This is a genomic window from Rhodopila sp. (assembly GCF_035548235.1).
In the GTDB taxonomy this organism is placed as follows: domain Bacteria; phylum Pseudomonadota; class Alphaproteobacteria; order Acetobacterales; family Acetobacteraceae; genus Rhodopila.
Genome location: NZ_DASZTJ010000218.1, coordinates 1 through 43,737 on the forward strand (window position 1 = coordinate 1; position 43,737 = coordinate 43,737).

Here is a 43,737-nt window from a genome sequence, read left to right on the forward strand (position 1 = left end):
AGCGCGCTGACGGGATTGATCGACACGTTCGGATCGCCGATCGGGCCGTCCACGTCGAACCGCGCCGCGAACAGCCCGCCCCCTTTCTCGGGGCTGAACAGGCGACCGATCAACGGGATGCGCCCCGGCAGCGCGTTGAAGAAATAGGCCGGCACGATCGTTCCACTCAAAGCAGAGCCTCGTTTGCCCAGGCCGATCCGCCCCTTCGCGGTCAAGCCGAGGGAACTGTTCTCGGCGACGGCGTCGTCGAGGTAGAGGTCATGCCCGTCATAGCGGAAAGGCGAACTGATCCGGTTGAACCCCATCCCCGGCCCACGCAGGGCGTCGACCAGTCCGTACAGCGTGATCGCCTGCAGCAGCTTGCCCAGCACCGGAGAGTTCCGCACCACCGCGTCTTCGATCGACATGGTCCCCGTCAACGGCGACAGGCCGATCCCCGGCGGCAGGTCGCCTTCGATCGATAGTTGTCCCTTGCTCAATCCCTTGACCGCGTCCAGTCCCAGCAGGAACCGGCCGGCATCGCCCGCCTGGACCGATAAATGCCGCCGGTCCGCCGATGGCGCCAGGCGCAGCGAAAAGCCGGTGCCGGAATCGATCGTTCCGGTCACGTCCATCAAACCGAGCTTGTCCCCGCCGCCAGAGGCTGCCATCGACAAGTCCCTCGCCAAGACATCGTGCGCCAGGACCGCACGGTCGAACCGTCCCGTCAGCGTCCACGGCGGCGTGCTGGTCGGCGGCTCGTCCGGCTTGCCGGTTTCGGTCAGCTTCGCCGACAAATCGATCACCGGTCCCTGCAAGGCGACGGCGATCGCGCCGTCGGCCGCGATGCGCACGGTGCCGCGCGCATCGGTGCGGCCCAGCACCAAGCGGTCGAGCGTCACCAGTTTGGCCTGACCCGGCGGCAGCGACACGGACCCCGCGGCCGACACGCCGTCGCCGGTCACGCTGAACCGCTCGACACCGGTCAACTGGTCGTGGAAAAGGGTCAGCACCGCCGTCGCGCTGGCGGCTCGGTCCAAAGGCCGGCTGAACGCCAGCGGCGCGAAGGTCAGTGTCGCCTTTCCCAGATCCCCGCTCAGCCGAACCGTTCCGGTGCCGTCTCGCCGTTCCACCAGATTAGCGGTCATCGCCAGCGACCCGGACAGCGTATCGGCGACCGGCAGTCCTGCGTTGGCCAGGGCGCCCACGGTCGCCTCGCCCGATGCGGTGATTGTCTGCACCGCCTGGTTCGGCGGTCCGGCGCGGAAGTCCATGCTGCCGTCAATGGTCAGCGGAATGGCGGCGATGTTGCCTGTCCCCTTCAGCGTCAACCCGTCACGGCCGACCGACATGTCGAAGACGCCGCCGTCCAGCGCATGCTTGGCGACGACGTCGGGCAGGTGGACTTGGTTCAAGCGCATATCGGCGTGGATCGCCACGTCGTCCATCTGCAGCTTGTGTTCCAGCGGAAACTGGAAAGCGAGCGTCCCCGACACGTCCCCCGCGTTCGGCTTCAACCCGATCGGATGCGCCGACAGCAGCTTCAGGCGCGGTTCGCTCAGCAGCGACAGGGCGCTGGTGACCGGGCCTTTCACGCCGAGACGCAGGTCGGCGAACTGGTCGTGCTGCATCAGCCCGGTGATCCGCATGCGGCCGTCCGAGGCGATCAGGTCCGGCTTGCCCGGACCCACGCGCTGGTGACCGCCCGTCATCAGGATGTCCAGCGTGTCCGGATCGACCAGATGCAGGCGCACCATGCCCTGATCGATCGGGGGCATGTGATCGATCCAGGTGAAGACGGCGTTCTCCACGTCCAGGTCACCGGATGCCTGGGTCACGGTGACGTCCTGCAGGCGCTCGTCGCCTTCGACGGCGAAGGACGCAGTGCCATTGGCGATGCCGCCGGTGACGTGTTCCGCGATCCAGGGCCTGGCGCCGCCGCCGATACCGGTGGGCCAGATCATCGGCAGGTCGGCGGCGTCGATATGGCCGGCGGCAACGTTCAGCGTCATTGCGATCCGGTCCGCGGTGCGGGTCAGCGTGCCGTCCACGTCGGCCACTTCCGGGATGCCGTCAGCCGCTTGCTTGAACACGAGGTGCAGGCGCGACAGCGTCATGCTCGCCGGCGATCCCGAGATGACGGCCACGCCGCTTTGAACCGGCACGGCGCCGGCACCGAGGCGGATCTGTCCGGCCCCCAGCCGTGCCGAGGCCTGGATATGAGCCGGATACCAGTTGTGGTCCAGGACCGCCCTGGCATCCAGGCTCATCGGCGCGTCGAAGACGCGCAGGAAAGCCAGCTGGCTGGACTGCGCCATCGCGGCGGGGCGGAACGGCGCGACCCGGATCTCGGCGGTGCTGTCGCCACCCGGGACGAGGTCCATGGCCGCCCTGACTTTCGCGGTTTCACGTCCCACGGTCAGCGGCGCGGTCAGGCGCCCCCGGATATGGCCGTTGCGCAGACGGACCACGTCCAGGTCCATGTGCTGCCCGCGCAAGTCGAGATGGGCGGCGGCATCGCGAAAGACGATATCGGTGTCGTGGAAACGCACCTCCCGCAGTTGCGACGGGATCTCCGGGATGTCGGCGCCCCGTCCGACCTCGGCAACGGCATCGGCGCCCGCGCGGTGGTTGAGGCTGGCCGAAAGCTGGTCGAGCGGGATCGACCGCTGCTCCTCCTCCCCGCCCGGCTCCATCGCGGCGGAATCGCGCGACAGGATCAGCAACGCGTGTTCGACCTCCACCGATCGGGGAAAAATCTTGCCGAAAATGAGGTCCGAGAAGGAAAATCCTAGCTTGGCGTCGGAGGCGGTGGCGATCTTGCGGTTCTGGGTGTCAACCAGCGAGATTTCCGATACGTGCAGGTCGATCGGTTCATCCACGCCCAGGCTGAAACCGCTCCAGGAGAGGGTCACGGCACCGAATGCCACGCGCACCGGAGCGGCGCGTTCGGTCAGGGCGGCGTTCAGGCGGTTGGCCAACCACAGCCCATTGATCGGCCGCTGCGACAATTGCCACGCACCGAACGCAAGGAGGCTGCACATTACCACCAGCATGCCCATCGCCATCAGCAGCATGCGATGCGCCGCGCGGGAGCAATGCCAGAGCACGAAACCGGAATGGCGCGTCACCGGATGATGCCGCGCGCGATGCCACCACGTTCTGTCGAGGCGTTCGCCCAATCGCCCTTCCTGCCCGGTTCGTCGATGCCTTACCAACGCGCAAACGCGTGGTCTCTTTTCAAACGCGCATGCGCTCGGTCTCTTGTTCAAACCCGCACGTGCGATGGGGATACCACCGCGCATGCGTGCGGAATCACCATAGCGCGGATTCGCAAGCGCGGCGCCCGAATGCTGCTTCAGGCGTGCGTGACGTCTACGCTTTTCCTGCCGCTAACGCGACGGATATGTATGCGGATAGATCACCTCGCTGGGGGGGCCGGGCGGGTCCGGTGGTCCCTTTTTTCCGCAGGCGGCCAGCAAAAGGCCCAGCGCCAGGGCCAGCGCGATCCCCGTCCTCATGCCAGCGCCTTCAGCCAGCGTTGGGCCTGCGCCGCGACATTGGCCGGAGCGGTGCCGCCGTAGCTTGTGCGCGACGCGACCGATGCCTCGACCGTCAGCACGGAGAACACATCAGCAGTGACGCCCGGTTCGACCGACTGCATCTCCGCCAGGGACAGCTCTGACAAACCGACGCCGCGCGCCTCGGCCATTGCCACCAGCCGCCCCGTGACGTGATGGGCGCTGCGGAACGGCAGGCGCAGCACGCGCACCAGCCAATCGGCCAGATCGGTGGCCGTGGCGAAGCCGGACCCCGCGAAGGCACGCATGCGGTCGGTGTCGGGGACCATGTCACGCACCATGCCGGCGGTGGCGGCAAGCGACAGCGCCCAGGCCTCGGCGGCCTGGAACACCGGTTCCTTGTCCTCCTGCATGTCCTTTGCGTAGGCCAGCGGCAGGCCCTTCATCACCGTCAGCAGGCCGACCAGCGCGCCGGTCACCCTGCCGGTCTTGGCGCGGACCAGTTCCGCCGCATCCGGATTGCGCTTCTGCGGCATGATCGACGATCCGGTCGTGAAGGCATCCGATAGCCGGATGAAACGATAAGGCGCGCTGCACCAGATCACGATCTCCTCGGCCAGGCGGGAGAGGTGCATGGCGGAGATCGCCGCGGCGGACAGGAACTCCAGCGCGAAATCCCGGTCCGACACGGCGTCGAGGCTGTTCGCCGTTGGCCGGTCGAAGCCCAGGGCCGCGGCGGTCATGGCGCGATCGATCGGGAACGACGTGCCTGCCAACGCGGCGGAACCGAGCGGACATTCGTTCAGGCGAGCGCGTGTGTCGGCAAGGCGGCCGCGGTCGCGGTTCAGCATCTCGACATAGGCCAGCATGTGATGGCCGAAGGTCACCGGCTGCGCGGTCTGCAGATGGGTGAACCCCGGCATCGGATCGGCGGCATGGCGCGCAGCGACCTGTGCCAGCGCCAGCATCACGTCGGCGACCTGGGCGGACAGCCCGTCAATGGCGTCGCGCACCCACAGGCGGAAATCGGTAGCCACCTGGTCGTTGCGGCTGCGCGCGGTGTGCAAACGCTTCCCCGCTTCCCCGATGCGGTCGGTCAGGCGAGCCTCGATATTCATGTGGATGTCTTCGAGGCCGGCGTCGAAGTCGAAGCGCCCGGCCTCGATTTCCTGTCCGATTGCCTCTAGACCGGCGGCGATCGCCGTCTCATCTGCGGGTGACAGGATCCCGATCCTGGCCAGCATGGCGGCGTGGGCGCGGGAACCGCGTATGTCCTGGCGCCAGAGTTTCTGGTCGAACCCGATGGAGGCGTTGATGTCCTGCATGATCACCGATGGGCCGGCGGCGAAGCGGCCGCCCCACTGCATGTTGGCCGGCGCGTTAGGTCGGTGGTCGGAGTCGGTTGGGTCGTTCACGAAGCGGGTTCCGGCGCGATGATACGGCGTCGCCACGTCCTGACCGCGGCGGCGGGCGGCACCCTAGCCGCCGTAGTCCGCCCACGCAAACCACGCGCGGCACCGCCGTCGCCATTGCATGGCCTGGTCCGGTTCGACCCACCCAAGCCGGTGCCGGACATCGCGTTTTTCGGCGCCGACGGGTCGAAGCATCACTTCTCCGACTTCAAGGGACGCGGGATGGTGGTCAACCTTTGGGCCACATGGTGCATGCCCTGCGTGGAGGAGATGCCGTCGCTGGCCGCCCTGTCCAAGACGCTGGCGTCGTCCGACATCGCGGTGATGCCGATTTCCTCGGACCGTGGCGGCGCATCGGCGGTCTCGGCCTGGTTCGGACGGCACGACATCACCAGTTTGCCGGTGCTGCTGGACCCGCACGGCGATCTGGCGCACGCGTTCGGCGTGCGGGGGATTCCCACGACATTCATCATAGACACGGCAAACCGCCAGGTGGCATCGCTGGAAGGCGCCGCCGATTGGAGCGCCCCCGACGCGGAGGCGGCGATCAAGAAGCTGGTAGCGGCGTGACGCGTTAGGTCAGCGCATCCGCCGGTTCGCGCTGGGCATCGGACGGAAGCTCCCCGTCCGGGGTGTGGACGAGGATGTCGCCCAACTTGTCGAGAAGGTAGTCCGCATCCTCGGGATCGAGGAACGACACGCATGTCAGCACACGGCTGATGACGCGGGCGCGGAAACGCTCCAGGTCCCTCGCATTGCCGTCAAAGCCCGTCTCGGCCAGCACGTCGATCACCGCTTGGGTCGCGGTCAGCAGCCGTTCGGGCATGCCGGCCTTGCGGTAGAGGGCCGTCAAGCCGTTGCGGCCGCGGTCGTGGATCAGCGCCTGCGCGTTCTCCAACGGAACGCCGCCCTTGACCGCCATCGCGATCTCGAAGAACGCAATATCCCCGGTGCACAGGGCCCGCAGCAGCAGGGTCGGCGTCAGGCGGCCGTTGTGCTCCATCTGGGTGACCATCTGGACCAGCGCCTCGTCCGAGGCGCCCGCACTCAGACGGATCATGGCGTGTTCCCGCGACCGCAGCACGAGATCGGCCGCGATCTGCGGCGGCAGGGCGTGATTGCGCACCAGATGGTCCTGCAGTTCCTTCGACACGAGCGCGGTGAGGCGCTCCGCCACGGTGATCGGCAGGGTGTTGCGCAGGACCATCGCCTGCTTGACGCTGTCGCTGTGCGCGAACCGGTCCGTCGCGTGCGTCAGGCTGGCTTCGCTGATCCGAGCGGAAGGGTTCTGCATGAGGACGACGACGGCCTGTTCGCCACCGTGGACGACCAGCGCGTCGGACACCGACTCTCCCAGGCCCCGCCGGCCGGCGATCGCCTCCTGCCGCACGCCCGACCCGCCGCGGACGATAGCGATCAGATCCTCATCCGACAGCATCAGGGAGTCGGCCAGCATCGGCAAGGCAACGGAATCGACGTCCGTCGCCAGCCGCAGCGCCACATCGCGCGGCAGGTGGCCGGCATGGCGCAGGCTGCGGGACAGCGCGGTGCGGACCTGTTCTTCGATATCGGCGGCGAGGACGCGCACGATATCGTGCGCCAGCTCGATCTCGTGCGGCGCCAGGCCCGAATCGGCCAGCATGTCCCCGATCGTCTGGCCGAGTTCCGCTCGGGCCTCGGCCGACGGGTTGGACAGCAGCCGCGTGACATCCTGTTGGGTAAGGCTGGCGGGCAAAGGATGGAACCTCCGGACGGCGCAAGAGCCTGCATCCTTACCGCGAGAGGTTGAAGGAAAGGTTAACGGCCAAGGTGTTTTGGCCAGGGTTTTGGCGGACCGTCTGGTCGTGGGGCCGTTGTATTACGGCTTGACCCCACGCCGTAGTTGGCGTTCTAAAGCGCGCCCCATTTGGATGTTGCATGAGCCCGTAGCTCAGTCGGTAGAGCACGAGACTTTTAATCTTGGGGTCGTGGGTTCGATTCCCACCGGGCTCACCATGTAACTCATTGAAGATATGGCTAATTTAGAGACCGATCGTAGTCCCCTAGCCTGCCTCGTTCGGTTGAACAGGGCATTGACGGGCCAAGCGGGTCAACGCGCGCCGATGAACCCGGTCCCCCATGGGAAGGAATAGCGCAAGCGCTGCCGCCACTGGCCGCCACCCTCTCGGCTTCAATCGCGCGCCTCATCCCGCGGCTTGCGATGACTTAGTCACATGGCGCTCTGGCTCACCGGTGCACTGTCCAGCGATATCCGTCGCAGGATCATTGGACTGGTCGCTGGCACCGGAGGTGTCTCGCTTGTTTGACACATCCGCGTCGACCGGTGCCTGCTCGCGGAAGAAGCGGGTCCCAATTGAGCTAAGGATTTCACATGAACGACCTTCCGCAGACGGGTAATGCGCGATTCTTCAGCCGCACGGGGCCTCATTCCCTGACGGCTATCGCCGCCGCGGTGGGAGGTACCTGTCCGGCAAACGAACGCCTTGTGTCGGGTCTCGCCGCGCTCGCTATCGCCACGCCAGACGAGATCAGCTTCGTCGCCGACGGCCGCCAGACTAAGATACTTGCCCAAACACGCGCTGGCGCGGTGCTCGTGAGTGAGCACCTGCTCGCTGCGGTCCCTCCGGGAACGATCCCGCTGATCACGGCCGATCCAAAGGCAGGCTGGGTGCAGGTCGCGGCACTCTTCCATCCAGTGCCAGACATCATTCCCGGCATCCATCCGACGGCCGTCGTAGCCGGCGATGCTCATGTCGACAGTACCGCGGAGATCTGCGCCCATGTCGTGATCGAGGCCGGGGCTGAGATTGGTCCTCGGTGCCGGCTGGGTGCCGGCGCGGTAATCGGAAAGGGCGTCACATTGGGTCCGGACTGCCGGATCGGGGTGCATGCCAGCATAAGTCATGCATCACTGGGCGCGCGGGTGCACATCTACCCGGGGGTGAGAATTGGGCAGGAAGGTTTCGGGTTTACCATCACGCCGCACGGTTTCCAGACCGTCCCGCAACTAGGATGTGTCGTGATAGAGGATGATGTGGAGGTGGGTGCCAATACCACGATCGATCGTGGCGCCCTGGAGGACACGATAATCGGCGCCGGCACGCGCTTGGACAATCTCGTTCAAATAGCGCACGGAGTACGGATCGGCCGTCATTGCGCAATTGCGGCGCAAGTGGGCATTTCGGGATCCGTCGAGATCGGCGACGGGGTAGTGGTGGGGGGTCAAGCCGGTTTTGCCCAGCATGTGTGTGTTGGGGCACGCGTCCAGATCGGTGCACAATCAGGCGTTATGTCGGATATTCAATCTGGCGCCGTGGTTGTCGGCAGCCCTGCCCGGCCTGCGCGCGAGGTATTTCGTGAGATTGCAACGCTTAAGAAATTGAGCCGTCCTCGCACGCCGCCGTCGGCATGATCGAGGCGTCTATCTACGATGAGAACCTCGTGGCGGCGGTTGACGGCCGCCGACCGCGCAATGCTCACCAAACGCGGAAGGAAGCGTGTGAAGCGCCGCGGCTCCGGCCTTGGTCAGCGCGAAGGTGCTAGGCTTGCGTCGTCCGCCGCTCCGGTGGTCAGGTTCGTCCCAGGCAACGAGGTTGAGCCGTAAGAGACCGCCCACCGTGATTGCATCGGGACAGTCGTTGGTCCGACGAGGTCCAGGCAGCAACGAGACGAGGAACGCCACTTGCGCAGGCGTCAACTCGCACGCATAAGGCGACGGGTCGCGTTCAAACATCGGAGCGACGAAGTATGTTCTCGTCGAACACACGTTCGTGCCGGTCAAGTTCGTTCTTGGCACGATACTGATAGTGACCTCTGGCGAGAGGCAGAAGCCTGACGATCGTATATACTCCCGGTCGAATATTTTCGTTTGATGTGAGGGAACTCACGATGACCTGGTCACCAACCGCGTATTTATGCTTCAGCATATACACCTCCCAATAGGGCGCCGCCGAAACGGCGCCACGCTGCTCAGACAGCTTGGAGGTTGACGGCCGATATCTTGCCTTGTTGCCCGCGCTCGACCTCGTAGGTTACTTGCTGGCCCTCGTTGAGAGTGGGCAAACCTGCACGTTCCAACGCTGAGATATGGACGAAGACATCCTTCGATCCATCGTCGGGCTGGATGAATCCGTAGCCCTTCTGGCCGTTAAACCACTTAACGGTACCTTTTGACATGACTGAACTCCGCTTCCGATTGGCCCCGGCTCGTATGCAGGGGTTGCGTACTTCTCAAAGCGGATAGAACTGGAACAACGCGATGGCCTGCGGCGTCGAGAGCTTCCACAGGCCGAAAAGCCCAACCGGAGCGAATGAGATGGACGCGTTGGTCAACGAAAGCAAGGCATAAATTCGTGCTCCCCCTCAAAAGGGCTGCATCGCGCTTGCTGGCGGCCCTATCACATGGTCATCTTGTATGGCAGGCGCGAGCCGGCGTTCGTGGCAGCGCATCTTCACTCATTCGGCACATAGCCTACGCGGCACTCGACGCCGAAGCTTCACTTCGACTCGCGCACGCACATATGTCGGAGGCGCAACCGCTCCGGACGCCATGCCTATCACCGCCCTGCTGCCGTCCTCCTCGCCTTCCTCTGGTTGATCGCCAACTTTATTCAGCGAGGCACCATCGGCCAGGTATTCGTGGTGATATGCATCGGCCTGGTCACGCTGGTACCGACAACGCGATCGATCAGAAGGTCATCCGCTAGGGCAATGAGGCGCCGTTCGCTGAACGCGACCAACAGAACAATGCGCCCTATTAATGGCCTTAAGGGGATTGTATTCGCCCGGCTTGTTGGAAGCGCCGGCCGCGCGCAGAGCGTCCTGCGTCGTTTGCGATAGACCGAGGGGCCGCTGCCGAAGCCTTCTTCTGCGCCTCGCGCGGCTGCCGACCCGATGTCCGCTACAGCTTGGCCACCGGGGACATTCGGGCCGGGGCCGGGTTTGTTGAACTGGTTGGGTCACCCGTGATGCCGTATTCGTTCGTGGTCTGGTTCGGTGGCGGCGGGGCGTCCGGTCTCCGGCGGCAAGCTACACGGTTGGCAGACATGAAGAGAGGGAGTTCCAGACTGTGGAGGCAGACCGATGAAAGCCCTCCTTCTACTGGCCGCGGCGGCCCTGTCCCTGGCCGGATGTGGAAGCGAGCCAACCGCGGAGCATTTCCGGGCTGCTGTCATCGCGTGCGATCAAGGTGACACAAGCATAGCGTTCCAACTGGGGGATGACTGCATAGAAGCGAAGGAAACTTACTATTCCAAGTACGCTCCCGGGCCCGACGCTTTCCCGAGCGCTGGCGTTCATTGATGATGATGGATGGCGACGACGAGCATGAGTGAAGTCTAGCCGCTGTAGCCAGCGACCTGAACCCGGACGTTATCCAACAATCCAATGCGGCGGGCGCAGCGAAGCCCCGGCGAGCAACCCTCGATCGGTGCCATTGTCGAGGAGCTTGTCGAACACCATCGTACGGAGCTTGAGCGAGAGGCTGGCGCTTTTCACAAGCAGGAACTAGCGAAGAAGCGGTAGCGAGCGGCGCGGGGGTGAGGCTCAAGCGCGCCATACCGCCTCACGCCGGGTAAATTTCATAACGATGCCCAGGCGCCAAGAATGGAGACTGCGGTCAGGGGCAAGTTCTCTCGACACCCCGCGGCGTTGATGCCATCCGCCATGCCCTGTATCTCCGCAATCATGTCTAGCGATAGCAGTAACGGTAACCACCACGGTCCTTACCCTGGCTTTCCTGTCACGGCCGCGGGATTGGCGGAGAACTCGACGAACGCTGCGGGTGACGGACCAGAATGCCAGAATTCTTTCCGTGTTCTGCTTGTTAACTGGAGCCTGAAGAATCGCGGCGGCACCGAATCAGTCATCAGGGACATTGCCCTCGGCCTTCACGCGCGCGATTTGGCGCCGCTGGTCTATGCGCCTTCCCTCGGCCCTATTGCGGAGGAGATTGCGGCGGCGGGCATTCCGGTCGTTGACGACCTGGCGCGCATCGGGGATCAGCCCGATATCATCCATGCACAGCACTTCTTCACCACCGGCGAGGCGCTGATTCACTTCCCACGCGTCCCCGCGATCCATTTCTGTCATGGATGGAGTCCTGCTCTCGAACGGCCGCCCCGCTTCCCCCAGATCCGTCGTTACGTCGCAGTCTCCGAATGCACGCGCGACAATGTCGTCAACCGTGAGGGGATCAGCGCGGAGCGGGCCATGATTCTGCCGAATGCGATCGACCTCGCGCGCATCCCCGCCCGTCCCGAACCGCTGCCTGAGCGACCGCTGCGCGCGCTTGCTTTCCTCCCACGCGCGAGCGAGGCGATCCTTCCGGTGTTGCGCACGGCGTGCGAGGAGCGCGGGATTGCCTTTGCCGTCGCCGGCCTCGATCGCGAAGAGGCCAACCCGGAGCGCATCCTCGTCACGCACGATATCGTCTTCGCCACCGGGCGCAGCGCGATCGAAGCGTTGGCCGCCGGCTCGGCAGTGATTGCCTGCGACGGCAACGGTTTCGGCGGCTTTGTCACGCCCGAGACCTATGATCGTTTCCGGCGGCACAACTTCGCGCTGCGCGGCCTCACAGGAGCGGTGACGCCGAGCGCCGTGGGCCGTGAGCTCGATCGCTACGATCGCGCCGACGCGGAGACTGTCGCTGCACGGCTACGCGCTGACGCGGACCTCGACCCCTACCTCGACCAGCTCATCTCGCTCTACCGAGCCGTGATGGCGGAGCATCGCGCCGATCCTCCAGCGGGGCACGCCATCCGCGCGGCTGTGCAGCGCTTCCTCCACGAGGCCCTGCCGCACCCGCTGGTCGATTGTGACACGACCGGGAACAGGCCGGGAGTTCTGCCCGACCACAGTGCCGAGCTTCAGACGGAGCTCATTGCGACCCACACCGCACTCACCGCCGAGCGGTCCGCCCATGACGAGATGCGTTCCGCATTGTCTGCTGCGCAGTCGGATCTCGCGGCCGAACGCTCTGCGCGAGCGGCGCTGGAAGTCGAGAGCGGAGCGTGTCGGGAGGCCCTAGCCGCGATCCACCGCTCCACCTCCTGGCGCGTCACTGCCCCCGGTCGCTGGCTCAGCAACCTGTTCGTACGCCTGCCCTTGCGCCACTCGGCGCGAGTGTGAGGGACCTGCTGCTCATCGCCTGCCGGTATGGCCAGGTACACGGCCAGGCTGTTGCGCTGCTCGCTGACGTTGCTCTTCCGCGTTCTGCTCTGCCCGACATGCCGAGGCCCGTTGCGCAGTTTCCTCCGGCTTCAACATGATCACGTAACCGGGCAATGTCGGCGGCGGTCCACAAGGATCGCCCCGCATGCACCACTGGGCTTTGGCCGACACGCTGCAAAGGAGTGAGCCAAGGGAAATTGCAACGATGAAAGCGATTTTCACCTCTGGCCCTGTCAATGAACTGGCGTGCTAACGCACATGGCGTGAGCACGCCACTAGCTGCTCCACCATGAGGATGCCCTCGCACGGTTCCATCCCTCTCCCTTTGGAACGTTACCTATGGCGACAAAAAATTACAATATATGCCGCCAGTCGTGAGTTGGGACGATGCGCCTGTGGAGGGTCGATGCCTGCGGGAGTCGAGCCGCCCGCTCCTCATCGTCAGGCCCATCCCGTCACCCTGACGCTGGACTCGCTACCTGATGACCGAGGACCGCTGATGCGGCCGTCGCGTTGGACGGCAGCGAAGCTAGGTGGCATCGGCCATAAGCACGCGCCGCCCTTCGGGTACTTCAGGAAGATGGGAAATCACGAACCCCCCACTGGCCATCTTCCTTTCAATGGTTGTATTCATCGCCCGAAATCACAACGAGAGGTAGGGAGGGGATGCGTAAATCCTTCCATTTCTTATGCATGCTCGCAGGCGTAGTGTGCTGCACAATGCTGCTAGGTGCACCTCACGCAAAAGCGCAACCTATCAATGTCGGGCCAAATGCCTCCGTTTTCGCTCAACCGTGGTGGACCTGCCAGCGAGATTTCTACGTCGCTACGACTGGCGATGACGCAAATGCGGGTACAAGTGCCGCACCCTGGAAGACTCTACAGCATGCAGATAGCGATAGAATCGCCGGCGATTGCGTTCACGTTGAGCCAGGCACATATGCTCAGGGCGTCAACATTCAACACGGCGGGAATTCCGCGAACGTTGATGGTTGGGTAGTCTGGACTTGTACGGAGCTTGATGCCTGTCAGATCACTGCTGCCGGTGTTGAAAGCGACCCTTCATTCCGAATTATCAACACCGATGGTAGCGGCCCTAATTACATTGTCATCAACGGCTTTGACCTCGCGGCCTCTAGTGCCGTGCCATATGGGGTTGGCGTTTATACATCCAACAATCCTGGTGGCGCTCCGATTGCCGCGCGGTCTGTTCACCACCTTGTCGTATTAAATAACAAAATTCATGGCTTTGGCCAAGCTGGGGTTAATACTAATGAAGGCGACTGGCTCTTTGTGGAGTGGAACGAAACCTACAATAATGCGTCCGTCACCTGCGATGCTCAGGGGTCCGGCATCACATTTGTCGTGTCGAAAGACGTACCAAACTATACGCCGACCGGCTTCGATATTGCTTGGGGCACATGGACCTACGGTAACTATACGTATGGGCCGTTTAGGCAAGTCGTTCTGTACAACAACTCCCACGACAACGCCGTCACCGCATGCGGTGACGCCAGTGATCCTTACGACACCGATGGCAACGGCATCATCATCGACACGATGAACGGTGCCGGTGTCGACGATGTTTGGTATTCTGGTCGCACGCTAGTTTCAAACAACACCGTCTATAACAACGGCGGCAAGGGTATCCAGGTTTTCAGGTCCGCACATGTGGATGTGCTGAATAACACCGCTTACGATAACAATCTTGATCCTTGGGAAAGCGCTATCCCACGAGGCGAGATCAATTTCAACGGCGTTATCGATGGAAAGGTGTATAATAATGTAGCTATACCCGTCCCGGCAACGAGTGCATCCGATAGCCGCTGCCATGGAGCGTCTTATGGAACACCTCCCTATGTTTGTCCACTCATGTCCAATGTTTCTCTGTTGGCCGGCAACAGCAACGGAGCAGGTGCTGTCGTTGACAGCGGCAACTCGTTTCTAAACAATGTTACACAAGGGGGAACAGTTGATATTTGGGGTACTGACAAATGCGACGGGGGGATTGCCATGTTTGACGGTGATTACTTTCCTTTTGCTTGCACGTCGAACAAGATCGGCGTTTCGGCGATTGGTATTCCGGATTTGATGTCAAATAACTTCATTCCTAGTGCGACCAGCCCAGTCGTAGGCTATGCGTTAACCAATCCAGCGCTCAATTCGGACAGCGGCGCTTGCGACCACACCCTTACAGGAAGCTGCCCGTAACACCGCATAGACGGTCGGATGAATTCGATCGTCTATTCTCCCTCTGTGACCGGTACGATCAGCAGCGCGGACATCAAGACGGCCGCGCCGCAGCCGGATGCGGTTATCGGAAGTTGAACCCGAATCCGACAGAGACGCCAGGCGCGGGGTACGCCACAGGCGGAGGCGCATAATAAACGGGTGGCGGAGCGGCATAATACCCTGGCGCCACGTAGGCTGGAGCATACGGGTGCCAATGATGCTCCCGCCATTCGTGCCAGGCATGCTCTCGCCACTCGTGCTCACGCCATTCGTGCCACCGGTGCCAACTCCGGGCACCGTCGTCATCTGCCCGCGCAGGGGCCACTGTTGCCAGAGCTCCGAGGATTCCGAAGGCCGCCGCAGCGATTGCGATCTTTCGCATGACCATCTCCTGACTCAGGATCCGAGTTCTGCTCGGCATCCTGTCCTAAGGTCGGTGTCGATTGCGGCGGAAGCGCGGCGCATTATTGACCATTACTGATCCAGCCCGACTGTATGACGATCCCAACCGGCTCGGCATACCGACTTGGCCAAGGACGTCAGCAGCAGCCCGTGCGGCTCATTGTTCTTGGTCATCCGCCCAAGCTGCCGCCATTCGCATGTCACCACATTGACGTGAGCCCAGTCCAAAGCTTGCAGCCGCGCTTCGCCGACACGGGACCACGATGAGGAAGCGGGCGATGTCACGCCAGACAGGTTCCCAAAGCTTGGCAGCGGCTGGGCCGGCGGGCTCGCACTATCGAGGCGCACGGGTTCGCTGCAATGTGGCCCGCGTCCAGACACCAGTCCAAGAAGCGAGATAATGCCCCGAACCGGGCGCGGGCATCATCTCCTGCATCGCTGGCGTCCAGCATTTGGCGGATTTTCTGGGTCGGGCCGCCGTTTGCCTGTTTTCGGCTCAATGCCACGCGGCCGATATGCGTAGGACCAGATCATCGAGGTGGCATTGACGATCAATGCGCGGCCCCTGCACGCCTTACCCCGCACGGTCAGGCGGCGGCCCGTTGCTCTGCCCTTCAGGCGTGGTCGTTCACGATCGCGGTCTTCACCGAGTCGGTAAGTGCCCCCAAAGCGTGTTCCGCCTGACGGACCATCTCAGTGTCGGGTGCATGCGCCTTGATCGCAATAAGAAAATCCACCGCGGCGCGATCAATCGCGTCGATTGCCCGCTGCTGGCGATGGTCCATAAGGGCTGTGTGTGGCACTGTCTTTGGCTTTCATGGGTGATTACCCCTCACGCTTCCAGCGCGCTTAAACCAGGGCGGCCCTATCACATGGTCATCCTCATCCTGAATGACAGGCGTGACCCCCATTCGTGACACCGCGGCGCCGATGTCGCTGCGGACCAAGCAAGCCTCAGCGGCGAACCGTGGCCAGGGACGGGCGAACGGTTGAAGGAGATATGGATCTTCGCGTCGGCAGCCTCGTCAATCGCCATCCTCCTGCTTTGTTGAGATCCTCGGCGTCCCTCTCGAAATGGCGTCCGCCCGGTCCCGATATTCCTGCGCCAGCTCCTTGAGCGCCTTCAGCGCGCGCTGGTCCTTGATAGTCCTAGCCATCCGGTCGTACCGTTCGGCCATTGCCCGCAATGCGTCAGGATTGTCATCCACGGCGCCGGACCTTTCCGTGAGCACACATGATCCTGTTCTGCATTCTGCATTTATCGTGGGGGTGAAGAACGGATGCGCATCATATTGCGGCGGTCTTCACTCAACTCATGCGGTGCAACTCTAAGCGGCGCTTGAGGCTGCGTCCTCACTGCCATGTGCACGCTGCAACTCCTCGTCGCTGATGGCGACGAGTTGAGCAATGTCAACTTCGGCCGGCAGGCAGCGGCCCAAGTCCTGCACAAGAGGATGCAGTTTCGGATGTCCGATCAGGATGGCGGAAACCCCGCGCTTACGCGACCTGGCCATCTGCACGAGCGCGGCGCCGTTGGACCGCTCGCGATCGAACTCGATTTTGGTGATCAAAAGCTCGATCTTGCGCGCTTCGTCCAAGGCGGCCATCGCGTCAAGCGCGTCCGTGTACTGCCTGATATCCGACGTGAATCGAGTCAGTGCGTCGGCGGCGGCCGCCCGAAACGCGCTGTCATCATGAACGAGAACGATCCTGGCTGGCATCTTGCCCTCCGATCCCGAACTGCATCTGATTTCCGATTACAGCCAGATTTTGGGAAAACCGAGACGGCTTTTCAAGATAGCGGAGCGTCCCCTCGAGCCGGTGCGTTCCAAATTCGCCGGCACGGAAGCGTTGTTCCATCGGCCGGCTGTGCGGCGGGGCGATCGCATTGCGCCAGGCGCCGCAGGCCCTATCATGAAAGCATAATACCTGGGGGGAGCTTGGAACCCGTCATGAAAGAAAACAGCATCCGGCGGGCCGTGCGCGAAGGCCGAGCGGCGTTGGGCACCGCGCTCAAGGAGTTTGCCTCGCGAGGTGTCCCCTGGATCATCGAGGCGGCCGGCTTTGATTACTGCGCGATCGACCACGAACACGGGGCGTTCGACATGGAGACGATCGCCGACCTGGCGAGTTGGTTCCAGGCCACGAACGTCACGGCCATCGTCCGCATTCACAAGTCATTCTCACATCTGATCCCCTGCATCCTGGATCAGGGCATCATGGGTATTCAGGTGTCCGAGGTGGACACCGCGCAGGAGGCGCGCGCCATCGTCCGCCTGGCAAAATACCCGCCGATCGGGAACCGCGGCATTTCCGGCCAGGGGCCGCATACGGGATACAGGAGCCACGGCGCTCGTCACGCGACCGAGTATGCGCCATGGGCAAACGAGAACGTCATCATCTGCCCGTCGATTGAGTCGCTCGAGGGTCTGGAAAACGTGGAGGAGATCGCGGCGGTCGACGGGATCGACATGATCGCCTATGGGCATTCGGACCTGAGCGCGCAGCTCGGCGTTCACCTGGACCTCGAGCATCCGACCTTCAAAGCGGCCGTGCGACGGATCGCAGCAGCATGCAACGCACATGGGAAGCTCGCTCGGGGATCAGCGGAAACCGAGGCGCAGATCGAGGAATACTGGCGTCTTGGATGCAAGGTTCTGAACCTGCCGGGGAACGAGGTAAGCACGTACCTCGATGGGCTGAAGGCCCGTGCCAGCCGGGCGAATGCGAGGCTCAAGTCCATCGGCGTTCCGACGCCGTGAGAAAAGTCTCCCTTCGGGGAGGATGGCCAGGCGAAGGGGCTGCCCGACATTAAGCTGGTTCCCGCCGGAACCGAGACGGCGGGATCAAGTTAGAGCCAGCATGTTTGGTCAAGATCCCCAACACTGGCTGGTGGACGTCCGCGCGGCCATGCCGCTGGTCATCACCAACGCCCTCCATGTCCTGGCGGCGCTCCTTATCCTGATCATCGGGTTCTGGATTGCCGGACGGGCGCAATCGCTGGTCATCAACTCCCTCAACCGCACGGCCCATCTGGACGCGATGCTGAAGACGTTCTTCGGCAACATCGTCCGCTATTTCGTGCTTACGATCGTCGTGCTCGCGGTGCTGTCGCAGTTCGGCATCCAAACCACCAGCCTGGTCGCTGTCCTCGGCGCGGCCGGTCTCGCGATCGGCCTGGCGTTACAGGGTACGCTGTCCCATCTCGCTGCCGGGGTGATGCTGCTGATCTTCCGTCCGTTCCGCATCGGCCACCACGTCCAGGTCAGCGGTGTCGACGGCACGGTGAAGGAGCTGTCGCTGTTCTGGACCGAGATCGTGACCATCGACGCCGTGCAGGTCATCATCCCCAACGGCAGCGTGTGGGGCCAGCCGCTGCGGAATTTCAGCGTCTATCCCCGCCCGCCGGCCACCGCGGAGGCCCGGTTCCAACTGCCCGGTCAGGATCCCGCCCCTGCACGCGCAAGGATCGAGACGGTCGCGCGGTCCCTTCCGACGGTGCGGAAGGACCCGCCCGCGACCGTGCTGCTGGACCGCAACGCCACGACCAACGCGCTGGAGTTCGTGGTCACCTTCGTCCCCGCGGACGACAGCACCGCCGTTGCGGGCCGGAGCGACATCATTCAGGCCGTGCATGATGCGTTCAAGGCTTCGCCGACGGCATCCGCGAAGCAGGAAGCGGACGCCTGATCCCACGCGAAGACGGGCGGCTGCGCTTCGGCCCGGCCGCTCGTCTTCGCGCTGGCCAGCGCCGTCAGTATTCATCGCGGACATTCCCGCCGTAAGCCGCCGCCGCGCTGGCCACGAACGCCCCGATGACCAGCGACAGCGCGATGAAGATGGTGAACGTCGCGGTGGCCTTACGGGCGGCTTCGGCGGCCTCGCGCGCCTTGGTTTGCGCGGTCTTGGCGGCCTCTATCGCATCGTCCACCCGCTTCTGGGCATCCTGCTGTCCCATCCCTGTCTTCGCGGCCACGAGTTGGGCGAGATAGGTTCGGTCGCCCTGCGGCACGTCGCCGGTCCGCAGTCCGTTCGCCAGGATCGTGCTGGCCTGCGCGATCGCGTCCTGCGTGCTGATCGACGCGGCCTGGTCGGAGCGGAACAGCGTGCCGATGGTGTAATGGGACACGCCGTTCGCCGCCGCATGCACGCCCTCCTCGGCGACCGAGGCAGTACCGCGCGCGGCCCCGCCGGCCACCGAGAACATGGCGGCCGACAGCAGCGCCGCGCCGATCAGCGTCGCCATCGCCCAGGTCAGCAGGCCGTGGGCGGTATCGCGGAAGAACACCTCATGCGTATGAAGCCCGGCCCACTTGGTCCGGAGCCGCCCCGTGACGAAGCCGCCGAATGCGCAGGACAGCCACTGTACGACGATCAAGCCGATGCCGGTGGCAATCGTGAAGGTCCGTGCCGTCGCCCCGACCTGGGGCCACGCCGAAACGCCCGTCAGACCCAGGCCGAAGGCCAGCGCGGTCAACACGAACGCGATGGCCAGGGTAACGGCCGTCCCCGCCAGGACCGCTGCCCAACTGACAGCCGATACGGACGACTCGGCGCCGCTCGCCGGCTGGACCACGTCCCGATCGACAACGGATGATGAAACCGCCATGATATGGCCCTCCCCGGTCAATGCCAGATCAAGGCCAGGAGAATGATGACCGGGATCGGAATGCCCAGCAGCCACAGTAGAATGAACCGGCCCATGGGGTGTCCTCCTATCGTTGATCCCCCAGACCGGCCGCCGTTTGGAGATCGTTCCGTTCCATCAGCTTTTTGCGGCGCCTTCTTCTGGGTTTCATTTGCAATGAAGCTGTAATCCGTTGCGCGGCCTTGCGTTTCGGATCGGACCGATCAGCAACGAGTGATTGTCACAACGATCCGGACACCTGCCCTGAAACGGCTTTTGTTCAGAATGCGGATCGCAGCCGGCCCCTGCCGGCGGCCAGACCGCGGATCAGATTTCTTGGAGACCGGCGCCCCGGCGCGCCATGGCCATTTGCGCAACGGGACGGAGGGCTTAATGGAACGGATGGCGCTCAGACGTGCGTCACCAGTCATCCTCCGGACGGGCCAGTCTCATGAGCGGAAGCCAGCGTTCACGCGAGAACACAGTGTCCCTGATCACGGCTTCAGAGTGGTCCCAGATCGTCAACAGCGCCATCGACACCGCGATCATCAGCACCGATCCCGCCGGCCGGGTGACAAGCTGGAACGAAGGCGCCCGCCGCATCCTGGGCTGGAGCGAGGCCGAGATGCTGGGGGAGACCCTGGAGCGGCTGTTCACCCAGGAGGACAGGGACCGCCGCAGACTCGCCCAGGAAATCGCCGACGCGCTTGCGCACGGGCGCGGCGGCGGCGACGAGGGATGGCGGCTGCGGAAAGACGGCAGCCGCTTCTGGGCAATTGGCGAGATGACGCCGATCCGTGATGATCGCGGAACGGCCGTCGGCTTCACCAAGATCCTCCGCGACCGTACCGCCGCGCGGCAGGCTGATGAGACGGCACGAGAAGAACGCCGCGCGTTGGAAGTGCTGAACCGAGCGGTCTCGGCGCTGTCGGCGGAGAACGACCCGCAAAGGCTGGTCCAGATCGTCACCGACGCCGGCGTCGAACTGACGCAGGCCGCGTTCGGCGCCTTCTTCTACGATACGACCGACCCGACCGGTGAAACCTACACGCTCCACGCCCTATCGGGTGCGTCGATCGAAGCGTTCTCCCAGTTCCCGATGCCGCGGAACACCGCCGTCTTCGGCCCGACGTCGGGCGGCAGGGGGATCGTGCGATCGGACGATATCACGAAAGACCCGCGCTATGGCCGGAATGCACCCGTCGAGGACACGCCGGAGAGTACCCTGCCGGTTCGCAGCTATCTGGCGGTCCCCGTGGTATCACGCAGCGGCAAGGTCCTTGGCGGGTTGTTTCTCGGACACGACGAGCCCGGCATGTTCACGGATCGATCCGAACGCGGACTGGCGGCATTGGCTGCCGAGGCAGCGGTCGCAATCGACAACGCTCGGCTGAGCCAGGCCGCCCAGAACGAGATCCTGGTGCGCACGCGGGTCGAGGAGGCGCTGCGCAACCTTAACGCCAACCTCGAACAGCAGGTGATCGAGCGGACCGACCAGCTTCGCCAGCGCGAAGAGGTGTTGCGGCAGTCGCAGAAAATGGAAGCCGTCGGCCAATTGACCGGCGGCGTGGCGCACGATTTCAACAACCTCCTGCAGGTCATCCTGGGCAATCTGGAAACGCTGCAGCGGAACCTGCCGCCGGAATTCGGCCGCCTGCGCCGCGCCGCCGACCACGCGATGAACGGCGCTCGACGCGCCGCGTCGCTGACGCAGCGGCTGCTCGCGTTCTCCCGACGCCAGCCGCTGGACCCGAAGCCGATCGACGTGAACCTGCTGGTCAGCGGCATGTCGGAACTGCTGCATCGGACGCTGGGCGAGACCATTTCGGTCGAAACGGTGCGCGGCGCCGGCCTATGGCGTGTGGAAGCCGATCCGACGGAGCTTGAGTCCGCGATCATCAACCTTGCCGTCAACGCTCGGGACGCGATGGCTGACGGCGGCAAGCTGACCATTGAAACCGCCAACGCGCATATCGACGAAGCCTACGCCGCCGCCCATGCCGAGGTCACCGCCGGGCAATACGTCGTCGTTTCGGTGTCGGACACCGGCTCCGGCATGGATCAGGAGACGATGTCCCAAGCCTTCGATCCGTTCTTCACCACCAAGCCGGTGGGCAAGGGCACCGGGCTTGGCCTGAGCCAGGTCTACGGCTTCGTCAAGCAGTCCGGCGGACATGTGAAGATCTATTCCGAGATCGGCGACGGAACCACCGTCAAGATCTACCTGCCACGGCTTCCGGGCGCCGCCGCCACGGCAGATGCCGAAGGCGAGACCCTGGTGCCCGAAGGTACGTCGGAAGAAACGATCCTGGTGGTGGAGGATGACGACGACGTCCGGATCCATTCGGTCGAGACATTGCGCGAACTGGGTTATCGGGTCATCGAGGCCCATGACGGACCCTCGGCGCTGCGCCTGCTGGAGCGCCAGCCGCGCGTCGACCTGCTGTTCACGGACGTCGTGCTGCCGACCGGCATGACCGGAGCGATGCTGGCGGCCCAGGCGCTGCAGATGAAGCCGGGACTCAAAATCCTGTTCACGACCGGGTATGCGCGCAATGCCATCATCCATCATGGCCGGCTGGACAAGGGGGTACAGCTCATCACCAAGCCCTTCACGGTCGAGGACCTCGCAGCCAAGGTCCGCGACGTGCTGGATCGTTCCACGTAGCGCCCGCCGCCGCGGCCCCTCACACCACCAGCCCGGCAACCAAGTTGACCGTCAGCGCGACGATCACGGTGTTGAACAGGAAGCTCAACACCCCGTGGACGGTGGCGACCCGGCGCAGCTTGCGGCTGGTGATCTGCACGTCGGAGACCTGGAACGTCATTCCCAGCACCAGCGAGAAGTATAGGAAGTCCAGGTAGTCGGGCAGTTTCTCGCCTGGAAAATCCAGGCCGCCATCAGCGTCCGGTCCGCCCAGGTCGTTGCTGTAGTATTCATGGGCGTAACGAAACGCAAAGGTGACGTGCGTCATCAGCCACGACAGGAACAAGGTCGCCGCCACCAGTCCGAGGTAAAGCGCTCGGACGCCCGGCGGCTCCGACTTGATCCGCGTGAACTCCGTGCCGACGGCGACGAAGCTGACGACGATGACCGCGAGGGTCAAGCCGAAGATCGTCCACTCCCCTTCCTCCTGCGCCTCTGCCGCCGCCGGCATCCGTTCGGGCGGTTCGGTCGCGAACAGATGGGCCGCTAAACAGAGATAGATCAGGACCCCGATGTCCCAGGCCAGCAGCGCGCGCGTCGCCGGCGCGGTTCCGGACGGCAGCAGCAGCCATGCAAGACCCCCCGCCACGACGCCTCCTACCAGACGCGGGCGGCTGCGCAGGGCACGCCAGACCAACACTGTCTCCTCCCCATCGGTTATCCAAGGGTTGAGAGACTTCCATCTCCGGGCCGAACCTTCAATTCACACTCGGCCCATCGGCATGGATGGCCATTGGCCTCTCGGCGATGAGGGCCTTTTTCAGCGCGGCGACGGCGTGATCTGGATGCTGGCCGTTTCACCCGCAACTAATTCCAGCCCAGGCGGTATCTTATCGATTTCGATCCGAACCGGCACGCGTTGTGCGAGTCGGACCCAGGTGAACACCGGGTTGACGTTCGCCAGCCCGCCCTGCCCCGGCGTCGCGTTCGCCGAGACGATCCCGCGCGCGATGCCCGCGACATGACCGGGCAGCATCTGGCTGAACCCCATCAGCTTGATCGTCGCCGGATCACCCACCTTGATCCGCTCAAGCTGGGTTTCCTCGAAATATCCATCCACCCAGAACGAGTCCGCGTTCACCAGCGAGATGGCGGGTTGTCCCGGCGTTGCATAGTCGCCCTCCTGCAGCAACAGGTTGGTGACGTAACCATTGACCGGGGAACGGATCGTCGTCCGCTCCAGGTTCACCCGCGCCTTCGCCAGGTTCGCCACGGCCTGTTGATAGGCGGCTTCCTGCGCGCGGGCATTGGATTCATAAGTCTCCGCCTCCTCCTGCGAAGTCTCCAGCGTGTTCAGTTTCGCCCGACGCTCTGCCTGAGCCCGGGCATTGTCGGCATTGGCACGCGCCTGCAGCACGGCGGCCTGCGCCTGGTCGAGCGCGATCGCATAGTCGGTCGGATCGACGGTGAACAGGATGTCACCCTTGCGCACAAGCTGGTTGTCCTGCACCGGCACCTGCGTGATGCGGCCGGATACTTCGGGGGCGATCGAAACGACATAGGCCCGCACGGTCCCGTCGCGCGTCCAGGCCGTGCCAACATAGGCCCGCCACGCCGCCCAGGCCAGACCGCCTGCGACGATCAGCGTCAGCAGGGTCAGGAAGATCGGCACCGCCCGCAGCCGCACGGGCGCGGGGCGGCGCGTCCTGCCCGTCGAAGGCATCCGCCCGGACATCAGCCGATCACCCCGGTCAGCAGCACGATCGCGGACAACAGGATCGCATATAGCGCGAACACGAACAGGTTGGGATGCCAGACGGTGTGCAACACCCCTAGCCGGAGAGCAAGGCGCCGCAAGGGCAGCAGCGCCAGCCACGCCACCAGCATCATGGGTGCGATGGGTGCGACATAGACGCCGAACAGGTCAAATTCGGAAAACCTCATGCACGGACCTCGCCCTCGAAATAGTCGCCATGCTGAAGCAGCGCCTCCCGCATCGCTGCGATATTGGCGCGTGCGGCCATTATGGTCCTGGCCATCCTTGCCTCCGCCGCCCGTTCCACCAATGCCTGGTCCAGGCGCTCCAGCGCCTCGACTGCGGCAAGGACGCGTCCGCGGGCGATATCCGCGGCGATCGCCTCGACCGCCGGAACGCAGTCAAGCCGCGAGGCGGCGCGGCTCAGCCGGATGACCTCGGTGCCGACCGACAGCGCGGCCATCAGGCGTGCGCCCTGCACCAACGCCCCATGCTCCGGCATCGGCGCCAGGCGACCATAGACATGGTTCTGCCACGCCGTCACCGGCCGGTTCAGTGGCCGCATCGCCAATCGCCGCAGGTCGCGCAACGTCAACGCCGCCAGTCGCAGCGCCCGTTCGGCCGGTGGTACGGGCCGCACCAGGCGGATCCCCAGCAGGGCCAACGCCACCCCACTCAGCAACCCGAACGTGGAGTTGAGGTAGGCGCCCAGGTCGAAGACCATCGGGTTGGTCGGCCCCAACAACGGGATGAAGTTAGCCGTCAGGGCGATGAAGACGGGCGTGTTCCAGGACCCGCTCGACAACGCGCCCCCCGGAACCAGTACAAGCGCGCTAGCCAGGCAGAACAACGGAAATGTCGTCGCATGCGGCAGGACGAGGAACGCGATGATGCCCGCGAAGACCGCAGAGATTGTAGTGCCGACCATGAATCCCCGAGCGCCGGCGAAGGCGGCTTCCTGCTGCGGGGAGAACAGGATGGCGGTCACCGCCGCGAACACCAGCGCCGAACCGCCCGACGGCCACGCCGTCACGACCCACAGCAGCGTGGCCGCCCCCATCGTCACGGCCACCCGCGCCATGTTCACCAGCGCCGGCAGCACATCCGGCACCCGCAACGCCGCGAAATCGTGGCCCGGCACGGCGCGGGAGGGATCCTCCAGGACGGCGATCCCCTGCAGGACCCGTGCGAGGCCCAGCAACGCGTCGGCGGTGTGGTCGGCGAGCAAGCGCCCCGATGGCGTCTCGGCCGGCCGCGCCACCAGCGCGCGCGCCGCTGCGATCCCTTGCTGGCGGACTGAAGCGGCCTCCATGATCCAGTCCGGGACCGCATCTGCCGATGCCGCGCGCAGCACATGCGGGATCCGGGGCAGTATGGCGCCGGTCGCGATTTCGGCCGCTCCCGGCTGGCGCTCGATATGGGTCGCGACCGCGCGCCAGCCCGAGATAACCTGGAACAACCCGTCCATCGCCGCCTGCAACGCGCGCGGCCGGAACCGCAGCGTCGGACTTTCCCCCAGCACCTGGTCGATGATCGTATCCAATTCCGCCACCCGACGGATCATGGTGCGGCGGACCGACCGCGACTCGGCTTGCGCCGTCCTGGGTTGCGACAGCGCCGTCGTCAGGCCCTGGGTCACTTCGGTCGCGAGTGCCGCCAGCCGCTGCGCGAATCGCCCCCGCGCATGGCCGACATCCGTTCCGGCCAGGACCACGCCGGCACAGACGATGCCGACGCAGATCTCCGTCGCGCGCGTCACCGCCAGGATGAAAACGTCGCCAGGGCTGGCGATCGCGACCGATCCTAGCACGTCCACGCAGATGATCACCGCCGTATAGCCGGCGAGCGCCGCCGCATATGCCGCGAAGTTGCGCAACAGGCTGGCGGTGAACCCGCACGCCGCCCCCCACGCCACAAGCAGCACCAGGAACGCCACCCGGTTCTGCGGAAACGCCGCCGTCAGGATCACGCTGAAGATCGCGCCCAGGACGGTGCCGATCATCCGGAACCAGCCCTTGCGCAAGGAAGCGCCGAGGACCGGCTGGCATACGATCGCCGCGCTGGTGCCGGCCCAATATGGGTTCTGCAACTGCAGCCAGAAGGAGACGTAAAGGGCAAGACAGACCGCGGCCCAGAGCCGGACGCCGAACAGCAGCATCGGCGCCGCCGCTTTCAGCAGCGCGACGTACCGTTCGTTGAAGCGGTCCAACCATGTCGTCACGGCGCCGGCTCGGCCCCCGACCCGGCGCGATGCAGGTGCGCGCCCAGCCCGCCGGCGGCCCACAGCGCGAGCATGCGGAAATCGCTGAACAGCGACCACAGCGGATGGCCGAACGTTGCCGGACGGTTCCGCTCGATCGCGACATGGCCGACCCAGGCAAAGCCATACCCGACGACGACCGCTGCCGGCAGGAAGCGCCAGTCCCACGCCACCGCCATGGCCAACAGGCAAAGCGCGCAGAGACTGCCCGCGTAGTGCAGCGCACGCGTGCCGGGGCGGCTATGGGCGCGCAGGTAGTATCGCCAGAACTCGCCGTAGGTCATGGAATCCGTCCCACATGCGACGTCAGGATGCCCGATCGGCGGCCGTCAGACCACCGGCGCCCGCACACGGTGATGGCTGACATGCTGCCCGTCGGCGGCGCCGAGCCACAGGAACCCCGGGGTGGCGCTGAGCGTCAACAGCGCGATCAGCAGGAACGCCAGGTGGAAATCCGCCACGCTGGGCAACTGGCCCGGCCCGGCAATCAGGCCAAGCAGCGCCGCCGCGATCGAGACCCCGAATGAGACCGTGAGTTGCTGGATCACGCCGCCCAGGCTGGTCGCGCGGCTGAGTTTCGCCGGGGTGACATCGACATAGGTCAGCGTATTCGTCGTGATGAACTGGATGCTGCGCACGATGCCCAGCAGCATGACATGCAGGAAGACCAGCCATTGCGGCGTGTCCGCGGTCGTCAGCGCGAAGGCCGCGATGACGACCGCGCAGACCATGCCGTTGCCGATCAGCAGGGCGCGAAAGCCACAGGTCCGCAGAAGCCAGGCCGAGATCGGCCGGATCGCCAGCGACCCCAGGCTGACGATGAAGGTCAGCGCGCCGGACCGGACGGGGCTGAGGCCGAAGCCGATCTGGAACAGCAGCGGCAGCATGAACGGCACGGCGTTAACGCCCGTGCGGCTGATCCCGCCCGCCAGCGTGCTGACGCGGAACGTCCGGACCGCCATCAGTGACAAGTCGAGCGCCGGTTCCTGTCGCCGCTCCTGCCGCCCTTGGGCATAGACCCAATACCCCGCCAGCAGACCGCCCGCCGCCACGCCGACCAGGATCGTGACGATGCGGGCGACCAGCGGGTGGCCCACGTTCTCCAGCGTGAATTGCAGCAATGCCAGCCCGGCGCCGCACAGCACGAACCCGATGACGTCGAAGCTGGGGGAAGCGGGGACCTTGATGTCCTCGACATAGCGAAGCGCCAGGCTGATCCCGATCAGGCCGATCGGGACGTTGACGTAGAAGATCCAGCGCCAATTGGCATATGTCGTCAGCACGCCACCCAGGATGGGGCCCAACGTCGGTCCGACGATGGCGGGCAGGCTCATATAGGTCATGGCGGTGACCAGTTCCGTGCGCGGGAAGGCGCGCAGCAGGATCAGCCGGCCGACCGGCGTCATCATCGCGCCCCCGAACCCCTGCACCACCCGGGTCGCTATCAGCTCGGGCAGCGAGGTCGCCATGCCGCAGAACGCCGAAGCGACGGTGAAGATCAACAGCGCCGCGGCGAACACGCGCCGCGCGCCATACCGGTCGGAGATCCAGCCGCTGACCGGGATGAAGACCGCAAGGCTCAGGATATAGGCGGTGATCGTCAGGTTCATCAGCAGCGGCGGCTGATGCAGGCTGAGCGCCATGTCGGGGATGGCGGTGGTGACGATCGTGGAGTCGAGCTGCTCCATCAGGAAGGCGAAGGCGACGATCAGGGGGATCAGCAGCCGGAGCTTGGGATTGCGGACGACGGCGAACTCCTGGCCCGCGTCGGGGGACGGGTTCGGTGCGGGAGTGCTGGGGCGATCACTGAGCGGCATGGTCTGTCCGTCAGGCATTGTGCATGCCACTGCGGCCGGCGGATACCAGGGGGCTGGGATGCGGCGAGATCGTCACGCCACGGACACAAGCCCCGCGCACGGACGCAGGCCCGACTACGGTTGGCCACGGGGAAAAGGGGGCGCCGGGAAGGCCCCAGGTCCGGCAGCCATAGGCTCTCGGCAGTCACATCCGTTCGGCGGTCATGCTGGCGCGGTCGTCATGTGGGAATGGGTCGCGCCAGGAACGCACGGACCTGTACCGCCTCGGCCCCCGCCAACGGCAGGCCGAACGCGGCGAACTGATACGGGGCGGCGGCCGTTACCCTGCGCAGGTCCAGGCAGACGAAGACCGGAAGCCCGGCCTCCGCCACCAGGCGATGCGCCGGAAACGCGGATTCCGATACCGGATCGAGGCTGTAATAATCAATCCCGATCGACAGCGGCTTCAACTCCAGCAGGCGCGCCACCGCCTCGACGCTCACATGGCAATAGTCCGGGGTGAAGGTGCGGTGTTCCGCCCACAGGAACGTATTGCGGGTCTTCAGGATGATATGTTGGTCCCGCGGGATCCTCGCGGTTCGGATATCCGCCTCGGTGACGTGCTGGACCCGGACCAGGTCGGCGACCCAGGCATGGCCGAAGAAGTGCTTGCGCGGCAGCTTGTCGACCGTCGCCGCCTTCGCCAGGAAATGCGCCGGCGCGTCGACATGGGTCCCGACATGGCAACCGATCGTCAGTTCCGAATTGGTCAGCACGTCGCCATCGACCCTCGATACCCGCCGCCACAGGCGGGGTGGCTGATCACCGGGATACAGCGGCATCGCGGGGCGAAGCGGCAGCGTCACATCGATGGCTTTGGCGAAATCCATCGCGGGACTACTGGTTGTAGCCCCAGAAGCCGGTCTCGCCCCGTACTTGCCCGTACGAGGCCGAACCCGCGGACGCCCCCGTCGCCGGCGCGCCGGACAGGATGGCGTTGCCGGGGTCGGTCTCCGGCGGCGGGACCGTGTGGATGCCCGGGCCGGTGATGCCCAGCGCGCGTGGGTCGCTGGCACAGGCCGACAAGGCTCCGCAGGCCAGAATGGCAAGAATCGCAAGGATGCGCATGCCGATAGTTTGGGCGCCGGTTCGACGACTGTCCACCTTTCCTCTGTCGCTTTCGCGCCGACGGTCGTAACGTTTCACGCCTAGAGCATGATGACGCCGCTTTCCCTCACTCATTATGCTTTATGTTTCTGTTTGATCGCGCGATTCGGATCTGCGGCGATCCCGCCCCCGGTCATCGCGCTCAAGAACCAGCCCGCCGGCAAGAGCGGGCGAAGGCAGGGAGGAAGGCGCCGATGACGGAGCGCATCAGCTACGACGGGGTAATGGCGGCCCGCATCGACCGGCTGCCATTGACGCGCGTGCAATGGCAACTGGCGATTCTCGTCGAAACCACCTGGGGATTCATCATCTTCGACACGGACGGCATCGGCGCCAGGCTGTATCCCTTCGTCTGGCGGCCGGCCCATGTCATCGACGTCCTGCAATATGCGGTGATCCAGGCGCTGCAGGTGGGATTGGGAATCCTGCTGGGCGTCTACATCATGAGCTGGGTGGCCGACCGCTATGGACGGCGACCGGCGATCCTGCTGGCGACGTTCTTGGGCGGCATCTGCATCTGGCCGTTCGCCTACGTCACCAATTTCGCCGGCATGGTCGTGCTGTCGGTGCTCAGCACGCTGGGCGTCGGCGGCATCGTCGCCACCCATTCGGTCTATCTGTCGGAGATGACCTCGCCCGAGGTCCGGAACCGCGTCCTGCTGACGTCACAAGGCGTGACGGCGCTGGTAGCGGTCGGCGTGAACCTGCTGGCCTTCGCCTGGATCCCGGGACAATGGCGGCTGTTCCTCTGGGTCAGCGCACTGGTCGAGATGGTGGTCCTGCTGCCGCTGCTGTGGCGGTACCTGCCTGAATCGCCCCGCTGGCTGGAGGCGCATGGACGGCACGCGGAAGCCGAGAGGATCATGGGACGGTACGAAAAACGCTGCGCCGCCGCATCGGGGGCGCCGCTGCCGCCGCCGAAACTGCTGCTGGACAGGGTCATCGGCGCCGAGGGCGGATCGTGGACCGAGCTGTTTGTCAATCCGGCGTATCGGGGGCGGACATGGCTGCTGATCGCAGTCTGGCTGCTGGCCTATGCCGGGTTGATCTACGGCGTCGGCGCGTTCGCCGCGGTGTTCATGGTCGATCACGGTGGCGGCGCGCATTTCGTGTTCCTGACCATCGCGATCGCCTACGCCGCCCTCTTTGTCGGCTTCCTGGTCAATGCCAGGCTTGGCGAACAGGTGGAGCGGCGGGACGTGCTGTTCGCCATGGGCCTCTTGTTCGCGGCGGCCTGGGTGGTGGCGTGGCTCGTGCCCAACCTATGGGTGATCGGCGCGGCCTATATCGTCAGCCGTATCGGTACGGGGTTGTTTCTTTTCAATCTATACAACTACACCGCCGTGGCATACCCGACGCGCATACGGTCGATGGCGTTCGCCTGGACGGACGGGCTCGGGCATCTGGGGGCCTGGGCCGGCGTCACCCTGCTGGGGCCATTGTATACACTGGGACCGAACCATCTGGGATGGGTCCTTTGGATCGTCGTCCCCGGATCGTTGCTGCCGGCCCTGCTGATCCGTTACGGGGGAATCCGCCAGTCGCGCGCGGTGCTGGAGCAGATTTCCGTCTGACGGTCATATTCTCGCGCGGCGCATAGGCGCGAGAGTGTCGTCCCCGGCGTCAGTCGCCCGATCGGCCGATCACGTCGATCTTCCGGTTCAGGCACCAGACCTCGGCCATCTGATAGGGCGACTGGTCGAGCTGCGCCCGCGACTGGCGGATCGCCTCGCTGTCGTCGCTCGCCTGTAGTTCGATCCGTCTCCTGATATGCCCTTCGACGATGAAATAGCATCGATATCCAATGTAGCCATTTTCGGCGGGCGGTTTTCGCTCCGACCCGTCGTCCGGCCCCCCTCCGTTAGCCATGAGCCTCTCACCAGTTGGCGACCGCCGTTTTTAGAACGGGAGCAAAGGCTCGTATGTAGAGTTTTTGACATAGAGGAATTTAATTCCTATCCCCGTGTTCAGCCGGACCGCGCGGGACGGAACCGCCGGCATGCCTGGCGCGGATCGCCTGATAGCATTCGCACGACGCTCGCATCAGGGCGTCCCGATCCAGGATCGTGATCATGCCCCGGCTGTAGCGGATCAGCCCGGCCCGCTGGAACTTCCGAGCGACGGCGCTGACGGCGGCACGGCTGGTGCCCAGCATGTCGCCGACCGATTGCTGGGTCAGGGCGATCGGCGCTCGGCCGCTGATATCGTCGCTCATCAGCAGCCAGCGGGCGACCCGCTGATCCACGGAATGCAGCGCATTACAGGCCGATATCTGAAGGGTTTGAGTCATGAAGGCCCGCGCATAGCGCGACAGGATGCCATGAACTCGCGGTGTCCGTTCCTGCCACCGGCGGAACGCCTTGGCCTCCATCCGCAGGGCCGACCCGGCGATCTGCACGACATGACGCCCGATCGCGTTGCGGCCGCCCAGCACCGCCCCGACATCGACCAGACCGTCGGTGCCGACCTGGGCGACCTCAACGGTCTCACCGTTCTCGAACGAGGCGATGTTGGAGACGACGCCCGCGGTCGGGAAGTAGACGTGATGCAGCGTCTCCTCGGCGTGCGCCACCACCTCGCCTTGGCGAAGCGTGACCGGCTCCAGGGCAGGACGGACATGGCCCCACTCGGCGTCGGAAAGGGCGGCGAGCAGGTCATTTTCAGTCTGGTGCTTTATCATGCGCCGGGAAACGGCCCTGACGGTGACGGGTGGCAACGAAAACACGCGATCGCGATTGGGATCGCTGACAAAAAGCCGCGATTCAATTTGGCAACGCGCTGACTTTGCGGCTTTCTATTTGGGGGCGATGCCAGCGATCACGGCATGGGGACCGGGCCGCGAGGGATCACTGCTCTTCGGGTCGCGTTTCCGGCATCAGCTTCCAGACCACCAGGAACCCCACCAGGCCGATCGCCGCCAGCAGCAGGAATGCCGCCGGAACGCCGGCCGTGTCCGCGACCTCCCCCGCCACCGTGGTGCTGATGCCTGCCCCGACGAACATGCCCAGCGCCAGGATTCCCATGCACAGGTTGAAATGGGAGCTCCCAACCGTCAGGTCCGAGGCCAGAAGCGGCAGCGCGACGCCAAACGCCGCCGCGCTGATGCCGCTGACCGCCTGCGCCACCACCAGCGGCCAGGCGCCGGGCAGCACCGCCAGCATCAGCCCCCGCACCGGCAGCGCCGCCCATCCCAACAGCAGGATCCGCCTTCGTCCGGTCGCCCCCGCTACCCGGCCGACCCAGGGCGACATCAGGGCCACCACCGCCTGGGGACCGACGATGCAGGCGGCGATGATCACCGTCGCGAAATCGCCGGCACGCATGGTCACCGCCGATCCTGCCAACGGCAACATCGCCGCGTTGGACAGGTGGAACAGCATCACGCATACCCAAAACACCAACAGCCGGCGATCCATCAGCAGCCGCTTCAACCCCGCCCAGTCCAGCACCCGACTGGTGGTCTGCATGCGGGCGTGCTCGCCAGGTCCGATTGCCCACAGCGCGGCCAGCGCCGGAACGCACAGCGCCGCGGTCAGGAAAAACACGAACCGGGGCGACAGATACGCCCCGCCTGCGCCCATCACCGCCGCCGCAACGCCGTTGCCGATCGAGGCGAACCGCGCATTCCGTCCCAGCCGCTCGCCCAGTCCGGCATGGCCGGCCATGCGGAGGCTGATCGCCGCGATCGCCGGGGTGATCACGCAACTGGCCAGCCCGTGCAGGATCTGCGCGACCATCACCGGGAACTGCGTCGGAAGCACCGCCAGCAACAGGGCGGCAATGATGATCCCGCCCAAGGCCCAGCTCGCCACCAGGCGCTTGTTGCGCGCGGCGTCGACCAGCGCGCCGGCAGGCAACTGGCTGACGAGGGAGGTGATCGTCCCCAGTGTCAGGATGAAGCCGATATCGACCTGGGTCCAACGATGCGTGGTCAGGTAGACCGACACGAACGGCCCAAAGCCGGTCTGCGCATCGGCGAGAAAGAAATTGACCAGATCGAGGGCCCGGTGCGCTCGGCGGTCCGACCGGAGCCGTCCTGCCAACGTCATTGACACGCTGACCCCATCTATCGACCGGTCCCCCCTTGGGCGCCCGCGCCGGCTGGCGGCGTCGCGCCGGAGGCGGGAGGTGTCGCGACCGACGGTGGAGCCGATGGGGCGCCGGCCGGAGGGTTAGGCGGGTACGGCCCGGCTGACGTCCCGGAAGATCCCCCGGCCGGCGGAGCCGAACCGCTCGCCGGCGGTGTCGGACCGGCGGTGGACGATGTCGGACTACCGGCCGACGGCGCCGACTTGGTGGCGGGCGGTGTCGGACTGGCGGAAAGTGGCATTCCATTGTTACCGGGTGACGCCGAGTTGCTGGCAGGCGGCGTCGCATTGTTGCCGGGCAGCAGCGAACTGCCGACAGGCGGCGCCGCATTGTTGCCGGGCGGCAGCGAACTGCCGACAGGCGGTGGTGCATTGTTGCCGGGCGGCGCCGGACTGTTGACCAACGGCGCCGGACCGTTGGTTGGCGATACCGGCACGGGAGGGGTGGCAGCCGGTTCTGCCTTCGCTGGCGTCTCTTCCTCGGGCGTTGATGACGTCACCACCGGCGCCGGCTTGCTCGGGCTCCGATATTCGGGTGCTGCTTTGATGGCGTCCGGGGTCATTTCCAGCAGGATGCCGTGGCTGCTGTCGCCGGGATTGAAGCGGAGGGCACTCCACTGTACCGCCACCTTGCGGTTCCCGACCCCCATGAAGCCGCCGAAGTCGATCACGGCGGCCTCGGGCTTGCCGAGCGCATCCACCAGTACATCCACCAGGCGCCCAATGGATTTCCCGGAGGGGTCGATGACGTTACGCCCGAGGATCGGTTCCGCCGCGTCCGGAGACACCTGCTGAACCGAGGGCTTGACCTCGGCGGCCATCAAGGCGCCTGGCCATCCCAAACCGAGACATAGGCCGATCGCCCAGGGACCGATCGCCAAGGGACCGATCGCCATGGAGCCGATCGCCAGGGCGACCCGGGTCGCCATGCCAGCATGTCGCATCCGCAATCCTCGCCAAAACCCGATTGCCGGGCTTTAGAGCAATGCCGAGCGGACGGGAAACACCTTCGGGTCATGATACGGCTGAACGCCGCGAAGCCAGGACCGGTTCGCTCGCCAGCGACAGTGTGTCGACGCCGATCCCGCTAGGAGAGCGACGCAGCCCTCTACGCTCACGACGTTGGCGGATCGACCCGCTGCGAAGCGAGCGTCAGATCGTCAGCGTTCCCCGCATCACCGGCACGCAGGTCCCGGCGACGCTGGCCTCCACCGGACCCTCGGCCGTCTTCCGCCCAGAGGCGATAATCAGGCTGGGACGGCCCATTTCGATGCCTTGCTCGATCTCGAAATGGAGGTCCACGTTGTCCCCCGGCGCCAGCGACACCAGCAGTGCCGCCAGCGCGGCGTTGGCACTGCCGGTCGCTGGGTCCTCCAACACGCCGGTCAAAGGCGCGAACATCCGCGTGCGCAGATGCGTCAGCGTCTCTCCCCTGCGAGTATAGAGCAGCAGCTTTAGGTCCCCCAGCTCGGGATGGGCGTGTGCGTGGTGACGAAAAGCCGTCAGGTCCGGACGGGCGCTGGCCAGCACCTGCGGCGAAACCACCTCGGCGATGACGAACGGGGTGCCGACCGAAGCGACCAGCGGATCGTGCGAGGTCGTGACGATATCACTCTCCGTCAGGCTGGCGCAGGCGGCGACGACCGCGGTGGGGGCGGCGACATCGATGTTCAGCGAATGCGGCGCCGAAACGCGCGAGCCCTCGATCGCTCCCATGGCATCACGCTGCACGTGCACGCGCACGGGGCCGGCGATCTCCTCGAACGTGTAGTGCTCCGGCGGGTTGGGGTCCTGGGTCGCCAACACATAGCCGGTGCCGACATTCGGATGGCCGGCGAAGGGCAACTCGGTCCTTGTGGTGAAGATGCGCACGCGGGCGTGGTTGCGCGGATTGGTGGGCGGCAGGACGAAGGTCGTCTCGGAAAGGTTGAACTCCATGGCGATGGCCTGCATCTGCTCATCGCTCAGCCCGGCGGCGTTGGGGAACACAGCGAGCGGATTGCCGCCGAAGCGTGCCTTGGTGAAGACGTCGACGGTGACGAAATCATAGCTTGGCATATCAAAACCTCCTGTCCGACCCGCGTCCCGGCGAGCGGCGCGGCGCCGTTTTGGACCTGATCGCGTCAGGAGGGAAGCGGTCGTGAGTTGTCCGGTCAGCCAAGTGGTAGGCAGGAGGGATCAGCGGGCCGGCAGGGCGGAGCCGAGATGGTTTTGATCGTCGTCGGGATGATGCGTCGTCAGCAGCCCGACCGCGGTCGCCAGCCAATGCAGCAGGACCAACGCCACCAGCACGACCGCGTTGACGACGAAAATCTGCTTCACGACGGAAAGCGCAAAGGCCCCGTCCTCGGTCGGCAGGGCGAAGCTGGCCAGGTAGAGCACGAACTCGTACGCCGTGAACGCCCCGACGAAGGGCAGGCTGACACCGAACGGCCCCGGCCGGCGCGGCGCCAGCGCGATCGCCGCCAACAGGGCCGTCCCCGCTGCCACGCCGATCGCCAGACCCCAGACGATGGAAACAAGGTCGTGCGGATAATGCAGGAACCCGTATCCGATGACCTGGTTCGCCAGCCAGACGAGGCCCACGACCAGCGCGGTGTCGCGCCGGTCGGTCTTCAGCGCCGCCAGGGTCGCCAGTGCGGCGAACGGCGTCGCGCAGGCGTAGAACAGGCTCAACCCTGCGCCCGCCACCACGATCAACGCCATCCAGATCGCCCGGCCGGCGCCGCTGCGTTCCATGCTGACCGGACCCATCTCGCCTACCCTCCCGTGCAACGCCGCCACTTTAACGCATGTCCCGACCGTTTGGTTTGTGAAAAAACAACCACTGCCCTGCAAGTCCCTTTCCTGCGCCCCTTTCGGGGTCGCCCCTGCGGCAACGCACTACCGGTTCTTCCAATCCGGCTTGCGCTTCTCGGCGAAGGCACGCGGCCCTTCGATGTAGTCCTGGCTGTCGATGTTCTCCTGCTGCGCAGGGAACACCGTGCGCATCGCCTGCTCCAGCGTGGGCAGGTCCATCCCCTGATAGGCCGCCTGCTTCGACGCGCGCACCGCTTTCGGCGAGCATTCCAGGATCATCCCGGCCCAGCGCTTCGCTGCCTCCAGCGCGTGGCCTTCCGGCACCACCTCGGTGACGAAACCGAGTTCGAAGCCTTCGCGGGCAGAGACACGGCGGCCGGTGAGGATCATGCCCATCGCCTTCTTGATCGGGATGGAGCGCGGCAGGCGATGCACGCCGCCACCGCCGGCGATCAACCCGACGCGCGGTTCCGGCAGGGCGAAGATCGCATTCTCGGCGGCGACGATGATGTCGCACGCCAGTGCCGTTTCGAACCCGCCGCCCATGGCGACGCCATTGACCGCGGCAATCAGCGGCTTGGTCATGCCGAAGCGGTGGCACAGTCCGGCGAACCCGTTCGGACCGTTCGGCCGGCGCTTGCCCGCCGCCTGCACTTTCAGGTCGTTGCCGGCCGAGAACGCCCGTGGCCCGGCCCCGGTGACGATGCCCACCCACAGGTCGTCGCGCGCGGCGAACTCGTCCCACACGGCGGCAAGTTCGTCATTCGCGTCGGCATGCAGCGCATTCAGCACCTCCGGCCGGTTGAGGGTGACGATACGCAGCCGCCCCTCGTCCTGGACGGTGCAGAACTGGTGCGCCATCAGCCCAGCACCTTGGCATCGCGCAGGCCGGAGATCCGGCCGTTGTCGTAGTCGAGCCAGTCCGACAGGACCTCGGTCCCGTGCTGGCCCAGCAGCGGCGCCGGACCGACGGACGGCGGGGCGCCGCCGAAGCGGACGGGCCAGCCGCTCATGACGTATTCGCCATAGGTTGGATGCGCCATCGGCTGGCGGATGCCGCGTTGCTGGAAGGTCGGATCGTCAGCCAGTTCCCGTGTATCGAGCACCGCCCCGGCGGGGATCGTGGCGCTGCCGACGAGGTTCATGGCAGTGTTCTTGTCGTGCTGGCGGGTCCAGGCGGAGACGATCTCGTCCACCTCCTGCCGGTGTTCGGCTCGGGCGGCGGGTGTGCCGAACCGCGTGTCGCCGATCAGGTCCTCGCGGCCCATGACCTTCAGCAGCCGGGTCCAGTGCTCCGGATTGGCCGCGGAGGTGTAGATGTAGACGTAATCGTTCGGCCCGCCGCCCTTGCACGGATAGACTCCGATCGGCGGGAAGCCGCCGCCCACGGTCTTCGACCCGGCGCGCGGGGCGGGCTTGCCGCCCGACCGCTCCATATAGGCGAAGGCGTTGCGGATATAGTGCAGGATGGCGTCCTGCATGGCGACCTGCAGGTGCTCGCCCTGGCCGGTCCGCAGGCGCCGAACGTAGGCGCCCAGGATGGAGATCGCCATCAGCATCCCCGTCCCCGTGTCGCCGATCGTCGCGCCGGGCTTGCAGGGCGGGCCGTCCTCCTCACCGGTGATCGACATCAGTCCGCCGCAGGCCTGGGCGATCATATCGAAAGCGAGGTTCTTCTCATGCGGGCTGCCGCTGCCGAACCCCTTGACCTGGCAGTAGATGATCGCCGGGTTGATGGCCTTTACGACGTCGTAGCCCAGGCCCAGGCGCTCGATCGCGCCGGGGGCGAAGTTCTCGATCATCACGTCCGCATGGCGGGCGAGGTCCTTGACGATCTCCAGCCCACGCGGGTCCTTGAGATTGACGGCGATCGACCGCTTGTTGGAATTGTATTGCAGGAAATAGTTGGAATCCTTGTCGGATTTCCCGCCGACCGAGCGCCCGGGATCACCGGAGCCCGGGTTTTCGACCTTGACCACGTCGGCGCCCATCCAGGCCAGGGCCTCGGTGCAGGACGGCCCCGCCTCGAATTGCGTCAGGTCGAGGATTTTCAGGCCCGCGAGGCAGTTCTCTCCGCTCATGTCGGCGTCTCCCCTTTGGTTTTGCGGATCAGTTAAGCCCGGCGCGACGGGAACGTCGAGAGCGGCGGCCGGTCCGACCGGGACTGCTGCGGAAAAATCTTGCCAAGGCGTGTTCGGGAAGCCAGCTTTCTGGCATGGCCGATCCGGTGAACCTGAGCGCCTACCGCGACGACACGCTATGGGCCGTGGTGGCCTTGATCGGCCGAACGTCGCGAGTGGCCGAGGTTTTCAGCAGCCGGATGGCGGCGCTCGCCGACCAGGCATGGCGGGAACAGCAGGTGAAGGCCTATGCGCATTTCCTGCGGACGTCGAAGCAGCCGGTGCCGGCGTACATGGTGAAGCCGATCAAACGCGCGGAACTGCCGCGCGGCTGGCGGCCGGTACCGGCGCTGGGGTTCCTTCAGGGAAAGATGCTGTAAGCGACGGTCGCTGCCGTGGACCCATATCGCATGGGGGACCGCCACCGGCGGATACGGGGCCAAGCCTCGAACGAGCGTGAAACTGCTCTGAACCAGCGCCGTAACCTCCGATCAAGAGATTGCTGGTGGAGCGCAATATTTCTGAACCGGATCAATACAGATCTCCGCAGATTCCGCGACGCCCGGCCATGGCGGAGCGGGTCAAGTCAACGTCCGGTAGTATAAATAAATATTGCGTCGCCCCGTTGAACAGTCTATTAAAATAGATGCCGGATGATCGAATTTCATTCGGAAAATAATAAACAGGGAGACTCAAGCAATGTCTGGTACTGGAACTGGTACGATCCCGATTCCGGAAAACGTTCCGTGGTGGAAAGAACCAACAAAAGACCAATGGTACGCCTATTTTGCTGCCTGGTTAGGTTGGACGCTCGATGCGTTTGACTTCACTGTTTTTCTTCTGATCATGCTTCCGATCTCCCAATACTATGGGATACCGCTGACAGAAGTTACCGCGGTATTCACGATCACGCTGATCATGCGCTTGGCCGGCGCGACGACATCCGGCTGGCTCGCCGACCGCCTGGGCCGCAAGGCGCCATTGATGATCTCCATCCTATGGTACTCGGTTTGCAACCTTCTGGCCGGTTTCTCGCCCAGCTTCGCCTTCCTGTTCTTCTTCCGGGCATTGCTTGGCATCGGAATGGGTGCGGAATGGCCCGCGGGCGCCGCGCTGGCCATGGAGTCCTGGCCAGCCCGTTCCCGCGGCTTCATGTCCGGCGTTTTACAGGGATCGTGGGGCATCGGCTTCGCCTTGTCCTACCTTGCCTACGCGTTCCTCTACGAGCCGTTCGAACGCATGGGTCACGGTTATGGTTGGCGCGGCATGTTGATCCTGGGCGTGCTGCCGGCACTGGCCTGCGTCTGGATCCGCTTCTACGTCAAGGAGCCGGCGGTATGGGCAGAAAACAAGAAAATCCAGAACGACACAAACAACCAAGTGACGTTGCCGCTGTTCGCGATCTTCAAGCGGAAATACCTGTGGAATACCATCACGGGTTGCGTCTGGATGGCGGCCAATTTCTGCGTCTACTATTCGATCTGGGCGCTCTTCGCGACCTATCTGCAGAAAGAGCTGGCCTGGACACCGAAAATGGTGGCAGTACCTGGATTCTGGGGCAACATCCTGGTGTTTTTCGCGTGCAGCTTCTGGGGCCTGGTCTCGGAGCGGGTTGGACGTCGCTGGGGACTGATCATTCCCTGCAGTATCGGGCTTTTCCTCGTGCCGCTATACCTTATGTCCGTCGATCCGGTCTGGATCACCTGCGGCTTCCTGCTGCAGGCATGTTTCGTCGGCGGGAAGGATGCCCTGAATCCGGCCTGGCTGTCTGAGCGGTTCCCCACCGAGGTCCGAGCCTCGGCGGCGGGCTTTGTCTATCACCAGGGCGCGGTCTGGGGGGCCTTCGTCGCACCGGCCATATCCTACTTCGCCATCGAGCGGAACATGGGATTCGCCGCGCCGATGATGATCGGCACCATGGGGTCGCTCGTCGGTCTGATCATCGCGGTGTTCCTGGGTCCCGAAACGAAAGGCAAGGTCATGACCGCCGAGCTAGAGGTCATCCGCGCTGAGATGCCCGCCTAGAACGCGATGACCTGCGGCGGCAGCCGCCGCAGGTCTGAATCGCGCGATCAAACAAATACCGAAAGCATGATGAGTGAGCGAAAGCGAAGTCATCATGCCTTAGAACTCGACCACCCGGGGTTGCCGCGGCGACGCGGCGACCTCGGACGTGGGACCGCCGAAAGGCCAGACCACGGCCGGATCATCCGGTCGCGATCTGGCACCAAGGTCGAAGCCTCGAGCGGCGATTTGCGGCGAAGAAGCGATCAGGCCACGTGGCCGTGCACGAGGTCCACGACCTGCAGGTTCGTCAGGTTGGAAACGTAACGCCCGCCGGCCCCGTCGCCCGGCACCACGATCCGCAAGGCGCCATCGCTGCCGCCCGGACCAAGCTGGCCCTTCTGGTCGGCATAGGCCACCAGGTCCTGCTGGTTGCCGAACTGAGGATCGATCTCTCCCAAGGAAAACAATGCTCGGTAACCGTCGCTGCCCGTTGCGACCACGCCGAAATGCAGCAGGTCGTTCTTGACGGACGGATCGGCCAACAGGCCTGCATCCTGGATCAGATTCCAAAGCGATACGCCGGTATAGGTATCCGTCGTGGACCCGGAACCCGAGATATAGGTCGCCGTCACCTTCTGCGATTGATTCAGCGCCGATAAGGTCTCAGGTGTAATGACCATCGGATCGGCCACCGCGCCGGCCAGCGTGGCCGAAGCGGCATACCCACCGCTTCCGGTCGAACCCGGCTCCGGCAGGGAGTCGACCGTCAAGCTCACCAGGTCGGATACGTAACGGCCGCCGGCGATATCGCCGGGTACCACCACGCGGCTCAGCCCATCCGCCCCATGGGGTCCCAGTTGCCCGGCCGTATCGGAGGACGCGATGGTGATGGGCTGGTTGCCGAACGCGGGGTCCATCTCACCCATGGCATAAACCGCCGTGTACCCGTCGGACCCGGTAGCGATAACGTATTTGTTCAGGATGTCGTTCTTAGCGCTCGTCGTTTCAACGCCGCCGGCCGTCTGCAGAAGATTCCACAGGGTCGTGCCGCTATAGGTGTCGCTGACCGGGATCCCGGCAGCCTTATAGGTGACGGACAACGTGGTGACCGGCGTGACATCCGGGATATTGTAGAGTCCGGGCAACCCGATATCGCCGCCGACATAGACCGGGGCAAAGGGGATGCCGAAATAGGAGAGCACACCGCCAAGGAATTCTTCGCCTTGGTAAAAATCTGCCAACCACGATGTGTTGTGAAACTGTTTCATTCCGACCTCGCCTATTCCCCTATATTGAAACGGATATAGCGAATGGTGGAAGCTGGCAACCAGGGACGCATACGCCCAAACGGAAGCCGGCAAGAGATCCCACGCCGTGATCGGCTTTGCGCCGGTCACGACGTGGGATCAGCGGGTCGATAGCAGGAAAGCCCATGAAGCGCCCGATAGACGATTGCAGGCCCTATGCCTCTTCCGTCATGGCGGCCACAGGGCCGCCATTCATGCCTGATCCCTCCGCCGACAATGCACGCCTCGACGGAAGACTTCGGCCCACTACGCCATGTTGAGAGGAATGCCGGCGCGGCCTACGACGCTTGCGGCGAGGCCGCCAGCAATTGCTCGATCGGGTCCCACACGAACGCCGTCTGGGAAATCTTCTGCCCGGCGATCTGCGTGAACGTTTCCGCCACCGGCTTGCCCCCCAGCCGCTGATAGAACCACCGGCTGGGGTTGTCCCGCAGGACCCACAGGAACGCCGACTTGCACCCGATCTCCACCAGATGCCCCGCTGCCGCGCGCATCAGCCGCCGGCCGACGCCGCGATCGCGCCAGTCATCCAGGACGTAAAGCGTCTCGACCTCGCCCTCGGCCAGCCGTCGTCCGCCGACTTCGGCATGACGCGCCCGCCCTGCGGTGGCGAAGCCGACGATCCGCGGCCCGCTGCCCAGCGGCACGTCGGTGCCCGATGCCGTCGCCACCACGACCCCGGTGCCGCCGCGGATCGCTGCGTCGTAATGCGCCGCCTGACGGGAAACGGAGAGGTTCGCCAGATAGGAGTCCGGCAGGATCCCCGGATAGGTGTTCCGCCACGCCGCGACATGCACGGCCCCGATGGCGATGGCATCCGCGACCCTGGCCTTGCGCAACGAGATCATGCCGCCCGCTCCAGCACCGCGGCGAAGAACCCGTCCGTGCCATGCCGCGCCGGTGTCAGGGCCAGGAATTCACCCGACACGGGGACAGGCGTCTCAAATGGCCAGGCGTGCGCGAGCGGCACCACCGCGAAATCAGGATGACGTAGCAGGAAGCCCCTCACTTGGTCCTCGTTTTCCTCTTCCAGCACTGAACAGGTAGCGTAAACCAAACGGCCGCCCTTGCGAACCAGTGTTTGCGCGATGTCGAGTATCTTTCCCTGCTTTTCCAGCAACTCCGCAAGATCCTTCGGCGTAAGCTGCAGCCGGGCGTCGGGATTGCGGCGCCAGGTGCCGGTGCCGGTGCAGGGGGCGTCCACCAGCACGCGGTCGAAGCTGCCGGCGCGACGCTTCAGCCATTTGTCGCCGGTTTCGGTCAGATGCCGCTCGACATTGTGCACCCCGGCCCGGCGCAGGCGGCGGACCGCGCCCTCCAGCCGCGGGGCGGAGACGTCGCAGGCCACGATCTGCCCCTTGTTCTGCATCACCGCCGCCAGCGCCAGCGTCTTGCCCCCTGCCCCGGCGCACCAGTCCGCGACGCGCATGCCGGGCGCCGCCCCGACCATCGCCGCGATGAGTTGACTGCCCTCGTCCTGGATCTCCACCAGGCCAGACTGGAACGCCGGCCCGTCTGTCACGGGCCGCCGCCCCTGGATGCGCAGCCCCCACGGCGAGAGCGGGGTCGGCCGCGCCTCCCACCCCTCGGCGGCCAGGGCAGCCTGGGCCTTGTCCCGCGTCGTCTTCAACAGGTTGGCGCGAAGGTCGAGCGTGGCGGGCTGGCCCATCGCCGCCATCTCGGCCGACAGCGCGTCGCCGAACCGGGCGCGCAGCGACGGCAGCAGCCAGTCGGGAACTTCCAGCCGAACCGCGTCCGGCATGTTCGGATGGTCGAGCGTATGGCCCTCGATCCGCCCTAGGGCAGTGGCTTCGGCACGGTCGAGCGCCGGCGGAGCGAACCGGCCGCCCGAGAACGCCTGGGCGACGCCGTCGCGAGTCCAACCCTCCAGCAAGAGCGAGGCACCGACCAGCAGCCGCGGCGTTTCCGGCGCATCGTCCAGCCACCATCCGATCCGCCGCCGAGCCCGGAGCACCGCCCACACCCGTTCAGACACCGCTCGGCGGTCGCCGGAGCCGATATAGCGACGAGACCGGAAGAAATCGCTGGCGACGGCGTCGGCGGGACGGTTCGGCGCACCCTGGATGGCGTCGAGCAGGTCGATGGCGGCGGCGATACGGGCGGCGGGAGTCATCTGGGGGATATAGCGCAGACCGCGCGGCCGGCGTCAGCTTCTCGAGCATCGAGTTGGATGTTTCTCCCCCAGGGGTCAAGACAGCATGCCTCTCCCCGATTTTCGTCCGAAAGAGTTAGTTTATCTTATTTTTAAGCCATATCTTGCATGAAATAGAAAAATATCCTCCTAGACGTCCAAGTTCTTTAGGACATCGCCGTCTCGCCATGTTGCCCCCTACCCTCATCGCCCCAAGCTTCGACCCCGGCTCGGTCTGGCTGGTCGGCGCCGGTCCTGGCGACCCCGGCCTGCTGACGCTGCATGCGCTGCACGC

At 65.0% G+C, this 43,737-nt stretch carries 38 protein-coding genes and 1 tRNA gene; 11 read left to right on the forward strand and 28 right to left on the reverse strand.

The features are described from left to right. From VHB27_RS18130 to argH, 3 genes are all read right to left on the reverse strand, one after another. Positions 1–3,161, reverse strand: a 3,161-nt coding sequence (locus tag VHB27_RS18130; protein WP_325603098.1) for an AsmA-like C-terminal region-containing protein, incomplete at its 3' end; no start/stop codon positions are given. 210 nt (positions 3,162–3,371) lie between these two features. Then, positions 3,372–3,500, reverse strand: coding sequence for an LPS translocon maturation chaperone LptM (gene lptM / locus VHB27_RS18135; RefSeq protein WP_325603100.1), 129 nt, complete (start codon positions 3,498–3,500; stop codon positions 3,372–3,374). Next, complete coding sequence (gene argH / locus VHB27_RS18140; protein WP_325603173.1) at positions 3,497–4,867, reverse strand: argininosuccinate lyase; 1,371 nt, start codon at positions 4,865–4,867, stop codon at positions 3,497–3,499. The genes lptM and argH overlap by 4 nt, the downstream gene beginning before the upstream one ends. 66 nt (positions 4,868–4,933) lie before the next feature. Here argH and VHB27_RS18145 point away from each other — a divergent pair, with 66 nt between their 5' ends. Continuing rightward, entirely contained in the window at positions 4,934–5,482 is a 549-nt protein-coding gene (locus VHB27_RS18145; protein ID WP_325603102.1) for a TlpA family protein disulfide reductase, read from the forward strand. Positions 5,483–5,486: 4 nt separating this feature from the next. On the opposite strand, the gene VHB27_RS18150 is transcribed toward VHB27_RS18145, so the two are convergent. Beyond that, a complete protein-coding gene (locus VHB27_RS18150) occupies positions 5,487–6,647 on the reverse strand; it encodes a DUF2336 domain-containing protein (RefSeq protein ID WP_325603104.1) in 1,161 nt (386 codons plus the stop codon). Positions 6,648–6,831: 184 nt separating this feature from the next. On the opposite strand from VHB27_RS18150, the gene VHB27_RS18155 reads away from it, so the two are divergent. Together VHB27_RS18155 and lpxD are read left to right on the forward strand one after the other, a co-directional pair. Next, positions 6,832–6,907, forward strand: a tRNA-Lys gene (locus VHB27_RS18155). Between the two features lie 376 nt (positions 6,908–7,283). After that, complete coding sequence (gene lpxD, locus VHB27_RS18160) at positions 7,284–8,324, forward strand: UDP-3-O-(3-hydroxymyristoyl)glucosamine N-acyltransferase (RefSeq protein ID WP_325603106.1); 1,041 nt, start codon at positions 7,284–7,286, stop codon at positions 8,322–8,324. 557 nt (positions 8,325–8,881) lie between these two features. Here the strand turns inward: lpxD and VHB27_RS18165 are convergent. Continuing rightward, positions 8,882–9,088 (reverse strand): cold-shock protein, encoded by a 207-nt coding sequence (locus tag VHB27_RS18165; protein ID WP_325603108.1) that lies wholly within the window; start codon positions 9,086–9,088, stop codon positions 8,882–8,884. 1,428 nt (positions 9,089–10,516) lie between these two features. On the opposite strand from VHB27_RS18165, the gene VHB27_RS18170 reads away from it, so the two are divergent. Together VHB27_RS18170 and VHB27_RS18175 are read left to right on the forward strand one after the other, a co-directional pair. Next, positions 10,517–12,040, forward strand: a complete 1,524-nt coding sequence (locus VHB27_RS18170; RefSeq protein WP_325603110.1) for a glycosyltransferase — start codon at positions 10,517–10,519, stop codon at positions 12,038–12,040. A 708-nt stretch (positions 12,041–12,748) separates the two neighbouring features. Further along, complete coding sequence (locus VHB27_RS18175) at positions 12,749–14,293, forward strand: right-handed parallel beta-helix repeat-containing protein (protein ID WP_325603112.1); 1,545 nt, start codon at positions 12,749–12,751, stop codon at positions 14,291–14,293. Between the two features lie 1,037 nt (positions 14,294–15,330). Here the strand turns inward: VHB27_RS18175 and VHB27_RS18180 are convergent. The 3 genes from VHB27_RS18180 to VHB27_RS18190 all read right to left on the reverse strand — a co-directional run bounded on the left by VHB27_RS18180 (position 15,331) and on the right by VHB27_RS18190 (position 16,437). Continuing rightward, positions 15,331–15,501: a hypothetical protein gene (locus tag VHB27_RS18180; RefSeq protein ID WP_325603114.1), complete on the reverse strand. Its 171-nt coding sequence runs from the start codon at positions 15,499–15,501 to the stop codon at positions 15,331–15,333. 240 nt (positions 15,502–15,741) lie between these two features. Further along, the gene (locus VHB27_RS18185) at positions 15,742–15,924 is read right to left on the reverse strand and encodes a hypothetical protein (RefSeq protein ID WP_325603116.1); all 183 of its coding nucleotides are present in this window, start codon (positions 15,922–15,924) and stop codon (positions 15,742–15,744) included. Between the two features lie 120 nt (positions 15,925–16,044). After that, positions 16,045–16,437: a hypothetical protein gene (locus tag VHB27_RS18190; RefSeq protein ID WP_325603118.1), complete on the reverse strand. Its 393-nt coding sequence runs from the start codon at positions 16,435–16,437 to the stop codon at positions 16,045–16,047. A 219-nt stretch (positions 16,438–16,656) separates the two neighbouring features. Between VHB27_RS18190 and VHB27_RS18195 the strand changes: the two genes are divergently transcribed. Both VHB27_RS18195 and VHB27_RS18200 read left to right on the forward strand, forming a co-directional pair. Continuing rightward, positions 16,657–17,478 (forward strand): HpcH/HpaI aldolase family protein, encoded by an 822-nt coding sequence (locus VHB27_RS18195; RefSeq protein WP_325603120.1) that lies wholly within the window; start codon positions 16,657–16,659, stop codon positions 17,476–17,478. A 100-nt stretch (positions 17,479–17,578) separates the two neighbouring features. Next, a complete protein-coding gene (locus VHB27_RS18200; protein WP_325603122.1) occupies positions 17,579–18,406 on the forward strand; it encodes a mechanosensitive ion channel family protein in 828 nt (275 codons plus the stop codon). Positions 18,407–18,470: 64 nt separating this feature from the next. Here the strand turns inward: VHB27_RS18200 and VHB27_RS18205 are convergent, their stop codons facing one another. Next, positions 18,471–19,325: a hypothetical protein gene (locus VHB27_RS18205; RefSeq protein WP_325603125.1), complete on the reverse strand. Its 855-nt coding sequence runs from the start codon at positions 19,323–19,325 to the stop codon at positions 18,471–18,473. Between the two features lie 502 nt (positions 19,326–19,827). Here VHB27_RS18205 and VHB27_RS18210 point away from each other — a divergent pair. Next, positions 19,828–22,011: an ATP-binding protein gene (locus VHB27_RS18210; RefSeq protein WP_325603127.1), complete on the forward strand. Its 2,184-nt coding sequence runs from the start codon at positions 19,828–19,830 to the stop codon at positions 22,009–22,011. Between the two features lie 19 nt (positions 22,012–22,030). Here the strand turns inward: VHB27_RS18210 and VHB27_RS18215 are convergent, their stop codons facing one another. From VHB27_RS18215 to VHB27_RS18250, 8 genes are all read right to left on the reverse strand, one after another. Then, positions 22,031–22,687 carry a DUF1345 domain-containing protein gene (locus VHB27_RS18215; RefSeq protein ID WP_325603129.1) on the reverse strand — a complete coding sequence of 219 codons (657 nt, stop codon included), beginning with the start codon at positions 22,685–22,687 and terminating at the stop codon, positions 22,031–22,033. A gap of 123 nt (positions 22,688–22,810) precedes the next feature. After that, entirely contained in the window at positions 22,811–23,725 is a 915-nt protein-coding gene (locus VHB27_RS18220; RefSeq protein WP_325603131.1) for an HlyD family secretion protein, read from the reverse strand. Then, a complete protein-coding gene (locus tag VHB27_RS18225) occupies positions 23,725–23,934 on the reverse strand; it encodes a DUF1656 domain-containing protein (protein ID WP_325603134.1) in 210 nt (69 codons plus the stop codon). Before VHB27_RS18225 ends, VHB27_RS18220 begins: the two co-directional genes overlap by 1 nt. Then, a complete protein-coding gene (locus tag VHB27_RS18230; protein WP_325603136.1) occupies positions 23,931–25,967 on the reverse strand; it encodes an FUSC family protein in 2,037 nt (678 codons plus the stop codon). The genes VHB27_RS18225 and VHB27_RS18230 overlap by 4 nt, the downstream gene beginning before the upstream one ends. Beyond that, positions 25,964–26,290 carry a DUF962 domain-containing protein gene (locus VHB27_RS18235; protein ID WP_325603138.1) on the reverse strand — a complete coding sequence of 109 codons (327 nt, stop codon included), beginning with the start codon at positions 26,288–26,290 and terminating at the stop codon, positions 25,964–25,966. The genes VHB27_RS18230 and VHB27_RS18235 overlap by 4 nt, the downstream gene beginning before the upstream one ends. A gap of 45 nt (positions 26,291–26,335) precedes the next feature. Next, positions 26,336–27,823, reverse strand: coding sequence for a DHA2 family efflux MFS transporter permease subunit (locus VHB27_RS18240; RefSeq protein WP_325603140.1), 1,488 nt, complete (start codon positions 27,821–27,823; stop codon positions 26,336–26,338). A 218-nt stretch (positions 27,824–28,041) separates the two neighbouring features. Continuing rightward, positions 28,042–28,692, reverse strand: a complete 651-nt coding sequence (locus tag VHB27_RS18245; protein WP_325603142.1) for a cyclase family protein — start codon at positions 28,690–28,692, stop codon at positions 28,042–28,044. Between the two features lie 7 nt (positions 28,693–28,699). Further along, on the reverse strand, positions 28,700–28,930 hold the full coding sequence (locus VHB27_RS18250) for a hypothetical protein (protein WP_325603145.1): 231 nt from the start codon (positions 28,928–28,930) through the stop codon (positions 28,700–28,702). Positions 28,931–29,163: 233 nt separating this feature from the next. Between VHB27_RS18250 and VHB27_RS18255 the strand changes: the two genes are divergently transcribed. Continuing rightward, positions 29,164–30,543, forward strand: a complete 1,380-nt coding sequence (locus VHB27_RS18255) for an MFS transporter (RefSeq protein WP_325603147.1) — start codon at positions 29,164–29,166, stop codon at positions 30,541–30,543. A gap of 49 nt (positions 30,544–30,592) precedes the next feature. Here the strand turns inward: VHB27_RS18255 and VHB27_RS18260 are convergent, their stop codons facing one another. The 8 genes from VHB27_RS18260 to VHB27_RS18295 form a co-directional block, all read right to left on the reverse strand. Continuing rightward, the gene (locus VHB27_RS18260; protein ID WP_325603149.1) at positions 30,593–30,838 is read right to left on the reverse strand and encodes a hypothetical protein; all 246 of its coding nucleotides are present in this window, start codon (positions 30,836–30,838) and stop codon (positions 30,593–30,595) included. A 79-nt stretch (positions 30,839–30,917) separates the two neighbouring features. After that, positions 30,918–31,649: a Crp/Fnr family transcriptional regulator gene (locus VHB27_RS18265; protein ID WP_325603151.1), complete on the reverse strand. Its 732-nt coding sequence runs from the start codon at positions 31,647–31,649 to the stop codon at positions 30,918–30,920. A 166-nt stretch (positions 31,650–31,815) separates the two neighbouring features. Then, positions 31,816–33,012, reverse strand: coding sequence for an MFS transporter (locus tag VHB27_RS18270; RefSeq protein ID WP_325603153.1), 1,197 nt, complete (start codon positions 33,010–33,012; stop codon positions 31,816–31,818). A gap of 23 nt (positions 33,013–33,035) precedes the next feature. Then, entirely contained in the window at positions 33,036–33,878 is an 843-nt protein-coding gene (locus VHB27_RS18275) for a PRC-barrel domain-containing protein (RefSeq protein ID WP_325603155.1), read from the reverse strand. A gap of 331 nt (positions 33,879–34,209) precedes the next feature. Continuing rightward, complete coding sequence (locus tag VHB27_RS18280; RefSeq protein WP_325603157.1) at positions 34,210–35,115, reverse strand: PhzF family phenazine biosynthesis protein; 906 nt, start codon at positions 35,113–35,115, stop codon at positions 34,210–34,212. A 120-nt stretch (positions 35,116–35,235) separates the two neighbouring features. After that, positions 35,236–35,811 (reverse strand): hypothetical protein, encoded by a 576-nt coding sequence (locus tag VHB27_RS18285; RefSeq protein ID WP_325603159.1) that lies wholly within the window; start codon positions 35,809–35,811, stop codon positions 35,236–35,238. A 129-nt stretch (positions 35,812–35,940) separates the two neighbouring features. Then, positions 35,941–36,717: an enoyl-CoA hydratase-related protein gene (locus VHB27_RS18290; RefSeq protein ID WP_325603161.1), complete on the reverse strand. Its 777-nt coding sequence runs from the start codon at positions 36,715–36,717 to the stop codon at positions 35,941–35,943. Beyond that, positions 36,717–37,937 (reverse strand): CaiB/BaiF CoA transferase family protein, encoded by a 1,221-nt coding sequence (locus tag VHB27_RS18295; RefSeq protein ID WP_325603163.1) that lies wholly within the window; start codon positions 37,935–37,937, stop codon positions 36,717–36,719. The genes VHB27_RS18290 and VHB27_RS18295 overlap by 1 nt, the downstream gene beginning before the upstream one ends. A gap of 134 nt (positions 37,938–38,071) precedes the next feature. On the opposite strand from VHB27_RS18295, the gene VHB27_RS18300 reads away from it, so the two are divergent. Then, positions 38,072–38,356, forward strand: coding sequence for a hypothetical protein (locus tag VHB27_RS18300; RefSeq protein ID WP_325603165.1), 285 nt, complete (start codon positions 38,072–38,074; stop codon positions 38,354–38,356). Between the two features lie 319 nt (positions 38,357–38,675). Further along, complete coding sequence (locus VHB27_RS18305; RefSeq protein ID WP_325603167.1) at positions 38,676–40,001, forward strand: MFS transporter; 1,326 nt, start codon at positions 38,676–38,678, stop codon at positions 39,999–40,001. Between the two features lie 245 nt (positions 40,002–40,246). Here VHB27_RS18305 and VHB27_RS18310 read toward each other — a convergent pair whose 3' ends face one another. From VHB27_RS18310 to VHB27_RS18320, 3 genes are all read right to left on the reverse strand, one after another. Beyond that, entirely contained in the window at positions 40,247–41,251 is a 1,005-nt protein-coding gene (locus VHB27_RS18310; protein ID WP_325603169.1) for a hypothetical protein, read from the reverse strand. 317 nt (positions 41,252–41,568) lie between these two features. Then, entirely contained in the window at positions 41,569–42,138 is a 570-nt protein-coding gene (locus tag VHB27_RS18315; protein WP_325603170.1) for a GNAT family N-acetyltransferase, read from the reverse strand. Beyond that, the gene (locus tag VHB27_RS18320) at positions 42,135–43,424 is read right to left on the reverse strand and encodes an RsmB/NOP family class I SAM-dependent RNA methyltransferase (protein ID WP_325603171.1); all 1,290 of its coding nucleotides are present in this window, start codon (positions 43,422–43,424) and stop codon (positions 42,135–42,137) included. Before VHB27_RS18320 ends, VHB27_RS18315 begins: the two co-directional genes overlap by 4 nt. Positions 43,425–43,737: the final 313 nt, after the last annotated feature.

Bases quoted from the DNA above. Each gene is read 5' to 3' on its own strand.
- lptM (WP_325603100.1), bottom strand. From the start codon at position 3,500: ATGAGGACGGGGATCGCGCTGGCCCTGGCGCTGGGCCTTTTGCTGGCC.
- argH (WP_325603173.1), bottom strand. From the start codon at position 4,867: ATGCAGTGGGGCGGCCGCTTCGCCGCCGGCCCATCGGTGATCATGCAG.
- VHB27_RS18145 (WP_325603102.1), top strand. From the start codon at position 4,934: ATGATACGGCGTCGCCACGTCCTGACCGCGGCGGCGGGCGGCACCCTA.
- lpxD (WP_325603106.1), top strand. From the start codon at position 7,284: ATGAACGACCTTCCGCAGACGGGTAATGCGCGATTCTTCAGCCGCACG.
- VHB27_RS18165 (WP_325603108.1), bottom strand. From the start codon at position 9,088: ATGTCAAAAGGTACCGTTAAGTGGTTTAACGGCCAGAAGGGCTACGGA.
- VHB27_RS18170 (WP_325603110.1), top strand. From the start codon at position 10,517: ATGGAGACTGCGGTCAGGGGCAAGTTCTCTCGACACCCCGCGGCGTTG.
- VHB27_RS18175 (WP_325603112.1), top strand. From the start codon at position 12,749: ATGCGTAAATCCTTCCATTTCTTATGCATGCTCGCAGGCGTAGTGTGC.
- VHB27_RS18180 (WP_325603114.1), bottom strand. From the start codon at position 15,501: ATGGACCATCGCCAGCAGCGGGCAATCGACGCGATTGATCGCGCCGCG.
- VHB27_RS18190 (WP_325603118.1), bottom strand. From the start codon at position 16,437: ATGCCAGCCAGGATCGTTCTCGTTCATGATGACAGCGCGTTTCGGGCG.
- VHB27_RS18200 (WP_325603122.1), top strand. From the start codon at position 17,579: ATGTTTGGTCAAGATCCCCAACACTGGCTGGTGGACGTCCGCGCGGCC.
- VHB27_RS18205 (WP_325603125.1), bottom strand. From the start codon at position 19,325: ATGGCGGTTTCATCATCCGTTGTCGATCGGGACGTGGTCCAGCCGGCG.
- VHB27_RS18220 (WP_325603131.1), bottom strand. From the start codon at position 23,725: ATGTCCGGGCGGATGCCTTCGACGGGCAGGACGCGCCGCCCCGCGCCC.
- VHB27_RS18225 (WP_325603134.1), bottom strand. From the start codon at position 23,934: ATGAGGTTTTCCGAATTTGACCTGTTCGGCGTCTATGTCGCACCCATC.
- VHB27_RS18235 (WP_325603138.1), bottom strand. From the start codon at position 26,290: ATGACCTACGGCGAGTTCTGGCGATACTACCTGCGCGCCCATAGCCGC.
- VHB27_RS18240 (WP_325603140.1), bottom strand. From the start codon at position 27,823: ATGCCGCTCAGTGATCGCCCCAGCACTCCCGCACCGAACCCGTCCCCC.
- VHB27_RS18245 (WP_325603142.1), bottom strand. From the start codon at position 28,692: ATGGATTTCGCCAAAGCCATCGATGTGACGCTGCCGCTTCGCCCCGCG.
- VHB27_RS18250 (WP_325603145.1), bottom strand. From the start codon at position 28,930: ATGCGCATCCTTGCGATTCTTGCCATTCTGGCCTGCGGAGCCTTGTCG.
- VHB27_RS18255 (WP_325603147.1), top strand. From the start codon at position 29,164: ATGACGGAGCGCATCAGCTACGACGGGGTAATGGCGGCCCGCATCGAC.
- VHB27_RS18260 (WP_325603149.1), bottom strand. From the start codon at position 30,838: ATGGCTAACGGAGGGGGGCCGGACGACGGGTCGGAGCGAAAACCGCCC.
- VHB27_RS18265 (WP_325603151.1), bottom strand. From the start codon at position 31,649: ATGATAAAGCACCAGACTGAAAATGACCTGCTCGCCGCCCTTTCCGAC.
- VHB27_RS18275 (WP_325603155.1), bottom strand. From the start codon at position 33,878: ATGGCCGCCGAGGTCAAGCCCTCGGTTCAGCAGGTGTCTCCGGACGCG.
- VHB27_RS18280 (WP_325603157.1), bottom strand. From the start codon at position 35,115: ATGCCAAGCTATGATTTCGTCACCGTCGACGTCTTCACCAAGGCACGC.
- VHB27_RS18285 (WP_325603159.1), bottom strand. From the start codon at position 35,811: ATGGGTCCGGTCAGCATGGAACGCAGCGGCGCCGGCCGGGCGATCTGG.
- VHB27_RS18290 (WP_325603161.1), bottom strand. From the start codon at position 36,717: ATGGCGCACCAGTTCTGCACCGTCCAGGACGAGGGGCGGCTGCGTATC.
- VHB27_RS18295 (WP_325603163.1), bottom strand. From the start codon at position 37,937: ATGAGCGGAGAGAACTGCCTCGCGGGCCTGAAAATCCTCGACCTGACG.
- VHB27_RS18300 (WP_325603165.1), top strand. From the start codon at position 38,072: ATGGCCGATCCGGTGAACCTGAGCGCCTACCGCGACGACACGCTATGG.
- VHB27_RS18305 (WP_325603167.1), top strand. From the start codon at position 38,676: ATGTCTGGTACTGGAACTGGTACGATCCCGATTCCGGAAAACGTTCCG.
- VHB27_RS18310 (WP_325603169.1), bottom strand. From the start codon at position 41,251: ATGAAACAGTTTCACAACACATCGTGGTTGGCAGATTTTTACCAAGGC.
- VHB27_RS18315 (WP_325603170.1), bottom strand. From the start codon at position 42,138: ATGATCTCGTTGCGCAAGGCCAGGGTCGCGGATGCCATCGCCATCGGG.
- VHB27_RS18320 (WP_325603171.1), bottom strand. From the start codon at position 43,424: ATGACTCCCGCCGCCCGTATCGCCGCCGCCATCGACCTGCTCGACGCC.